The sequence below is a fragment of the Rhizobium sp. KNZ14-9A genome, assembly GCF_056755015.1.
In genome coordinates, this window is sequence record NZ_JBPGXB010000001.1 from 783,826 (window position 1) to 839,675 (window position 55,850).

General features: G+C 59.4%; 53 protein-coding genes and 3 pseudogenes (1 of these 56 running past the window's edge). 26 read left to right on the forward strand and 30 right to left on the reverse strand.

The genetic code is table 11. The features are described from left to right. Positions 1 to 412 precede the first annotated feature (412 nt). From ACR9ZQ_RS04115 to ACR9ZQ_RS04130, 4 genes are all read right to left on the reverse strand, one after another. Positions 413 to 922, reverse strand: coding sequence for an N-acetyltransferase family protein (locus ACR9ZQ_RS04115; RefSeq protein ID WP_481426940.1), 510 nt, complete (start codon positions 920 to 922; stop codon positions 413 to 415). A gap of 43 nt (positions 923 to 965) precedes the next feature. Then, positions 966 to 2,384, reverse strand: coding sequence for a hypothetical protein (locus ACR9ZQ_RS04120; protein WP_481426941.1), 1,419 nt, complete (start codon positions 2,382 to 2,384; stop codon positions 966 to 968). A gap of 59 nt (positions 2,385 to 2,443) precedes the next feature. Beyond that, positions 2,444 to 3,493 carry a class I SAM-dependent methyltransferase gene (locus ACR9ZQ_RS04125; RefSeq protein WP_481426942.1) on the reverse strand — a complete coding sequence of 350 codons (1,050 nt, stop codon included), beginning with the start codon at positions 3,491 to 3,493 and terminating at the stop codon, positions 2,444 to 2,446. Positions 3,494 to 3,828: 335 nt separating this feature from the next. Next, positions 3,829 to 4,560, reverse strand: a complete 732-nt coding sequence (locus tag ACR9ZQ_RS04130) for a LuxR family transcriptional regulator (RefSeq protein WP_481426943.1) — start codon at positions 4,558 to 4,560, stop codon at positions 3,829 to 3,831. Between the two features lie 93 nt (positions 4,561 to 4,653). Between ACR9ZQ_RS04130 and ACR9ZQ_RS04135 the strand changes: the two genes are divergently transcribed. Next, entirely contained in the window at positions 4,654 to 5,625 is a 972-nt protein-coding gene (locus ACR9ZQ_RS04135) for a 3'-5' exonuclease (RefSeq protein ID WP_481426944.1), read from the forward strand. A 289-nt stretch (positions 5,626 to 5,914) separates the two neighbouring features. Here the strand turns inward: ACR9ZQ_RS04135 and ACR9ZQ_RS04140 are convergent, their stop codons facing one another. From ACR9ZQ_RS04140 to ACR9ZQ_RS04225, 18 genes and pseudogenes are all read right to left on the reverse strand, one after another. Next, positions 5,915 to 6,979, reverse strand: coding sequence for an LLM class flavin-dependent oxidoreductase (locus ACR9ZQ_RS04140; protein WP_481426945.1), 1,065 nt, complete (start codon positions 6,977 to 6,979; stop codon positions 5,915 to 5,917). A 48-nt stretch (positions 6,980 to 7,027) separates the two neighbouring features. Then, the gene (locus ACR9ZQ_RS04145) at positions 7,028 to 8,029 is read right to left on the reverse strand and encodes a C-terminal binding protein (RefSeq protein WP_481426946.1); all 1,002 of its coding nucleotides are present in this window, start codon (positions 8,027 to 8,029) and stop codon (positions 7,028 to 7,030) included. Positions 8,030 to 8,047: 18 nt separating this feature from the next. Then, positions 8,048 to 8,947 carry an ABC transporter permease gene (locus tag ACR9ZQ_RS04150; RefSeq protein ID WP_481426947.1) on the reverse strand — a complete coding sequence of 300 codons (900 nt, stop codon included), beginning with the start codon at positions 8,945 to 8,947 and terminating at the stop codon, positions 8,048 to 8,050. Continuing rightward, positions 8,940 to 9,773 (reverse strand): ABC transporter ATP-binding protein, encoded by an 834-nt coding sequence (locus ACR9ZQ_RS04155; protein ID WP_481426948.1) that lies wholly within the window; start codon positions 9,771 to 9,773, stop codon positions 8,940 to 8,942. Before ACR9ZQ_RS04155 ends, ACR9ZQ_RS04150 begins: the two co-directional genes overlap by 8 nt. A 70-nt stretch (positions 9,774 to 9,843) precedes the next feature. Next, on the reverse strand, positions 9,844 to 10,893 hold the full coding sequence (locus ACR9ZQ_RS04160) for an ABC transporter substrate-binding protein (protein ID WP_481426949.1): 1,050 nt from the start codon (positions 10,891 to 10,893) through the stop codon (positions 9,844 to 9,846). Positions 10,894 to 11,163: 270 nt separating this feature from the next. Next, positions 11,164 to 11,724: an FMN reductase gene (msuE, locus tag ACR9ZQ_RS04165; RefSeq protein WP_481427277.1), complete on the reverse strand. Its 561-nt coding sequence runs from the start codon at positions 11,722 to 11,724 to the stop codon at positions 11,164 to 11,166. A 72-nt stretch (positions 11,725 to 11,796) separates the two neighbouring features. Beyond that, a pseudogene (locus ACR9ZQ_RS04170) lies at positions 11,797 to 12,756 on the reverse strand (ketopantoate reductase family protein); the annotation flags it as partial. A 2-nt stretch (positions 12,757 to 12,758) separates the two neighbouring features. Beyond that, on the reverse strand, positions 12,759 to 13,955 hold the full coding sequence (locus ACR9ZQ_RS04175; RefSeq protein WP_481426950.1) for an acyl-CoA dehydrogenase family protein: 1,197 nt from the start codon (positions 13,953 to 13,955) through the stop codon (positions 12,759 to 12,761). Then, the gene (locus tag ACR9ZQ_RS04180; RefSeq protein WP_481426951.1) at positions 13,955 to 15,058 is read right to left on the reverse strand and encodes an LLM class flavin-dependent oxidoreductase; all 1,104 of its coding nucleotides are present in this window, start codon (positions 15,056 to 15,058) and stop codon (positions 13,955 to 13,957) included. Before ACR9ZQ_RS04180 ends, ACR9ZQ_RS04175 begins: the two co-directional genes overlap by 1 nt. 142 nt (positions 15,059 to 15,200) lie before the next feature. Next, positions 15,201 to 16,292 (reverse strand): LLM class flavin-dependent oxidoreductase, encoded by a 1,092-nt coding sequence (locus ACR9ZQ_RS04185; protein ID WP_481426952.1) that lies wholly within the window; start codon positions 16,290 to 16,292, stop codon positions 15,201 to 15,203. Further along, positions 16,289 to 17,992 (reverse strand): ABC transporter ATP-binding protein, encoded by a 1,704-nt coding sequence (locus tag ACR9ZQ_RS04190; protein WP_481426953.1) that lies wholly within the window; start codon positions 17,990 to 17,992, stop codon positions 16,289 to 16,291. The genes ACR9ZQ_RS04185 and ACR9ZQ_RS04190 overlap by 4 nt, the downstream gene beginning before the upstream one ends. Continuing rightward, positions 17,971 to 18,816 carry an ABC transporter permease gene (locus ACR9ZQ_RS04195; RefSeq protein ID WP_442207300.1) on the reverse strand — a complete coding sequence of 282 codons (846 nt, stop codon included), beginning with the start codon at positions 18,814 to 18,816 and terminating at the stop codon, positions 17,971 to 17,973. The genes ACR9ZQ_RS04190 and ACR9ZQ_RS04195 overlap by 22 nt, the downstream gene beginning before the upstream one ends. Continuing rightward, complete coding sequence (locus ACR9ZQ_RS04200; protein ID WP_481426954.1) at positions 18,813 to 19,823, reverse strand: ABC transporter permease; 1,011 nt, start codon at positions 19,821 to 19,823, stop codon at positions 18,813 to 18,815. Before ACR9ZQ_RS04200 ends, ACR9ZQ_RS04195 begins: the two co-directional genes overlap by 4 nt. Positions 19,824 to 19,856: 33 nt before the next feature. Then, positions 19,857 to 21,509 (reverse strand): ABC transporter substrate-binding protein, encoded by a 1,653-nt coding sequence (locus ACR9ZQ_RS04205; RefSeq protein ID WP_481426955.1) that lies wholly within the window; start codon positions 21,507 to 21,509, stop codon positions 19,857 to 19,859. 186 nt (positions 21,510 to 21,695) lie between these two features. Beyond that, positions 21,696 to 23,996 carry a molybdopterin guanine dinucleotide-containing S/N-oxide reductase gene (locus ACR9ZQ_RS04210; RefSeq protein WP_481426956.1) on the reverse strand — a complete coding sequence of 767 codons (2,301 nt, stop codon included), beginning with the start codon at positions 23,994 to 23,996 and terminating at the stop codon, positions 21,696 to 21,698. A gap of 42 nt (positions 23,997 to 24,038) precedes the next feature. Next, positions 24,039 to 25,415, reverse strand: a complete 1,377-nt coding sequence (locus ACR9ZQ_RS04215) for an FAD-binding oxidoreductase (protein ID WP_481426957.1) — start codon at positions 25,413 to 25,415, stop codon at positions 24,039 to 24,041. A 107-nt stretch (positions 25,416 to 25,522) separates the two neighbouring features. After that, the gene (locus ACR9ZQ_RS04220; RefSeq protein ID WP_481426958.1) at positions 25,523 to 26,125 is read right to left on the reverse strand and encodes a DsbA family protein; all 603 of its coding nucleotides are present in this window, start codon (positions 26,123 to 26,125) and stop codon (positions 25,523 to 25,525) included. Then, positions 26,122 to 26,706: a TetR/AcrR family transcriptional regulator gene (locus tag ACR9ZQ_RS04225; protein WP_481426959.1), complete on the reverse strand. Its 585-nt coding sequence runs from the start codon at positions 26,704 to 26,706 to the stop codon at positions 26,122 to 26,124. The genes ACR9ZQ_RS04220 and ACR9ZQ_RS04225 overlap by 4 nt, the downstream gene beginning before the upstream one ends. A 152-nt stretch (positions 26,707 to 26,858) precedes the next feature. Here ACR9ZQ_RS04225 and ACR9ZQ_RS04230 point away from each other — a divergent pair. From ACR9ZQ_RS04230 to ACR9ZQ_RS04250, 5 genes and pseudogenes are all read left to right on the forward strand, one after another. Next, positions 26,859 to 27,651: pseudogene (locus ACR9ZQ_RS04230) on the forward strand (OB-fold nucleic acid binding domain-containing protein); the annotation flags it as partial. A 129-nt stretch (positions 27,652 to 27,780) separates the two neighbouring features. After that, positions 27,781 to 28,320, forward strand: a complete 540-nt coding sequence (locus ACR9ZQ_RS04235; RefSeq protein ID WP_481426960.1) for an RES family NAD+ phosphorylase — start codon at positions 27,781 to 27,783, stop codon at positions 28,318 to 28,320. A 766-nt stretch (positions 28,321 to 29,086) separates the two neighbouring features. Continuing rightward, on the forward strand, positions 29,087 to 30,034 hold the full coding sequence (locus ACR9ZQ_RS04240) for a glycoside hydrolase family 25 protein (RefSeq protein WP_481426961.1): 948 nt from the start codon (positions 29,087 to 29,089) through the stop codon (positions 30,032 to 30,034). A gap of 67 nt (positions 30,035 to 30,101) precedes the next feature. Beyond that, complete coding sequence (locus ACR9ZQ_RS04245) at positions 30,102 to 31,892, forward strand: GH25 family lysozyme (protein ID WP_481426962.1); 1,791 nt, start codon at positions 30,102 to 30,104, stop codon at positions 31,890 to 31,892. 238 nt (positions 31,893 to 32,130) lie between these two features. Further along, positions 32,131 to 32,814 carry a hypothetical protein gene (locus ACR9ZQ_RS04250; protein WP_481426963.1) on the forward strand — a complete coding sequence of 228 codons (684 nt, stop codon included), beginning with the start codon at positions 32,131 to 32,133 and terminating at the stop codon, positions 32,812 to 32,814. Positions 32,815 to 33,375: 561 nt separating this feature from the next. Here the strand turns inward: ACR9ZQ_RS04250 and ACR9ZQ_RS04255 are convergent. Further along, positions 33,376 to 33,996, reverse strand: a complete 621-nt coding sequence (locus ACR9ZQ_RS04255) for a hypothetical protein (protein ID WP_481426964.1) — start codon at positions 33,994 to 33,996, stop codon at positions 33,376 to 33,378. Here ACR9ZQ_RS04255 and ACR9ZQ_RS04260 point away from each other — a divergent pair. Continuing rightward, a pseudogene (locus ACR9ZQ_RS04260) lies at positions 33,976 to 34,629 on the forward strand (IS110 family RNA-guided transposase); the annotation flags it as partial. The gene ACR9ZQ_RS04255 and the pseudogene ACR9ZQ_RS04260 overlap by 21 nt on opposite strands. Positions 34,630 to 34,959: 330 nt before the next feature. Here the strand turns inward: ACR9ZQ_RS04260 and ACR9ZQ_RS04265 are convergent. Then, on the reverse strand, positions 34,960 to 35,913 hold the full coding sequence (locus ACR9ZQ_RS04265) for a LysR family transcriptional regulator (RefSeq protein ID WP_481426965.1): 954 nt from the start codon (positions 35,911 to 35,913) through the stop codon (positions 34,960 to 34,962). A gap of 93 nt (positions 35,914 to 36,006) precedes the next feature. Here ACR9ZQ_RS04265 and ACR9ZQ_RS04270 point away from each other — a divergent pair, with 93 nt between their 5' ends. Next, on the forward strand, positions 36,007 to 36,966 hold the full coding sequence (locus ACR9ZQ_RS04270; protein WP_481426966.1) for an MBL fold metallo-hydrolase: 960 nt from the start codon (positions 36,007 to 36,009) through the stop codon (positions 36,964 to 36,966). Between the two features lie 191 nt (positions 36,967 to 37,157). Here the strand turns inward: ACR9ZQ_RS04270 and ACR9ZQ_RS04275 are convergent, their stop codons facing one another. Then, the gene (locus ACR9ZQ_RS04275; protein WP_481426967.1) at positions 37,158 to 38,057 is read right to left on the reverse strand and encodes a LysR family transcriptional regulator; all 900 of its coding nucleotides are present in this window, start codon (positions 38,055 to 38,057) and stop codon (positions 37,158 to 37,160) included. A gap of 140 nt (positions 38,058 to 38,197) precedes the next feature. Here ACR9ZQ_RS04275 and ACR9ZQ_RS04280 point away from each other — a divergent pair, with 140 nt between their 5' ends. The 11 genes from ACR9ZQ_RS04280 (at position 38,198) to budC (ending at position 45,549) form a co-directional block, all read left to right on the forward strand. Beyond that, on the forward strand, positions 38,198 to 38,764 hold the full coding sequence (locus tag ACR9ZQ_RS04280) for a hypothetical protein (protein WP_481426968.1): 567 nt from the start codon (positions 38,198 to 38,200) through the stop codon (positions 38,762 to 38,764). After that, positions 38,761 to 39,012 carry an Atu4866 domain-containing protein gene (locus ACR9ZQ_RS04285; protein WP_481426969.1) on the forward strand — a complete coding sequence of 84 codons (252 nt, stop codon included), beginning with the start codon at positions 38,761 to 38,763 and terminating at the stop codon, positions 39,010 to 39,012. The genes ACR9ZQ_RS04280 and ACR9ZQ_RS04285 overlap by 4 nt, the downstream gene beginning before the upstream one ends. 104 nt (positions 39,013 to 39,116) lie before the next feature. Next, positions 39,117 to 39,821 (forward strand): carboxymuconolactone decarboxylase family protein, encoded by a 705-nt coding sequence (locus ACR9ZQ_RS04290; RefSeq protein WP_481426970.1) that lies wholly within the window; start codon positions 39,117 to 39,119, stop codon positions 39,819 to 39,821. Then, positions 39,734 to 40,339 carry a carboxymuconolactone decarboxylase family protein gene (locus ACR9ZQ_RS04295; RefSeq protein ID WP_481426971.1) on the forward strand — a complete coding sequence of 202 codons (606 nt, stop codon included), beginning with the start codon at positions 39,734 to 39,736 and terminating at the stop codon, positions 40,337 to 40,339. The genes ACR9ZQ_RS04290 and ACR9ZQ_RS04295 overlap by 88 nt, the downstream gene beginning before the upstream one ends. A gap of 331 nt (positions 40,340 to 40,670) precedes the next feature. Next, positions 40,671 to 41,675 (forward strand): helix-turn-helix domain-containing protein, encoded by a 1,005-nt coding sequence (locus ACR9ZQ_RS04300; RefSeq protein ID WP_481426972.1) that lies wholly within the window; start codon positions 40,671 to 40,673, stop codon positions 41,673 to 41,675. Between the two features lie 144 nt (positions 41,676 to 41,819). Further along, entirely contained in the window at positions 41,820 to 42,569 is a 750-nt protein-coding gene (locus tag ACR9ZQ_RS04305) for an SDR family oxidoreductase (RefSeq protein WP_481426973.1), read from the forward strand. A gap of 56 nt (positions 42,570 to 42,625) precedes the next feature. Beyond that, entirely contained in the window at positions 42,626 to 43,174 is a 549-nt protein-coding gene (locus ACR9ZQ_RS04310; RefSeq protein WP_481426974.1) for a flavin reductase family protein, read from the forward strand. A gap of 52 nt (positions 43,175 to 43,226) precedes the next feature. Beyond that, a complete protein-coding gene (locus ACR9ZQ_RS04315; protein WP_481426975.1) occupies positions 43,227 to 43,511 on the forward strand; it encodes a DUF1330 domain-containing protein in 285 nt (94 codons plus the stop codon). Positions 43,512 to 43,547: 36 nt separating this feature from the next. Beyond that, complete coding sequence (locus ACR9ZQ_RS04320) at positions 43,548 to 43,850, forward strand: putative quinol monooxygenase (RefSeq protein ID WP_481426976.1); 303 nt, start codon at positions 43,548 to 43,550, stop codon at positions 43,848 to 43,850. A gap of 20 nt (positions 43,851 to 43,870) precedes the next feature. Then, positions 43,871 to 44,710, forward strand: a complete 840-nt coding sequence (locus ACR9ZQ_RS04325; protein WP_481426977.1) for an oxidoreductase — start codon at positions 43,871 to 43,873, stop codon at positions 44,708 to 44,710. 68 nt (positions 44,711 to 44,778) lie between these two features. Next, complete coding sequence (gene budC, locus ACR9ZQ_RS04330) at positions 44,779 to 45,549, forward strand: meso-2,3-butanediol dehydrogenase (protein ID WP_481426978.1); 771 nt, start codon at positions 44,779 to 44,781, stop codon at positions 45,547 to 45,549. 55 nt (positions 45,550 to 45,604) lie between these two features. Here budC and ACR9ZQ_RS04335 read toward each other — a convergent pair whose 3' ends face one another. From ACR9ZQ_RS04335 to wrbA, 5 genes are all read right to left on the reverse strand, one after another. After that, positions 45,605 to 46,039 carry a DoxX family protein gene (locus ACR9ZQ_RS04335; RefSeq protein ID WP_481426979.1) on the reverse strand — a complete coding sequence of 145 codons (435 nt, stop codon included), beginning with the start codon at positions 46,037 to 46,039 and terminating at the stop codon, positions 45,605 to 45,607. Between the two features lie 179 nt (positions 46,040 to 46,218). Next, positions 46,219 to 46,995, reverse strand: coding sequence for an SDR family oxidoreductase (locus ACR9ZQ_RS04340; protein ID WP_222409500.1), 777 nt, complete (start codon positions 46,993 to 46,995; stop codon positions 46,219 to 46,221). A gap of 11 nt (positions 46,996 to 47,006) precedes the next feature. Then, positions 47,007 to 47,453, reverse strand: a complete 447-nt coding sequence (locus ACR9ZQ_RS04345; protein ID WP_481426980.1) for an ester cyclase — start codon at positions 47,451 to 47,453, stop codon at positions 47,007 to 47,009. A gap of 25 nt (positions 47,454 to 47,478) precedes the next feature. Then, positions 47,479 to 48,252 carry an SDR family NAD(P)-dependent oxidoreductase gene (locus ACR9ZQ_RS04350; protein ID WP_481426981.1) on the reverse strand — a complete coding sequence of 258 codons (774 nt, stop codon included), beginning with the start codon at positions 48,250 to 48,252 and terminating at the stop codon, positions 47,479 to 47,481. 73 nt (positions 48,253 to 48,325) lie between these two features. Continuing rightward, complete coding sequence (gene wrbA / locus ACR9ZQ_RS04355; protein WP_481426982.1) at positions 48,326 to 48,934, reverse strand: NAD(P)H:quinone oxidoreductase; 609 nt, start codon at positions 48,932 to 48,934, stop codon at positions 48,326 to 48,328. A gap of 230 nt (positions 48,935 to 49,164) precedes the next feature. Between wrbA and ACR9ZQ_RS04360 the strand changes: the two genes are divergently transcribed. The 7 genes from ACR9ZQ_RS04360 to ACR9ZQ_RS04390 all read left to right on the forward strand — a co-directional run. After that, positions 49,165 to 50,025, forward strand: a complete 861-nt coding sequence (locus ACR9ZQ_RS04360; protein WP_481427278.1) for a transketolase — start codon at positions 49,165 to 49,167, stop codon at positions 50,023 to 50,025. Then, positions 50,025 to 51,014, forward strand: coding sequence for a transketolase family protein (locus tag ACR9ZQ_RS04365; RefSeq protein WP_481426983.1), 990 nt, complete (start codon positions 50,025 to 50,027; stop codon positions 51,012 to 51,014). The genes ACR9ZQ_RS04360 and ACR9ZQ_RS04365 overlap by 1 nt, the downstream gene beginning before the upstream one ends. After that, on the forward strand, positions 51,011 to 52,312 hold the full coding sequence (locus ACR9ZQ_RS04370; RefSeq protein WP_481426984.1) for an aspartate aminotransferase family protein: 1,302 nt from the start codon (positions 51,011 to 51,013) through the stop codon (positions 52,310 to 52,312). Before ACR9ZQ_RS04365 ends, ACR9ZQ_RS04370 begins: the two co-directional genes overlap by 4 nt. A gap of 37 nt (positions 52,313 to 52,349) precedes the next feature. Further along, positions 52,350 to 53,381, forward strand: coding sequence for an ABC transporter substrate-binding protein (locus ACR9ZQ_RS04375; RefSeq protein ID WP_481426985.1), 1,032 nt, complete (start codon positions 52,350 to 52,352; stop codon positions 53,379 to 53,381). A gap of 14 nt (positions 53,382 to 53,395) precedes the next feature. Continuing rightward, positions 53,396 to 54,442, forward strand: a complete 1,047-nt coding sequence (locus ACR9ZQ_RS04380; protein WP_481426986.1) for an ABC transporter substrate-binding protein — start codon at positions 53,396 to 53,398, stop codon at positions 54,440 to 54,442. 104 nt (positions 54,443 to 54,546) lie between these two features. Continuing rightward, positions 54,547 to 55,713 carry an ABC transporter permease gene (locus tag ACR9ZQ_RS04385; protein WP_481426987.1) on the forward strand — a complete coding sequence of 389 codons (1,167 nt, stop codon included), beginning with the start codon at positions 54,547 to 54,549 and terminating at the stop codon, positions 55,711 to 55,713. A 51-nt stretch (positions 55,714 to 55,764) separates the two neighbouring features. Further along, positions 55,765 to 55,850, forward strand: partial view of an ABC transporter permease gene (locus ACR9ZQ_RS04390; protein ID WP_481426988.1) — the beginning only. Its footprint extends 667 nt past the window's final position; the window shows 86 of its 753 coding nt (coding positions 1-86); it begins with the start codon at positions 55,765 to 55,767; its stop codon lies beyond the right edge, outside the window.

Genomic DNA, 55,850 nt, shown 5'->3' on the forward strand with positions numbered 1-55,850 from the left:
CTCTTTACCAGCTCGTCAGAGCAGAGCGTGGCGGCGGGTCGATTACGATTATAGATCCACATCGTCAATATGCACCGCAAAGGACGTCGCCCGAATGGATCATCGATCTCTTTATGATCAACGTCTGTGAGGGTGCAGGCCCGCCCACCAAGGTTCTACGTCAGGGAATGCTGATGCCGCTGATTCACGCTACTGGATTGCCAACAGGCGCTCCGCAGGTGTGCCTCACGCTCTGCTGATCTTGCGAATTGATCCAGGTTGATCTCGCGGCGACCAATTAACAAATCGGCAGCCTATGTCCACATGCTTGTTCTCGACTACAAGCATCGTTCGCGGATGCACCCGGCCGATTGTCAGGCCGTCTTTCGTTTGCCTTCCCAGGGTTTCCGCGGCGAAATTTTGGTAGAAACCGTCATTCGCTCAGCCGGCGGATCATGATGATTTCGTCAAGGATTTGGCCTTCGTCGTGCAGTGCATTGGGGACACGGCCGACCGCTTCGAAGCCGTGACGTTCGTAGAAGCGCAACGCAGGCGCAGCCGCGGCGCTGACAGCGAGCTCCAGCTGCTGGATCCCGATGCTTTTCGCATGATCGCAAACGGCGTCCAGGAGGTCAGCCGCAACACCCGATCCACGCAGGTTCTTGCGAAGGTAGACGCCGACGAGGCGCGCGCGGTGGTTCATCTTGCTCGGCGTCTGCCGCGATAATCCCATCATGCCGACAGGCTCGTTTTCGTCGAACGCCACGAAGACGGCGCTCGCCATCTTCGCCAACCATTCCTCATGCGAAAGCCGCAGCCAGTCTTCTGTCGTCGTTGCAAAAGACGACGGCTCGCTGCGAAGTGCTTCCAGGCGGATCGCCCGGTAAAGCTTGAGATCGTCTGCGGACAATCGCCGGATGGTTATGCGGTCAGTGCGGGTCATCCTGTTTCCTGGAGCAAATTGCGAGATCGATATCGCGGGCTGATCATGAGACTTGCGCCCAAGGCCATTCGGGGGAGGTGGCGTTGATCCTCCCGACGGCGATGTGCTCGCACAGGCTTGCCCAAAGCGGGTCGCCGGTGAAGCTCGCGAGATCGCCGCAGGCTTCTGTCAGCGGCCGCATGCGATAGGCGGAGATCAGATCCAGTGTGCTTTCGTTCTTTTCCAGCTCCAGGAAAGGATCGCAATGATCGGGCTTCAGCACCCGATGTCCCCACACGCCGGGAAGGACATCCGTTGCAAGGGCGCTGACCATGTCATGTGCGCCCACCTTATCGAGCGCGGCCGCAACCACATGGCGCATCAGCGGATAGTAGATGACCTGGCGGCAGCCGCCGAGCACCCGCACGCCGGGGAGGATTGAAATGACCAGGATCATCGCGAGAAGGTTTGGAACGAGTTCGCGCCGGCGAAGGGCCGCGGCAATCTCGCCGCGCGTGAACGGGATATTCAACAGGATGCCCGTTTGATCGGAAAGAATGCCGTCGCGGAGTCTGAGCCCGATGATCCGGCCCCCCACCAAACCCCAGAAGAGGTCAGTCGTTTTCCGTATCCATCCCGCAAAGGGGCCGGCATGCAGGTCGTCGAGAGCCTGGAGCATGGCCTCCGCCAGCATCCCGTCGCCAAAAAAGTGAGCCGAAAGCCAGGACGCCGGATCTTCCAGATGGTCGGCCCACAAATCTGCGACGTCGATATCGTCGAATTGCAAAAGCCGGATCGATGGACCCGCCATCTTCTGCCAGAGAGCCTTGTTTCCAGCCTTGATGGCGTCCGCAGCCGAAGAAAACTCCGCCTCCGGAAGCGCTGCTTTTAACCTGGCGGCTGACGCGTTGGCGGGCTCGCCGTTGCGATCTTTCGACAGGATGAAGCGATAAGGGCCGCCGACGCCGCAGATGTTATAGGAATCCATCCGCCGACGGGGAAGGCCAAAGACATTGACGGCCTCGTTCTCGAGGCGCAGCCATCCTGGGCCTTTTCTTGGGCTCTCGATGAATTTCACGGTCGAGGCGCTGCACCAGATTTGCCAGCCAAGGCCGTGAGCTCCAAGCCCGAGCAAGCTGAAGAGATGCGTGTAGAATGCATCGGGGTCCGGCAGTAGAAGACAGTGCGGTCCGGTCTGGATGACTGGCGCGGCTACCAGCTGCTCTCCCGCAAGGGCGGCGTCTTCCGGTGTGGCACCCGATCGGATAGCGACCCGCTCGATGCATCTCCGCACCCGGAGCAATGCTTCCGTCCGCGCTGCGCAGCCGACCCTTTGTGGGCGCGTGTCGTAGACCGCGTGAGCATAGTCCTCCAACGGCCTCTCCCAGAAGGGTCGCAGATGCGGCATGAGAAATGACAGCGCGATCTTGACGTTTGCCCGGGCGTCGCCGTTCCATTCCACCTCCGTTTTAGGTCCCGGCATGCGCCACCCTCCATTTCCTCGCGACCGGGCAAGCGAGCCCACGATCCGATCGAACCTTCTCAGATTCCGGCGCTGACCGGCTTTGGGAGCCGCCATGCCCAATCCACCGTCACGGGCAGGATTTCCTCGCGAGCGAAGATCTGCGGCAGCGCTTCGTAGCAATAGTCCGGCGGGATCGCGGGCTTTAGCATCGACGAGACGAAGGTTCGCAGGGCAGGGAGGGAATTGGACGAGACGATCGTGTAGAAGTTGCCGCTGTTCCAGGTCACGGCGGAATAGCCGAAATGTGAGGCGAGTGCGGCAAGCGAGGCCTTCAGATCGACCTGGAACGTCGTCATCACATCGAGGACATCGCGTTTCTTGGCGGCAATCTGTGCCGTCGAGAAATATCGCGATTTGAATTGCTCGTCCTTCTGGTCTTCGCGTCGGAGATAGGTGTCGATGTCTGGATGGCTGATCTTCTGTACCTGGATGAGCAACCCTTCAGGGCGGAGCCGCGGTGCGATCACTGCAAGCTGATCCTGGCGGTTTCGACCATACATCTGAAAGGTCGTGTCCTCGAGCAGCACATCATATCCATCGCGAAATGGCGCCAGGTTCTCGTCGGCGGCATATCGAGCCTCGTCGAGCTCGAAGAACGGACCGTGGTGAAAATGCGCATCGTCGCTTCCCCGTCGTGCGAAGAAGCTGACCCGGTTGCCGTCGGTCGGGCTGCAGCAGAGGGTCTTGAAGCGGCCATCGCCTATCCTTGCCAGCGCACGCGCAAGCGTGCCGGCGCCGGCACCCAACGTATAGACGGTCGCCGTGCGGTGGGTTCTGCCCCAGACTTGCAGGCCGAAGGCAAGTATTGCCGTGCCCAGGCGCATTTCTTCCTCAAGGCGGTAGGGAATGCTTGCGAAATAGTGGTAATCGAAATTGCCCCAAAGGCGCCGATGCGTGTCCCAGAACGTCATGCAGTCGAGATCGGAGCCCAGCAGTGCCATGGCGGGTTCCGGCTGGCCGAGATCCGGCTGGTTTGCGTCGCCGCGGGCCGTCAGCTCAAAAAACGCGGCGAAGGACGTGAGCCGTGGCGCATTTTGCCAGGTGTGAATGGTTTGCGAATCTACCATGATGCGATCCTCCTCGATGACATGAAGAGGCTGCTCCGTCGGGATCCGGGAACTGGTCCTTGGAGGCGGCCGAACTCGTCAGGATTTATGCGAAATCCTTGCCACAGATGTTGCCGAGGAAGATCACGCCTACAACCTGGTGATATCGTCAGATTGACACGCAACGTTAGGTATAGGTTGGAGACGGCTACGCCGAGTTCTGTGCATTTGCTTCAGCGCGAGGGCTGTTTCCCTCGCGCATAATGGAACGCCGATGCGAATAGGTCATGGTTTGGATGAAAGAGTGTCTGCGGGCTCCTTCCGATTGGTCTCGCGCTTTTGCGATAGGCGAAGGCTTAGATCTGGATAAGCTCGAGAAGACTGGCCCGGGCTACCGCTTGGTAGACTGTCGCCGCGCCAAATTTCAGCCTTGCCGAGCGAAGATAAAGCCGGACAGCACTTTCGGAGATCCCAAGCGCCACGGCGATCTGCTTCGAAAGCAGGCCCCGTGCCACGAGCTGAAGGCACTCTCGTTCCCGACGCGAAAGCGGCCTTCGACTTTCATTGGTTCGCAAACCCGAAACGGAAAGGACCGTCTCGTGAAGATGCTGGGAAAGGACGTGCAGGTCTCCGAGATGCCCGTCTCTCAACTTCAGCCAGTCAGACCTGTTGAGGTTCGATGTCACCGAGAACAGGCTGCGCTCACCGTTCGCGCCCCTGATCGGTAACGTCATGCCATGGCGGCCAATCCCCTGCGATCTCGCCTGCCTGAACAGCTCGCGGGCGGCAGACGAGGACCGATCCAGTCCAGACCAGTCGATGGGCAGAAAACCCGAGCGGCCCGCCGCGATGACAGGGTCGACCTTGAAATAGTCGTTCCTGATATAAAACCTCGTCCACTCGAGAGGATAGGTCGCACAAAAGAAGGGATACGCGGCCGCGCTGGTGCCGTGTCGGACAACGAGAAACGCGGCATGCGCAAAAGAATACTGCCTGCGCATGTCCGCGATGAACGGTGCCAGACTGTCGCTGCCTTGCATCTTTCGCAATGCCTTGAGATATGTCGATAACGGTTTGCGACTTTCCATCTCGACTCGACCCGAATGTCGTGGAACCAGCCGATGCTAATCTCTCTCGCAAGAAACGCGACCTGTAATTCGGACATGACGGGAAAAGAGCGGATGACCCAGCAGTTCGATTTTTTTGTTTCGGAACAGACCGGGCCAGTGAGGCCGCCCGGCTCCGCGAAGCCGAGGCGCCGGCCTTCGGACGCCGCCCGCGAAGGGGAGATGATCCGGCATCTGCAGGCGACGGGCCGCTATCGTGTTCTGACCAAGATCGAACCGCGGCCAGTCGCAGTCATCCCGCGGCCTGAGTTTCTGTTGAGAGGCGTGATCCTCGATGTCGAAACGACGGGTCTCAATCATCGCAGCGACGAGATCATCGAGATCGGCGCCATTGCGTTCACCTTCGATCCATCCGGCACTATCGGCGATGTCACGGAGATCTACAGCGGGCTGCAGCAGCCAATGAACCCGATACCGGCGGAAATCACACAACTGACCGGCATTACAGACGAGATGGTTGCCGGCAAGATGATCGACACCGGCACGCTGCGTGCGCTTGTCGAGCCCGCCGATCTCATTGTTGCTCACAATGCCGGCTTCGATCGTCCGTTCTGCGAGGCTTTCTCTCCATTTTTTTCGGGAAAGGCCTGGGCCTGTTCGGCGTCCGAAATCGACTGGATGGCGCGTGGCATGGAAGGGACCAAGCTCGGCTACCTGATAAGCCAATACGGATATTTCCACGAGGCGCACCGGGCGCTCGACGATTGTTTTGCCTTGTTCGAGCTTCTTGCAGCGCGTCCGGACGTCCCGAGAGGGGCACCCTTTGCCGAGCTCTATGCCGCAAGCCGGCGTTCGCTCGCGCGCATCTTCGCCGAGCACAGTCCCTTCGACATGAAGGATCAGCTCAAGGCGCGAGGATACCGATGGGCGGACGGCAGCGACGGCCAGCCGAAATCCTGGTGGATCGACGTCGCCGAAGACGCTCTCGAAGACGAGTTGAAGTATCTTCGCGCGGAGATCTATTGTTGGGAGGAGGCCGACCCGCTCGTGAGCCGGCTGACCGCATTCGAGCGGTTCCGGGCCTGAGCGACACCGTTCGGATGTTCTCAGATACGTGTTGCGCGCGACTCGACAGGAGCGTCCTTGCCGGGGTCAGAACAAAATTAGACTAAAGCAGCCTCGTGGGAAGCTCTCCCCGCCTGCGCGGCTCTTTTAGCGACCGAAGACCGTGTCGATTATAGAGGATATTTTCGCGAGAAAATCAGCGTGATAGGTTGTTCGGTTTGCTGGTTCTGGGTTCGCTTCCTTTCAAGCGCAACATCGCTAGACACCGCCTCATATCAGTCGGAGAGCGTCAAAAGGCAGTTCGCCCCAGCTATCGCACGAGCGGCAACAACTGGTCGCCCTGGCGCTTTATCTCCTGCAAATACGGCGTATCGGAAAGGATAAAGTGGCTAATGCCAAGATCCTGATATTTACGAAGGGATCCCGCCACATCCTCTGCTGAACCGACGAGCCATGTTGTCCCGGCGCCACCCCCACCGAATCTGCCAGGGGCAGTGTAAAGATTGTCGTCCAGCACGTCGCCCCGCTTGTGCAGATCGAGCAGCCGCTGCTGGCCGACTGCACCTGCTTTGTGATCGTTCCAGCTGCCGCTTTTGCCTTCGGCCATCTTCGCAACGCGCGCTTCCGCATCGGACCATGCCTTTTCCCTCGTGTCGCGCACCAGGGTCGTTATCCTTAGTCCAAACTCCAGGGGCGGGAGATCGCGGTCCAAGTCGTTGCTGAGTGTCTTCAAGCGCTCGATCCGCTCCCGTACGCCATCGAGAGGCTCCCCCCAGAACAGCTGCACGTCGGCTTCTGTCGCCGACACTTGTTCGGCCGCCTCTGATGCGCCGCCAAAGTAGACCTTGGGATGCCGGCGGTCGCTGCGCACATCAAGCCGTGGCGCAGCGGTAGAGCCGGTCACCTGGAAATGCTGTCCGTGGAATGTCACATTCTCCTCGGTCCATAGCCGGCGGACCAGCCGCATGAATTCCTTCGTGCGTGCATAGCGCTGAGTCTGGTCGCCTTCCTCGTCGCCATAGGCGGCGAGGTCGTCCTGTCCGGAGACGATGTTGACCCGAACCCGGCCGCCAGTCAGTTGGTCAAGCGTTGCGGCAGCGGAAGCGAAGTTCGCCGGCCGCCAGTAACCGGGCCGGGCAGCGATCAAGGGTTCGAATGTGGAGGTGCGTGCAGCAAGTGCTGCTGCGATCGTAAAGGTGTCGGGGCGGCCCCATCCGGTGCCAATGAGAGCCCCTTTCCACCCATGCTCTTCCAGTGCAATGGCCTGTGCCGTTAATGCTTCCAGACCGTTGTGATTTTCGGCGGCGGCATCGCCTCTATGGCCCGCCTTGACGTCGTTTGGAATGTACCACAGGAATTCGGAGCTATGGGTCATGGTTGTGCCTGGATCGTTCGGATCGGATCGTGGAAAGTTGTAAAATGATCAGGCCGTAACACGGTTTCGCAACCGGCCTTCATCAAGCAGGATTTTGACCGTCCGCGCCGCATTGGTGCGCATTTCGACGGCAGAGTGGTCGGAATAAAAAGCGTTGTGGGGCGTGATGACAAGCCGCCCGGCAAGCCAGTCCTCACGATCTCGCCACGCAGACAAGAGGGGATGGTGGCCCGGCGGCTCCTGTGTCAGCGTGTCGATCGCCGCTGCCGCAAGATGGCCGCTGCGCAGAGCCGCTTCGAGTGCGTCGAGGTCCTCAAGCAATTCTCCGCGTGCGGTGTTGACGAGGATTGCCCCTGGTTTCAGCCGTGCAAGACCGTCGGCATCTAGCATGCCACGGCTTTCAGCCGTTGCCGGACAATGCAGTGTGACGATGTCCGACTGGGCAAGAATATCGTCAAGGCGGTCCACACGCTCATAACCGACAGCCTTCTCATGGCCGGGCGGCTGACCTGGATCGTAGCCGAGGATACGGAAACCGAACGGCTTAAGACGGTTTACGACCGCCGTACCGATCCGGCCGACGCCGATGATGCCGACAGTTGCGCGGTTCGACCGGGAAAGCGGTTTGAGGCTATGGACCTGCCAACCGGATGTATAGCCGCGAGCACGGGCATCATGTTCCCAAAGGCGGCGATGGAGCGAGAGGATCATTGCGATCGCGTGATCGGCAACTTCTTCGGTGCCGTAATCGGGATTGTTGGCAAAGGGGATGCCGGCATTTGCCAATGCCGCAAGATCGATCTTCTCGTAGCCGACGCCATAGCGGACCACGCCGCGGCAGCGATGAAGGTGGGAGATACTGCGCGAAGTCAGCCGTGCGCCCCAGACCATCAGCGCGTCAAGTCTTGCCAGGCGATCGGCGTCAAATAGCGTCTCGTCTGTGGTCGCGAAAAAATCGATCTCGATATCACGACCCAGCACTTCGGCTTCTAGGTCGGGATGACCGATCATGTGATCGGTGATGCCGACGATATATTTTTCCTGTGTCATTGTCGTTTGCCAGCCATGCTATCGCGTCATGCCCCATTTCAGGATCGTGCGCCTTTCCAACTGCCGGAACAGGACATTCTCGACGAGGAGACCCAGCAGGATGACCGTCATCAGGCCGGCGAACACCCGGTCGGTGTAGAGCTCGTTGCGGTTCTGGAAGATGTACCAGCCGAGCCCGCCACGGCCCGAGGATGCGCCAAAGACGAGTTCCGCGGCAATCAATGTCCGCCACGCGAAGGCCCAGCCGATTTTAAGGCCCGCGATGATCGACGGCAGGGCTGCCGGCACAAGAATAAGGAAGACGTAGCGCAATCCGCGCAGGCCATAATTGCGGCCCGTCATGCGCAGGGTCTCCGGCACACTGGTGAAGCCCGTATACATGTTGAGAGCAAGCGGCCAGAGCACCGAATGGATCAGCACGAAAATAAGACTTCCCTGGCCGAGCCCGAACCACAGAAGCCCGAGCGGCAGAAGTGCGATCGGAGGCAAAGGATTGAGCATGGAGGTCAAGGTCGACAGGAAATCGCGCCCGAGTTGGCTGGATACGGCGAGCGACGTCAGGACGAATGCCAAAACGACCCCCGCGACATAACCTTTCAGCAGAATATCGATGGAGTTCGCTGCCCGGCCAGGCAAAACCCCATTGGCGATATCGTCGAAGAAAGCTTGAAGTGTCTCCGTGAATGACGGCAGGAGAAGGTCATTGCCCTGAATTCTTGCGACAATCTCCCATAAGATTGCGAGAAAGATCAGGATAAGACCTTTTCGCAGCCATGCCTGCTGCCAGAGTCGCCGCGGCAGCGACGCGCGCCGTTCGATGGAGCTTCCGGCGATTGGCTCAGGCATCAGCTCGTATTCAGGTCGGATCGGCGGCGTCGGCCGTATTGTACCAGGGCCAGCGGTAGCAGTATCACGCATGATCGCTTTCCGTTGCAATGGGCGCCTCGTCAAACAGAAGGCGATGAATGCGGGTTGCGGCTGCCTGAAACTCAGGGCTTCCGCCGCTTTGCAGGTCCCATTCATGGCTATTGATCTCGGCACGCATGCGGCCCGGATGCGGAGACAACAGTGCGATCCGATTGCCGACGACCAACGCCTCTTCGATGGAATGGGTGACGAAGAGCAGGGTGAAGCGGACTTCTTCCCACAGTGCCAGGAGTTCTTCCTGCATCTTGCGCCGGGTCAGCGCATCAAGCGCTGCAAAGGGCTCATCCATCAGCAGGACACGTGGCTCCATCGCAAGGGCCCGTGCGATTGCAACACGCTGCTTCATGCCTCCCGACAAAGCGTTCGGATAGGCCCCGGCAAACCGAGATAACCCCACCTTTTCCAGATAGTAGTCAGCTCTTTCGAGAGCCTCTTTTCGGCCAAGGCGACCGGAGACCCGAACAGGAAAGGCCACGTTCTCTCGAATGGTCTTCCAGGGCGGTAACTGGTCGAATTCCTGAAAGACCACCACACGGTCCGGTCCCGGCCCGTTGACCGGACGACCGTCCAAGAGGACCTGTCCTTCAGTCGGCGCAATAAAGCCGCCGACCGCCTTTAAGAGGGTGGATTTGCCGCAGCCGGAAGCGCCGAGTAGAATAAAGCGATCCGCTTCCCAAACATCGAAGCTGACATTCTGCGTCGCGCGCACGATCCGTCCGGGTGCAGCATATTCCAATGTAACACCCTTCACCGAAAGAAGCGGTGGTTGCGTTGAGGGAGCCGCGCGGCTCGAGGCTTCGGTGGATATGCCGTCCATTCTATCTCGCAAATGTTCTGCGCGGCCTTTAGGGCCGCGCTATTGCAGGATCAGGTTTATCCGATCAATGTCAGCTGCCGTTATCGCCCTGCGCTTCCGGGAAGAAGTAGTCCTTCCAGGACCCGGCCTCGTTTTTCAGGACGCCGATCTTGTAGAGTTCCGAAGCGTATATGAAGGTGTTTTTGGGCACGATCGAAAAGTCGTTTTCCGGATCGTTGATGATATCGAGGACGAGTTTGGGCGAGAGCTTCGATTTCTGCTCGCGGATAAAGGTATCGGCGGCTTCTGTCTTGTGCGTGCTGATCCAATCCGCGGCATCGCGCAACGCTGCATAGAAGGCAGCATAGGTCTTGGGGTTCTTGTCGTGGAAAGCGGTGGTGGCGTAGAGGACGTTGAACGTCGCCGGCCCTCCAAGAATATCATAGGAACTGATGACCTTGTGAACTGCCTTGTTGCCCTGCAGCGCCTGATAATAGAAGGGTGCCGAGGAGAAGTGCGAGTTCACTTCCGTTCCGCCTGAAATCAGTGCCGCGGTTGCGTCGGGATGCGGCAAGCTGATGGTGATATCGTCGAGCTTCTGGAACTTGTCCTTGCCAAAGACCTTTGCAGCTTCGATCTGAAGCGTGCGGGACTGGAAACCAACGCCGGCCGCAGGCACCGCGATCCGGTCGTCCGGCCCAAAGTCTTTCAACGAATGGATATTTGGATTGGTCGTGAGCAGGTAGTTGGGCTGGGCGCCAAGTGCTGCGACCAGTTTGACGTCCTGATGTCCCTTGGTTCGGTCCCAGGTGGTGAGCGCCGGCGGCACGCCGGCGGCTGCGATATCGAGATTGTCGGAAAGAAGCGCTTCGTTCATTGCCGTTGCGCCGGACACCGTTGCCCATTCGACCGTTATGTCGAGACCGGCTTCCTTGCCATGTTTTTCGATGAGCTTCTGATCGCGAATGACATCGAGCGTCAGGTAGGAGATCCCAAACTGCTGCGCGATGCGGATCTTGCCCTCGGCCGCAGCTTGCCCGGGCACCAGCATGGCGATGAGACCGAGAGAAGCCGCAATTGGTAATAACGCGTTAGGCCAATTGAGATGGCGGCGGTTTTTTGAAATTTGACGCTGCGGCATGCGTGCTCCTGTATCAGGCGTTGCGGTGTCGAAAAGCCATGCATGCGCACAGCTCTTCACGCATTCCCCCGGAAGAGGCGCGTGAGATCGGTCGAGGGTATTAATCTCGACCAAATCGATCAACATGCTCGCATTTCGTTTTCAGGCACGCGTTGAGATCAGAATCCTTCGAAAGCCCCTATTTTTGCAAATTAATCGGCGCGCCTCGTAACCACGCCGGTGGCAAATTGCCGATACCTTTGTTTGCAAGCGCCTTTGTGTTGGAGCGTTTCATTCGGCCGCGGCACGATTGGCCTCGCCGATCGGCAAGAAGGTGCCAATCTCGTCGATCGCCTCGCCGATGCGTTTGAGGAGTTGTTCTGATGAGACGGTGTAATCGACAAAGTCACGATCCGACGCGTAGACCGCGGTTGGCAGCGTGTGGGCCATGAAGAACCCGAACAATGGGCGAAGCTGGTGCTCCACCATCAGCGCGTGGCGATCGCCGCCGCCCGTGGCCGTGATGAGGATCGGTTTCGACCGTAGCTCATGAGGATCGATGAGATCGATCAAATGCTTGAAGAGACCCGAGTAGGAGCCCTTATAGGTCGGTGCGCCGATGATCAGAATGTCGGCATCGACAATCTCTTGAATGACATGGTGAGCCCTGTCGTCGAGCTGTTTGCGCCAGAGAGCAGTACCAAGCGATGGTCCGACATCGACCATGTCGTAAGTCACGCTATCAAAGCCGTAGCGATCGCTTGCGCGTCCGGCGACATGCTGCACGAGCGCCGTGGTTTTCGAAGGCCGGCTGAAGCTGCCCGATATCGCAACGACCCTAGGGGTTCCCATACTTTTCCTTTCGATCGGCTTGCTTTCCGCAGGCACGCTAAGCGCTGCGCCATCGGCGATGACGGGATAAAACTCGCCAATATCTCGTGTACCTGGGGGACGGCCATCGATCGCAAGCCTCGCCGCAGCCTTCTGGAAGGCCGCGTTGAGAGGTGCTGCAACCCCGTGAATTCGGCCGAGACGGACGATTTCACCGTTCAGATAATCGACTTCGCTTGAAGTGCCGCGGGTGAAACTTTGCCAGGTCGATTGCTGACCGGGCTTGATGCCACTCTCTGGCGCGACCCGCCAGGTTGAGATGTCGATCTTCCATTCCGAGGGCGCTGCGGGATCGTATCCGGCGGCTAGGAGGACGGTGCGTGCCTCTTGCGCCAGGCTGGCTGCGGCCTTTGAGCGGACTTCGGGAGGACCTGCGAAAAGCTCGACGGCATTGGTGACGTTGTGCTCGAGCTTGGCCGCCTTCCATCGCCGGATGTCGGAGCGCGCTTCGGCGAGATAGCCGGCCTTTGCAAGATCGGCGGCGATCGACGAAGCCGTGTCGTCGAGCCCTTCCGGGTAGCGGCCGAGGGCGACGATGCCGACATTCCGCTCGCCTCCGACGACGACCTCGCCGGTGACGGTGTAGCGCGCCGGAATGCGGATACTCGCCGCATAGACACGATCGAAGCGCCGCAGCGCAATGTCTTCCGCAGCCAGCCCGTTTTGCAACGTCACGAGTGGTAGTTCGGATGCAAAGCCTGCACCCTCGACCTGCCGCCAGGCCCAGAATTCCGTGGTCGCTTCGACATCCTGTGCCTTGACCGCAAGGACCAGAATATCACCCGGGCGAAGCGCCGGTGGCGAAGCCGTGTCGGCGGTGTTGAGCCGGAGCATACTGTGTCCGTCCGGCCGGCGATACGAGAGACCGTGGGCGGCGATATGGGCAATCTGGGTGCCGCGACCAACGAGCAAATAGGGGATGCCATGCGTCTCGAACTCGGCCGCGAGGCTAGCGCCGACTGCACCGGCACCGATGATGATGTAGCGAGTCATGATCAGGCCGTCTCCAATGCCGTGAGATTGACCGGAGGTGCCAATGGCGCCGCCCTTTCGCTCTTCCAACGTTCGAAGGCGGCGCGCCCGAGAATGGAGATTGACGTGTCCTCCTGCGGGGCATGGACGAGCACCGACTGGATGTCCCTGAAATGGCGTTCCAGCCCCAATTCGTTTCCGAGGCCGGGATTGCCGATGCCGCGCACGGCAATCTGCACCGCGTCGCGCAGCTGCCGGCCGGCAATAAATCGGGCTCTTATGTGCTTTTCAGCGTCGGCATGCTGGTCCTTCAGGGCATCGAAAATGATCTGCCGGGCACCGGAGACCAGCAGATCGATTTCACCGGAGAACGTCACGAATCGTTCGGTGCGGGCGATCGGATGGCCAAGGTTTGTGGGAACACGCTCATGCGCAAAACGAATGAACGCCTCCTGAGCAGCTTCAGCCACGCCAAGATAGAGCGCCGTCAGCGCCAGCGTGATTGCCGCATGGGCACGGTTGTCCTGCTGCGCAACGGAGGGGTCAACCAGATCGATGACATTCTCCAGCGGGATTTCCACATCGGTGTATTCGACATCGTGAGATCCGGACGCGCGCATGCCAAGGCTGTTCCAGTTCTCGATGACGCGAATGCCCGGGAGCTTGTTCGGCACGACAAATGTTCCGACGCGGGCCTTCGCTTCATCGGTGTGTGCCCACACAAGAAAATGGGTCAGACCGTGTGCGCCTGTGACGAAGCGCTTGCGGCCGGTGATCGACCAGCCGGATGCGGTACGCCGGGCAACCGTCGCCGGCAGGCCCCCACGGGCCGGCGAGCCAAGTTCCGGTTCGACACGCGCGGCATTGAGCAGCAGCGGATGCTGCTTGGTCTGAGCAAGCAGGCGCTTGTAGAGGTCCTCGGGCCAATGGTTTTTGGTTGCCTGGCCGAGGTGGTTGAAGATCGTCATGGCGCTGATCAGGGCGACCGATGGATCACCGCGGCCGAGGGCCGCAAGGATCGTTGCTGCCTCGTGGAGCGTTGCGCCGGCGCCGCCATATCTCGCCGCGACAGTGCTTTCGAGCAGGCCGCTTTGATGAACCGCCCGGATGCCAGTCCAGGGAAAATCCCCGGTCCGGTCCGCCTCGGGAGCTGCGTCCGCAAGAGCGCGCGTCGTCGCGCTCAGCAGGCTTGGATCGAAAGCCGTATCGCGCGCGATCATCAGGCGGCGGCCTTCTTCTTTGCCTCTTCCCGCTCGCGGATGCCTTCGCGCACCAGCGGCAGAATATAGCGGCCGTAATCGACGGCATCGTTGAAATTGTCGTAGCCGCGGATGGAGATCAGGTCGGCGCCGAGATCGATATAGTCGAGGATGGAATCGGCAATGGTCCGCGGTGATCCGACGAGCGCGGTGGTGGCACCGGAGGCATTGGTCGCCGTGACCGTCGGATACCAGAGGGCGCGATCGTGAACGTCGCCACGCGCGGCAATATCAAGGAGGCGCTGCGATCCGACATTGGCCGGGCGCGGGGCGGAGGGCGGGGCGCGATGAAGGCCCTTTTCCCGGTTGTCCTTGAGACGGTCGAGCACCCGGTGGGCCTTTTCCCAGGCCAGTTCGTCGGTTTCCGCGACGATCGGGCGGAAGGTCACCCAGATCCGCGGCCGGTCCGTCCTGCCTGCCTTAGCCGCCTCGGCGTAGATGCGTTCGATCTGTTGCTTGGTTTCCGCTAGCGGTTCGCCCCATAGCCCGAAGATGTCGCCGAGCGAGCCGCCGATCCGGTAGGCGGCATCCGACGATCCGCCGACAGAGATGGGGATGGTGCCATTCGTGGGCCGCACTGCGCTGCGGAACTGCTTGAACTGGTAATATGTGCCATCGAAATCGAAGGGCTCAGTCGAGGTCCATGCGAGGCGCAGAATACGGATATATTCTTCCTGCCGCTCGTAGCGCTGCTCCTTGTTGAGGAAGTCTCCCTCGCGCGCCTGCTCGTCATCGCTGCCGCCCGCAATGAAGTGGACGACGACGCGGCCGCCGCTCAATTGATCGAGAGTGGCAAGTGATTTGGCCGCGACCGTCGGGTACACCGTGTTGGGCCTGAGCGCGACGATGATCTTGATGTTCTTCGTGTGCGCCAGAACGGTGGCGCCAAGGGTAAAGGGATCGAAGGAGGACGATGAGTAGGGGATTAGCGTGTAGTTGAAGCCGTAGTCGTCGAGGGCGCGCGCGTAGCGCTCGAGATAGCGTGGATCGACCGGAGCGTCCGGGATAGGATGGAGGTCGTTCGAGGCGTTGGGAAAGCTGACGCTGATGAATTCCGCGGACATAGGAGCTCCTCTGATTGTCGATGGTGGTCGAAGGTTAGGTGGCAGACATCGGACGAGGAAGACAGGTCTTTCTATTTCCACTGAAACTATAGAAAAATATCTCTAATTCGCGGCTGCCGGTGTTTGAGATCCGGTGTAGGTTCTACCAGTCCGGCGACCAGCCAAGGCTCGGGGCAATGGTCCCGGCAAGGTCGGACAGCAGCTGGATATTTTCGGCGAGGCCGAATGCCGGCGGCAGGAAGAGAACGATTTCGTCGGCCGCAGCGAGTCCGGGATCAGCAAGCACTGCCTCGATCACCTGATCCGGTGTGCCGTGGAAGACCGGCGAGATCTGGCTTCCCGGCGGCTGGTTGGTCCGCGAGCTCGGCTCAAGAGCGCCTTTCGGCCGCGATGCGGCAATGCCCTGAGTACGGCGCTCGAGATCATAGGCTGCGTATTTCTCCCGCAGCGCCGGCGTCGTGCCGACCAGGACCGAAGCCGCCACGGCGACGGGCGGCGGCTCGCTTGTCCACTGCTTCCGCCAGTTGGCACGGAATGCCTCGATGCAACGGGCCTGGTAGCTTCCGAAGCTCTCGCCCTCGGCGTGGTCGTGCTGTACGGTTCCGGCGATCAGGCCGATGCCGAGTTCGGCGGCCTGGATCGCGGACCCGAGGCTGGCGGAACCTTGACGGATGCGTGAGCGAAGCGTCGGACTGTGCGGTGTTACCCTCAACTGGCTGCCTTCCGCGGCCCCTTGGCCAGATTCCGCGACGGTGTGCAGAACCTCGCCGGAGATCGCGGACAGAAAGCGGGCCTGACGGCGCTTGGCTTCCGTCCTGGCATCGGTCTCGACCGTGCCGAAGACGGCGTCGAAGGCTGCGTTGGCGCCGGTCGAGATCGCCAGTTCCAATCTGCCGCCAATCAGGAGGTCGGTGGTGCCTGCGGCTTCAGCCAGCAGGATAGGGTCCTGATAACGCATCGGAATGACAGCCGAACCCAGGACGATATGGCTGGTATGCTGGCCCGTCGCGGCGAAGAAGGGCAGAGGCGAGGATAGATAGTGATCGAAATGCCGCTGATAGGCCCAGCCTGACTGATAGCCCAGGCGTTCGGCCGCCTTGAAGAGCTCGATTCCCTCCCGCAAACCATGGGCTGGGCCGGATTCATCGTTGAACGCGACACGCGTGTTGAACCCGAGGCGCTTCTTCGGACGGAATGACGCTGACGGTGTCGGGGCGGGGGCAATGACGCTCATGCGATCTTTTCCTCATTGAAGATCTGTCGCTGCTGCAGGGGCTGGCTTCGCGCAAAACGCGCGGCCCCTGACGGGATCGATTCCAGCAAAGAGCGGGTATAGGGCTGCCGGGGCGTGTCGAAGATCTCTCCGACAGTACCGTGCTCGACGATGCGGCCGCGCTGCATGACCGAGACCGTGTGAGCAAGCTGGCGCACCAGCGCCAGGTCATGCGACACGAAGATATAGGTGAGGCCGAGCTTGACCTGCAGCGAAAGCAGCACTTCGACGATATCGGCCTGAACGCTGACGTCGAGCGCCGAGGTAGGCTCGTCAAGCACGATCACATCGGGTTTCAGGACGAGCGACCGGGCGATAGCAACGCGCTGGCGCTGGCCGCCGGACAAGGCGGCGGGCTTTCGGAACAAGAGATGCTCGCCAAGCCCCACATCTGCGAATGCTTTGCGCACCGCGAGTGGCCGTTCCTGGTGTGTTCCGATCTTGAAGCGGTCCAGAGGCTCGCGCACGATTTTCTCGGCGGTCCAGGTCGGGTCGAGGGACGTGAACGGGTTCTGATAGACAAGCTGCAGGTGCCGCCAGATGGAGCGAAGCTGCTCGGGGGACCGGCCATTTACCTGTTCGCCGCCAACGGCGATCTTTCCAGTGTCGGGCTGTTCCAGCCCGAGCAGAAGCCGGATTGCCGTTGTCTTTCCGGATCCGGATTCCCCGACCAGCGCATGCGTCGTTCCCGCCTGAACCTCGAACGAGACGTCGTTGACGGCGGTCAGAACCTTGCCGTCCACGGTGAAGCTCTTCGTTACGCCGCTGACCTCGATCTTCGGGGTCTTTTCGCGCTTGGCGCTGAGGTGCCGGAAACCGGGCTCTCGCAACGGCCGGTAACGGTCAGGGTGAAGGGCCGGCACATCGCCATGGAGCTTTCTGGCGTAGGACGAGGAAGGGGCGGAGAAGACCGTGGCGGTACTGCCGGCTTCCTGGATGGCGCCGTCTTTGAGAACCACAATGGAATCCGCGCGCTCGGCTGCGATCGCCAGGTCATGGGTGATCAGGAGAAGGCTGATCGCCAGCTCCTCCTGCAACTTCGACAACAGGTCGAGAATACGCTTCTGGATCGTCACATCGAGTGCGGAGGTCGGCTCGTCTGCGACCAGCAGCGACGGCCGCGGCAGAACGGCGAGACCGATCAGCACACGCTGGAGCATGCCGCCGGAAAGTTGATGCGGATAGGAATCGTAGACACGCTGCGGATTGTCGAGCCCGACCTGCGCGAATGTCTCCAGAACAAGTGCCTTGCGGAGCGCCTTGTCCGGTTCGCTCAGAAGTGCTGCAGCTTCCATTGCCTGCGCGCCGATGCTGCGAACCGGGTTCAGGGAGTTACCCGGATCCTGCGGCACGAAGCCGATCCTGCGTCCCCTGAATGGACGGAAGCGTCGCTCGGGAAGCGCCAGAAGCTCCTGGCCATCGAATTCGACGCGGCCGGTGGCGTGTCCCGTTGCGGGAAGCAGCCGCAGGACGGCGCGGGCGATGGTCGATTTGCCCGATCCGGATTCGCCGATCAGCGCGAGACTTTTGCCGCGTCCAAGCTCGAAGCCGACATTGGTCACGACCCTGTGGGTGCCGTAGGCCACCGACAATCCTTCGGCCCGCAGCAACGGGGACGATGGGCGATTCAAAAACGTGGTCAGTCTGTCTTGCGGAGCCATCGGCTGATCCTGTTTACAGAGAGAACGGTTGCGATCGTGACGAGGGCCGGGGCGTAAACCAGCCAGGGCCATTTGAGGTAATCCTTGCCGATCGAGATCAGCAGGCCCCAGTCGGAAGCAGGCGGCGGGTCGCCGTAGCCAAGGAAGGCAAGGCTGGCGATCACCAGGATGGAATCGCCGAACTGCAGAACGGCAAGCGGAAGCACCGATCGCGATGCGTTCGGCAGCACGTGGCGCCACAGAATGTGCCAGCGCGAGCCGCCGAGAAGGAAGGACGATTCCACGAATGTCGCAGCCCGTGTCTTGATGACTTCGGCGCGCATCACCCGGGCAAAAAGGGCGACGGCGGAGACGCCTGTCGCGATTGCCGCATTCGTCGTGTCGAAACCGATTGCCGTGACGACGATCACTGCCAGCAGGAATTTGGGGATTGCCAGCAAGACATCGACGAGGCGGGCAAAGACCGTGTCCACCCAGCTGCCGAAGAAGCCGGCCAGCAGTCCGATAATTCCGCCGGCGACAACGCCGATCACGACCGCGATCAGCGCGCTGGCTACCGATGAGGCCGTGCCATAGATGACGCGGGCGTAAAGATCGCGGCCGAGATGATCGGTGCCGAACCAGTGCGCCGCACTTGGGCCGAGCAGCTTCTGGGCGGGGGTGCCGTTCACCGGATCGTAGCTTGTGAAGAGGCTAGGCGCCAAGGACCAGGCGATCGCCAGAGCGACGACCAGGAACGAGAGGATGACGACCGGCGGCACACGCAGGCCCGTCAGACGACCGACCAGCGTCGTGGGCGTGAAAGAAAGAGAGGCGAGCGTCATGGGGTCACCGCCTTGGAGATCGGGAGAGAGCTGTCATCAGTGGTCGTCGGCCGACGCTGCTGCGTGCCGACGAGCTTCACGCGGGGATCGAGCAGCGGGTAGGTCAGGTCGGCGATCAGGTTTACGACAACAAAGACCACCGCCGCGAGCGAAACGACCGCCTGTAGGACCGGCAGGTCCTGGGTGCTGACCGACCGCTGCACCAGGCTGCCGAGCCCATTTCGGCCGAACACGGTCTCGGTAATCAGCGATCCGCCGAGCAACTCGCCGATCGTCAGAGCGACGACAGTGATGACGGGCAGCGATGACGGCTTCAGCAGGTGCATGACGAAGAGCCGCATCTGGCCGAGCCCGCGTCCGCGTGCGACGGCGGCATAGTCCTGGCCGGACTCATGGTCGAGATTGACAATGAGGACTTCGGCAATCTGCGCGGAGATCGGAATGCCGAGGGCGATCGCTGCGAAGAGCGTTGCCCAGAAGCTGTCGGGCTCGATGACGCGAAAGACGCCGAGCTGGAAACCGAAGAGGTGGATCAGCACCAACCCGATGACGAAGTTCGGAACCGAGAGGAACAGCGAGGGAAAGCCGCGCAGCAGGCCCTGTCCGTAGCGTCTGGGCAAAAATTGTGTGCCGTAAGCGATGATCGCTGCCAGGAAAAGCGCGACCGCAAGGCCGGCCGAGGCAAGCACGAGCGTTGATGGCAGAACCTCGCCGATCAGCGTCGCCACCGGCCGGTTAGTCCGCATCGACAGGCCGAGGTCGCCGGTCACGAAGCCGGAAAAGGCGTTCCAGAGCTGCACGGGGATCGGCTTGTCCAGTCCCTGCGCAGCGATGATCTCTTTGATTTCATCCGGCGTGAAGCCGTTTTGAGGGTTGTTGAGAACGTTTGTGATCGGATCGCCGGGCAGGATGCTGACGACGACAAAGGTGAAGACATAAGACAGCAGGATCACGACGATCGCCTGCAGCAGCCGCTTTCCGGCGTAGTTGAAATAGGCTTTGCTCATGCCCATTACCTCTGTGTCTGTCGATTGGCCGGGCTATTCGCTCTTCGTTGCCGTGTAGTAGCTGGCATAGGCGACGCCGTTGTAGACTTCGCCCTTGAGCTTCGGCGACTGCACGTAGATGCGCTGGACGATCTGCGTTCGCGGAATGAAATAGCCCTGGTCGAGGACGTATTGCTGCAACTCGTCGAGAAGAGGCTTGCGAGCTTCGATGGAGCCGGCGCCGGCGATCTTGTCGCGCAAATCGTTGAGGGTCTTGTCACTCTCGTCGAGCGCAAACCAGTTCTCGCCATTGTTGGCGTTGGTGAGGATGCCGGCGACGGTGCCGGCGTCGATGAAGGAGCGCGTCACCTCATAGGCCGGCACTCCGGCGCCGCCATACTTGACCTTCTGGCCGAAGGTGACGACGTCATAGGCGCGAATATCGACCTTCCAGCCGATCTTGCCGAGTTGCTGCGAAATCAGTTCGTCGATCGACTTCGATGTCGCGAGGTAGGGGTTCGAGTTCAGCGTCAGCAATAGCGGCTTGCCATCCTTGACGCGTATACCGTCCGGACCCTTCTTCCATCCGGCCTCGTCGAGAAGCTTCTCCGCCTTGTCAGGATTGTAGGCGAGGAGTGCGCTCTGGTCGGTCGCGCCGGGAACATTGCTCTGGATGAAAGACGTCGCAAGCTTCCAGTCGGGCGTATAGACGGTGTCGATGATTTCCTGGCGATTGATGCCTGCCTGAAGTGCCTGGCGAACCTTCACGTCGTCATAGGGGGCAAGCTTGGTGTTAACAGCCCAGCCGTTGACGAAGCCGAGATAGCGGGGCGTCGCCACAGTGAGGCCTTCCGACTTCAGAGATTCAAGCTCCTGGGGCGATGCGTTATAGGCGACGTCGGCCTGGCCGGACTGGACTGCCGCAACGCGCAGCGATGGTTCCGAAACGAGCTTGTAGGTGATCGTATCGAGATGGGCAGGGCCAGTCTGGCCGACCGCTGCCGGCCCCCAGTCGTAGTCCTTGCGCTTGGCGAGCTTGACGTAGTCGCCTTCCTTCCAGGACTCGACGACATAAGGGCCGCTGCCGGATGTCTTGCTCAGGTCCGCCTGGGCGCTTGCCGGCGAGGCGATGGTCTTCGGGGAGATGAGGATCGAGCCGTGGTAGCCGAGTGTCGGGATGAAGCCGAGGGTCGGCTTCTTGAAGAAAACCCTCACGGTTGTCGCATCGACGGCCTCGGCATGATCATAGGTCTTAGGGAAGAGGCCAATCGGATTGATGCCCTCGCTCTTGCGACCCGCATACCAGATGTCGAGATTGGCAACGACGGCAGCCGCATCGAGGGGGCTGCCATCGGAGAAGGTCACGCCGCTTTTCAAATGCAGGGTGAATTCAGTTGCATCGTCGTTCTGCTCCCAGCGCTCGGCAATCCAGGGGCTGACCTTGCCTTCGGCGTCGACATAGAGGAGCTTGTCGGTGACATGGCCCCAGATATGTCCCTGAAAGCTTGAGATCGCGCTGTTGTTGGGGATCCAGGTGTCGCCGAGCGAGTCGATCAGGAAGACGACATCTCCGCCATCATGTGCACCGCCCTCAGCCAATACCGGGGTTACATCCACTGTTGCGACCAGAGCGGCAAATGCCAATGCAGAGGTGGCGGTCAGCAGACGGCGCCGGGAAAAAAGGGAGCGGAAAGAGCGGTCGTTCATAAAGCGGTCCTGTTTGGTTGCCGGGGCTGATTATGAACAGGAGCCTATGGGAGCGGATTGGTTTCGAGAAAGACTGGTTGTTCTTTTTCTACCGAATTTGTAGATTATTTTATCAGCGCAATCTGAAGCACGGGGATCAGGATTTCCGGTGACCGCTCGGCCGCTAAGGGTATTGCCACTGCCGGTCTATTCGTCGGTGAACGTCATTCCGTCGAGAACGCGCACCGGCTGCAATTCGCTGGCAAAGCGCTCGACATCGACCGTCGTCAACTGGCCTGTGGAGCCCTGTGCGAGCTGAGACGTCCCGGCATCACGGGTGAGGGCGTTTGGGTTGCCATGAATGCACATGGCCATCTCGGCTTGGGCATCATCAGGCTCAAACCACGCGCCGGTGGCAAGCTGCATGACGCCCGGCCTTACATCTGCACTGATGACTGCAGCCGCCAGGCAGCTGCCGCGGGCGTTGAACAGCCTGACAACGTCCCGGTCCGAAATGCCGCGCTCTATCGCATCGGCCGGGTTTATACGTACCGGCTCCCGACCTTCGATCTTGGTCGAACGGCTGAAGTCACCGTAATCGAGCTGGCTGTGAAGGCGCGAGTGCGGCTGGTTACAGACGAGGTAAAGGGGATAGTGGGTTTCCCCGGTCTTTGCCTCTGGGACGGGTCCATACCAGCGCGGATGGCCGCGGCAATCTTCATAACCAAAGCTCTCGATCGTTTCAGAGAAGATTTCGATTTTACCCGATGGAGTGGGCAGCGGATTGGCGTCCGGATCGGTCCGGAATGCGCGTGCAGGACCACCATCGTCCGGCTTTATCGGCAAATGCAGTTCGCCTTTTTCCCAGAAGGTTTCGAAATCCGGCGCCGGATGACCGGCGGCGGCGAGTGCTGTTCGCGTGGTCTCGAAGAGGAGAGCGAGCCACTCACGGCTCGATCGGTTCTCGGTGAATTCGCCGCGTTTGCCGAGGCGCTCTGCAATATCCGCGAATATCTCGTAGTCGTCACGCGCTTCGCCGACCGGATCGATAAGCTTCTTCATGGCGATCATCATCGGATCGCGGTCGGCCGCACCGATATCGTCGCGCTCAAGCGTCGTGGTCGCGGGCAGGACGATATCGGCGTGGCGTGCCGAGGACGTCCAGGCCGTTTCGTGCACGATGATCGTCTCCGGCTTCTTGAACGCCTGGCGAAGCCTGTTGAGATCCTGATGATGATGGAACGGGTTGCCGCCCGCCCAATAGACAAGGCGAATGTCAGGATAGCGCAGAGCCTGGCCATTGTAGTGGAAGGGTTCGCCCGGGTTCAGCAGCATGTCGGCGATCCGTGCGACGGGAATGAAATCCCGCACCGGATTGTGGAATTGCTTGAGCGTCGGCAGGGGAACGGCGAGCTGGCTTTTGCCGATATTGCCGAGTGCGCCGAGCGAATAGGAGAAGCCGCCGCCATCGAGCCCGATCTGGCCGAGCATGGCCGCCAGCACGATTCCCATCCAGACAGGCTGTTCGCCATAGTCGGCGCGTTGCAGGGAATGGCTGACGGTGATCAGTGTCCGGACATCGGCCATGCGCCGTGCCAGATCCACGATCGTCTCGGCAGCGATACCGCAGATGGCCGCTGCCCATTGCGGGCTCTTCTTGACGCCATCCTCGTGCCCCAGCAGGTAAGCCTCGAAGCGTGGGTAGCCTGTCGTATAGCGGTCGAGAAATTCCCGGTCATGCCGGCCCTCGTTGACGAGGACGAAGGCGATTGCGAGCATGAGCGCGACATCGGTTCCGGGGGTCACCGGCAGCCATTGCGCATCGAGATCGGCGGCAATATCATCCTTGAGCGGGCTGATGAGGACGAAGCGCGCACCGCGCGCTCGGGCACCGCTCAAGGCAGGGCGCACGACATGCCGGCTGATGCCGCCGCCATGGACATCGGTATTCTTCACCGCCATGCCGCCGAAGGCAACGATCAGCTCGCTGCGGCGTTCGATCGCCTCCCAGGTGACGCTCTTTCGGTCGAAGGTATCGTAAGGGCCGAGCACATGCGGAATGATGACCATCGCCGCGCCCGAACTATAGGTATTGACCGATCTGACATATCCGCCGAGCACGTTGAGGAAGCGGTGGATCTGGCTTTGCGCGTGATGAAACCGGCCTGCGCTGGACCAGCCATACGAGCCGCCGAAGATGGCCTGCGGTCCAGCTTCGGCGCGAACCCGCCGGAGCTCGCCGGCGACAAGATCGAGCGCTTCCGGCCAGCTGACCTCGACATAGCCGTCGTTCCCACGTTTCCCGGCATTGTCGGGGCCGCCTTCAAGCCATCCGCGCCTGACGGCCGGGCGGCGGATGCGGGCGGGGCTATGGGCAATTGAGGGCAAATTGCCGAGCAAAGGAGAGGGGTGAGGGTCGGCGGGATGCGGACGGATTTCGAGGGCTTCGCCCTGATGCCGTCCATAGAATGCGCCCCAATGAGAGCTGTGGGGTTTGAAGCCGTCCATTGCACCGTCTCCCGTGAACAAGGGTGGAAAGATCGGCAAACTTCACACCGGCAGGATCTTGCCGGGGTTCATGATGCCCTGGGGATCGATGGCGTGCTTCAGCAGGGCCATCAGCTCGACGGCGTCTCCGTGTTCCTGACGCAGATAGCCGATTTTGCCGGTGCCGACGCCGTGTTCGCCGGTCGACGTGCCGCCGACGGAAATTGCGTGTTCGACCATCGTCTTGTTGATGGCCGCGACCTCGGCGAGCTCCGCCTCGTTCTCGGGATCCACGGCGAAGACCACATGATAGTTGCCGTCGCCGACATGACCGAGAATGGCAGCCGGAACACTGCAGTCCTGCAACAATGCGCGGGTCCTGAGAATGCAGCCGCTGAGTTCCGATACCGGAACGCAGACATCGGATGACCAGCCCTTGGCATTCGGTCTCTGCGACACGACTGCGTAGAAGGCGTTGTGCCGGGCCTTCCATAGGCGATTTCGTTCCTCAGGCGCATTGGCCCATTCGAAATCCTTGCCGCCGTGATCCTTGACGATATCAGCAACCAGTTCGACCTGCTCCTGAACCGAAGCAGGAGACCCGTGGAATTCGAAGGCGAGTGTGTCTTCGATCTTGAGCGAAAGGCCGGAATAGGCGTTGGCGGCAGCAATCAGGCCGCGGTCCATCAACTCCATGCGCGCGACCGGGATGGCAAGCTGCACGACCGCGATCGCGGCGCTGACCGCCAGCTCCACGCTCTCGAACGAGCAGAGGGCTGCCGAAATGGTTTCCGGAACGCCGTGGAGCCGCAAGGTCACTTCGGTGATAATGCCGAGCGTGCCTTCCGAACCGACGAAGAGGCGGGTGAGGTCATACCCGGCCGACGATTTGCGCGCCCGACCGCCCGTGCGGATGACCTGACCCGTCGGCAGCACGACGGTGAGCGACAGCACATTCTCGCGCATGGTGCCGTAGCGCACGGCGTTAGTGCCCGATGCTCGTGTCGCCGCCATGCCCCCAATCGACGCGTTGGCGCCAGGGTCGATCGGGAAAAACAGGCCTTGGTCGCGCAGATGCGCGTTGAGCTGCTCGCGTGTGACACCGGCCTGGACGGTGCAGTCGAGATCCTCGGCGCTGACGCGAATGATCTGTGACATTCGCGAAAGATCGATTGAAACGCCACCGCGCACCGCGGTCAGGTGCCCCTCGAGCGAGGTCCCGGCGCCGAAGGCGATGAGCGGCACGCCTGCCGCGGCGCAGAGCCGGACGGTTTCGGCTACGTCGTCGGTGCTTTGCGCGAATACCACGGCATCCGGGATTGCCGGCGTGTGATGGGATTCGCCGCGGCCATGCTGCTCGCGCAGTGCCTGCGAGATCGAGAAGCGATCACCGAACTTTGCACGCAATTGGCTCGATAGCTCAACGGATAGGATGCCCATCTTTCACGTCCTCTGTCGTGTTGACCGCGCCAGCCGACATCGTGCCATGCCGTCACGATAAGGCACGGATGCAGACTGATCGGCACCAAGTCTCACCAGGCTAGCCGTCAGACGGCGATCTTCTCGCCGTTCAGGTGGCGCTCAAGGAAAGGCAGGCTGTCCTGCCCCCAGTAAAGTTCGTCTTCGTAGCGAAATGTCGGGAGGCCGAAGACGCCGGAGTTCTTGGCGCTTTCGATGTTGGATCTCCAGATCGACTGTGCAGTCTCGCCTTGGGCGCGTTCTTCCAGCTTTGTCCCATCGATCCCCACCGAATTGGCGATCGCCTGGCGCACCTCGCTCCGGCCGATATCCGCCGCGTCCGTCCAGAATGCCGTCTGCAGAGCGCGCGTGAGCTCGAGCCAATCCAAGCCATCCTCGATGGCCGCGATGACCATGAAGCCGGCGGGCGTGGGATCGGACAGGGCTGCGCGATTTTCGAAGTTCAACGTCTTGCCGCGCAGGACTGCCCATCGCTTCAGGTCCTTGGTCCAGTAGGCGCGTCGCGCTTCCGGCCGGTTGCGGGAATAGATTCCGCCGTTGTCCTCGATCACCGAGATGAGATGTGGTCGGATCGACGCTCCATGTTTCAGTGCAAGTTCTGAAAAAGCATCAAGACCAATGAAGGACCAGGGCGAACCGATGCCGAAGAAATAGTCTATTACCTTTGTCATGCTCTGCCTTTTTCAGCGGTCTTGATCGAAGAAATTGCGGCGTCGTATACGAAAAGCGCGCAGTCCCTGGCGGTCAGCACAGCCTGGGGATCGCGCCCGACGGCAACTGTCGCCAGGGCGCCCTCGTAAAGAAGGGAAAGATGGACGGCCGGCTTGGCGGTCTCGACACCCGCCCGTTCCATCAGCGCGCGAAACATCTGGCTGACGGCCGCCTTGTGGGCGCGCGCGACGGTAACAACGCGTTCTGAATCGCCGTGCTCGGCCACTGCCAGAGCGAACGCGCATCCACGAAACTCGGGGCTGTCCGCCTTCTCATGCAGCCGCTCAAAGATAAGATCGAGCTGATCCCGCGGGTTCTGGACTTCGTTCAGAACCTCTTCCAGCGAACGGATGACACGCGCGTGACGGTCCTGAAGATACGCCGCTACAAGATGATCTTTGGATGGAAAATGCCGATAAAGAGTCGCCTTGGCGACCCTTGTTTCCTCGATGATGCGGTCGATGCCGACAGCGCGGATGCCCTCGCGATAGAAGAGCGCGCCGGCGGACGCGAGGATATGATCTGAAATGGAAGCTTTCATCGAACTGCTTAGTTAGAGCTTATTTGACGCATGCCGTGAGCACGGCATTGCCGTCGGATACGTTTTAGAGACGCAATCCATTTCAAGAAAGACAGGTCATTCCTCTTCTGCCGAAGATGCAGGAATGTTTTTGCGTCGTGGCTTTTCTATAGTGGCGCCGGTCCAGTGTTCCGACGCAAGCGCTTGTCCAGCTTACAGAGGCCGATGCCTTCTTAGCCTCGCTCAAACTCGAACGGCGCGATGCCCTCTGGGCAATCAAGGCGCTGCGCGACGAGCCATTGCCCTTGTTTGCAGCGGCGGCCGAACGCGAGATAGCGGCGATTGCAGAGCAGCAGGAGCCGGAGGTTGCGCTTCGGCAAATGACGGACGGGCACAACGTCATTGAGGATTACAGCCATACCGGATTGACGCTCAGACAGCATCCCGTCGCCTCCCTGCGCAAGGAGCGCAACATCATCACATGTGCCGAGGCGATGAATGGGCGGCGGGTTTATTACATCATGTCTTGTGCTGGTGCGGCAGAGGCCAGGGTCGGCCAAAGGCGTCATGTTCATCACCATCGAGGACGAGACTGAGCCGGCCAACATCGTCGTCTGGCCCACCTTGTTCGAAAAGCGGCGGCGCGTGGTGCTAGGGTCCTCGATGATGGCGATCAATGGCCGAATCCAGCGGGAAGGGGAGGTCGTGCATCTCGTGGCACCGCAACCGTTCGACCTGTCAGCGGACCTCGTCGGTCTGACTGATCGGGATAGCGGGTTCAAGCTGCCAACCGGGCGGGGCCACGAGTTTGCCCACGGCGGCGGCGGGCCGGATTCGAGAGACAGGCCGAAGCCGGTTGTCCCGCGGGACATGTTCACGCCCTTATGCCGAACTCGGCATAAGGGAACTTATACCGAGCCAGATACTATGCCGAGCCCATTCCGTAAAGCCCGAGATTTCCGGTAGTCCAGCATTGAAAGCTCGGCATAATTTGAACACGTTGGTAGACCGGGTTCGGCGCAAAGGAGACGTCACGCCAATGTCATGAAGTTTTCATACACGCGTAAACGATCCCCGCGAGAAAGACCTGCCGCGATGCCTGAAGCCCGTGACGTATTAAAGAAGATTTCCGGTACGTTCTACCGCTCCGTTCTGACGGACAGGGTTCACCAAGTATTGGACCCACCAGGACCAAACAGCGCGGGGCGCTATCATCGTCTGGGGGAACCCACGCTTTACACCAGCGCTGAGCTAGAGTGGTCCATACGGGCTATAGCTGGCTACATGCGTGAGGACGGACTCCCGCGAGTTGTCGTTCCGCTCAAGGTCGGTGAAGCGATGGTTCTCGATCAGCATGACGAGGAGGCTTGCAAGCGGCTTGGGATAGATCGCGATTTGTCCAACGAATCGTGGCGGACAGCTTTATCGGAAGGTCGAGAACCTGCTTCGTGGCGTATTGTTGATATTGCGAGAGCATCAGGTGCCGACGGCATCATCGACAGGTCCCGAATGATACCAGGTGGGTGGCATCTCAACCTCTTCCGCTGGAATGAGAGCGGCGGCCCTTTGGTCGAGGTATACGGTGATCCGGTTGAGATCGTCTTGACAAACGATGGACCGAAGTGGGGCCTATAGACAGCCGCGTCGTCCGTCATAGTAGATCATCCATGCTTCTTCTTGGCGCTTTCATACCTAGTGAAAGTTCCTCGACAATTGGTGGGCTCGGCCTTGACATCGCGGCCATCGCCGCGATGTCAATAGCTCTGGCTGCAGTTGCGGAGACGGAATATTATGCCGAGCTTTCAATGCTGGATTACCGGAAATCTCGGGCTTTCGGAAATGCGCTCGGCATAGTGTCGGGTTCGGCATAAACGCCCGATCTTCATATCCATACGCTGAAGGTGAAAAGCCGGAATTTCCAGTGACTTTTGGTTGGTGACTGGCGGTCGGAGGTTCGATTTGGTTCAAGGCGGCCGGAGATGAACGGAGGTAAAATCACCCACTTAAGCAGGAAACTGCTCGTCCCAATCAAGTCGGCCACTCCGGGGAGCCGATCTGCACGACCCGCCTCTTTATCCGTGATGACGATGCGGTCACTGAAGGTAGGTGCCTTGGTCTGTTCGCGGTGGCAAGCATTGAGGCAAGTTCGGGTACCACGTCGTCGCGAGGTAATTCCGGGATGGTTTTACGCTGCAATCAGGCGCGTTCGAGCCCCATGAGCCCTTGCCCATTAGACTTTCAGCTCATTCGAACGCGGATTGCCTGCCGCATACATAAAACATCAAGTAACCTCGCAATAACCTAAAGAAAGCCAATTTACACACTCATATAAACGTGTATTCTCTTCAACAAGAATACACTAGCGGTAGATCGTTTCAACATGCATTCGGAGGGGATTTGCATGAAGAAATTACTATTTCCCGTATCGCTCCTTTTAGCGATGACCGCGTCCACAGCTCGATCAGAAGACTGGCAGCCTCTGACGGACGAGCCGTCTCGAGCGGATTTGTTTCTCAAAGTCATCCAAAGCGACATGGTGGAAAAAGGCCTTCCCGCTCCGACAGAGCAAGAGGCTAAGTCGTTCGCGTTGCATAATGCATTCAATTTCCCGCACGACGTCATCTATGATGTCGACGGCAGCAAGCGCAAGAACTCTCTCTTCGTCATCGACATCAGCCACTACACGGACAAATCAATCAAGCTCGGGCTTCTGAAAGCTCAAGGCGTCGTAGGAGTGTACACGAAAGCAGGCCAAGGCACGAATTATCGTGACACCTCATTTCCATATTTCTGGGCAGAACTAGGAAAACTCAAGTCTGCCGAGAAGGCCTATCGAGGCGCCTATTATTTCCTTTCCGCTTCCTCCTCAGGTGAAAGTCAAGCCAAGGCATTCATCAAACTCATGAAGGAAAACGGAATCTCACATGATGATCTCCCGCCCGTTGTCGATTTGGAATGGGATGTGACAAAGTCGCACCCAGATGACGCGTGGAAAGAAAAGTCTCCGGAAGAGATCGTCGCGAGCGCCCTCGAGTTTCTGCATTACGTCGAAGTCAACGGCGAGGGCCTCAAGAAGCCGATGATCTACACCGCTCGATCATTCCTTATGGATCGGGTGAAGAAGCCGGAATTGCTTGCGAAGCTTCGGCCCTACCAAATCTGGCAGGCAGAATATTCCGCCACTGCGCAGGCAACCGAGACGCCGAAGCAAATCGATGGGCGACAGTACGATCTTTGGCAGTTTACCGAGAGTGCGAAGTTAGGGAAAGGCTACCCCAAAAAACTCGATGCGAACGTGTTCAAGGGAACAGAGGAAGAATTCGCTTCGCGTTTCGTGTCATCGCACTAGAGGATAAGCCGTGAAGCCATTCCTTCGATCTGCCGTGATCAGGATCGCTGCGTTTGCGGGAATCGCAATGACAGCGACAGCTCTGTCGAGTGCGGGAGTACGCGCTGAGGACTTCTCGTGTGACAATGGCGCTCTGGTCAAAGATGGCACTTTTTGCCAATTCTTTCGATACTACGCCACAGATGACAAAGAACAGGACCCTAGGGTCGTTCAACAGCTTGGCGCCGAAAGCGGTCAGTCCATACGGAGCATCGCGATCATCGTTGCCATTGATCACTATGCCATGGAAGATTCAGACCTCCCCCCTGCCAAGGTCGATGGCGACAATCTTGAGAAATTCCTTGTCGATGGACAGAAGTTCGACGAGGTTATCATTCTACGAAACGAAGAAGCCACGAAAGACCGCATCGAGTATTTCGTCGGCGACTACATCAATTCCCTGTACGCTCTCTATCAGGGTCGCACGCGTGTCCTGTTCGCATATTCCGGACACGGGACACGGAACCTGAATTCTGCGGGATCCTCCCTCGTTCTCTCGGCAGCAACGTCGACGGCCGACTTGCCGAACCTCATTCCCCTCAGCGAGCTGAATGAGAAATTACATCAAGCGTCACAGGCAAATTTCCAAGTTCTGGCGCTTATCAACGCCTGTTACGGTGCTGGTGTATTCCAGTCTGCCGACGCAGGCGGAAATCCCTTCATCACGAGTTCTAGGGGCGCGCACGCCATGACGGCGGGGTCCCCTGACGAACTCGTCTGGTCCCGTCCGGGACAGACTTCGGGCAGTATCTTTTTCGACGCAATCATTCGCGGGATAGACACCGGTGATGCAGATAAGTCCAATCACGTGCTTGTCGCCAACGAAAAGGGCGAAAGCTTCGTGGTACCCTCGTACATCGTGCGGCTTGGTAGCCTACTGCAGTACGTAACAGAGAAAGTTCAGGACCTCGGCGTCAACCCCGCCACGAAAAAGGCATACGGCTTCCCGTGGCTGGGCTCGGTAATGGCTTCCGGCGCTCCGTCTGAGGGCGCGTTTTTCTTCCTCGCTCCTCAGAGCGAAAAGCTTGCATCGGTGGCCGCTTCCAAAAGTCCTGCCTCAGTCCTTCTGGCATCTGCTACCGACGTGAAATCGCAACTAGGAACAAGTTTCTCGTTCCCCAGCGGCTCAGTGAATAGCATTCCCGATCATCCGGGATTGAAGGTGTTCAACCCACCTGAGAACTACGCGATCCACGGGATAGACATATCGCAATGGAACAAGGTCGACTGGCGGCGCCTCTCCCCCAAGGAGGTGGGCTTCGTTTACATTCGTGCCACGGCCATATCTGGAACCGATAAGGCATTCTCAGGCAACTGGAACGAGGCCCACCGTCGAGGCTTCGTGCGTGGCGCATACCACTATTTCGGAGTTTGCGAAGATCCCAAAAAACAGTTCGAGCGGATCGCGTCAGTCGTGAAAACCAGCAAAGGCGACTTGCCCGTCGCCGTGGACGTCGATTGGCCGCCGCTCTTGGACAAGCAGAAAAACTGTGCCGCAGCGATTGGGAAAGATCGGGTCGCAAGCAATATCGAGATCTTGCTCCAACTGCTTGAAGCACATTACGGCCGAAAACCTGTTCTCTATGGCAACAAGGACGTGTTCAACGACTTGCTGTTGGGCCGTTCGGATAGCTATCCGATTTGGTTTGGAGAACGCGACAAGCCTGCCCCGGAAGCAAAACTCGGTGGAAACCGTTCATGGTCGCTTTGGCAGTACACGGAGAGAAAGAAGATTACGGGTATCTCTGGCCTTGCCGACGGCTCGGTCTTCCACGGAACATCTCAAGAGTTCAGCGACTTCCTGGCCGGACCGGGTTGAGGCGCCGCAGGGTTCCGTCCGCCAGCCTGTGCAACACATGCCGAAAGTCCCCAAAAATTCATCTGAGATTTGCGAGGGACGGAAAGCTGGGAAGGGGCAGTGTCACGTTGTCGTTAGCTTAACGGTTGGCGGATAGAGGCGGAGCAAAGAGCAGTTCGCTGCTTTCGCCGAGACGAGTGAGAATGTTGCCGGAAATGCAGCTCTTTCAATGTAGTGAACCTGGGTGAGGCGGAATCGCATGATGAGAATTCTCGTGGGATCTCTATTGTCGGCGTTGGCGATGAGCTCTTGCTCGCCAACGAGACAGGCCGAAAATATTCCAGATCTGAATTCCACAATCAAAGTGCTGGGGTATGATCCAGTTGCCCTTCCATCGACGGCGTACGGTCCCGGATCGCTGGTGACCTCTGTAAAAGGAAGTGGCCTGGTCGCCCCGCTCAATCTGACGTATTTGTGCCGGCCCGACTTTACCCATGCGCCACCGCCAATCGTTGACACAGCAGCATCGGCGGACGCCTCGCGCTCCTTGAACAGCTCTTTCAAACTCGATCCATCTACGTTGACGCAAATCGGCCTCGGCGCCAGTGCGAGTTATCTCGATACCGTTACGTTAAAGCTGAGCAACGTCACCGTCGAGCAGCTCGCATTCGACGATCTTGAAACTGTCCGCTCAACGTTGGGACCGTCGTGCAAGCAACTTGTCGATAAGTTCTCGAGGAAGGCCCTGGCTTATCAGACAAAGCAAGCAATCCGGGCAGACGTGACATATTCGTTCAAGCTCAAAGCAGGCGCCTCTGCCGAGGCGAAAGGGCTCGTCATCAAAGCCCTGGCCTCCGCCTTTGGCGATTCTATCGAGAGCGATCAAGGGTCGACAGTTGCCGGTAAGGGGCTGTTCTACGGCTTGATCCTGACTAAGGTCTGATCCGGGCCCGCTTTATCCCATCATCATTAAATCCGGATACGGTCTAACAGACACGCACGGTTTAGAGCGGCGTCGGAATGACGATGATTGTCACCGAACTGCTGCAGGGGCGATGGCGCCATCGTTCGCGATGATGGACTTCTGCAATTCGCACGTTTTCTATCGGCAGTATTCAGTATGCCTTTAATTGTGGTTTTGATCTAACGCTTTTCAGGGTCTTTGGCAGGACCTTTCGCTCTTTGTGAAGGAAGTCGTGGGGGCACCGACCGGAAACGGTCTATGTTTTCGACGAGATCTAGGGTGTCATTCATTGATTCGAAACGACCTCAGTCAAGGACGGTTCGAACTCAATGGGTATGGGGTTCTCGCGTTTCTCAAGCTCGTGGGAACATTAAGACGGCTTCGAGCCGTAAGGACATTGTCATCGAGCAGTATCACTTCGCGCTATGTTTTGGGAAGTCTTTCAAAGAAGTGGCACTTCAAACTTATTCCTATACCACTGGCCATGGCATAGCGATTTCTTCGGGATCGGGGTTAAAATGAGCAAAGATGCCGTGGTCTTTAGGGGTCGTTATCGTCTGGGCATGTGCCGAGGGCGATGGTCTTTTTATGTGCCAAAAGCCAACTGGAAAATAGAAGGTTCTTTCCCGTCTTTTGGGCAGCAAGGATTTCAGCTTGGACCAGGGAAAGCCAGGTCAGTCTTTGTTTTTGCGTTTTAACTGCGCTCGGCGAGTGAGCATCAGGATAGGCTAAAGCCATTTGGGACGGCAATGTGCGCCAAAATCTCGTCAGCCCAGTCTTGATGCGATAGATATGATCTTTTGGTGCAACGAGTACTGATCTCTGTACGCTGAGAGGAACACCACGCGTCGACCCGTTCTCTGCCTCCTTGAAAGCGACGGTCATCCCGTTCCTGAAGAAGTAATTCCGGCCGTTTTCGATGACACTCCCGCTGACAGCGAACATCATGCCGGAGTTGTCGCGCGCGCATTTGAGGACCGTTGCAAAGCATGCGCTTTTTCCCGGAAGACGTTCGTCGCAGGCCGTCTCAATCCAGCTCGCGACGGTGTCCGCCCTCAGATCCAGCAGATAGCTAATGCCCTCAAGCCCGGACTGCTTGTAGGAACGCTCCAGTAGGTTTGGACCAGGCCACCCCTCGAAGTCGTGGCCAAGCGCACCCAACTCGCCAACGCTATACGGGGTTACGCCAATGAGTTTGGTGTCTCCGCAGCCAAGGGGCTGGCACATATTCCGATGCTGCTCGAAAGGGTGCAAGCTGAGAAAACTGTGCCAGAGCTCGCGCAGGAATTGTTCATGAGCCAGGCCGAGGAATACGCTCAACTTGAAAAGAACATTGCTGACGTGGAGGCGAAGTTAAAGGCATGGCAGCGTAACGACGAACGCAGCATACGTCTCAACACCATTCCCGGTATTGGCCCGATCAGTTCGGCTCTTTTGATAATGAAGACACCTGCTCCAGAGCTCTTCAAATCTGGCCGCCAGTTCGCAGCTTGGATAGGGTTAACGCCAAAGGATCACTCGACCGGCGGCAAGCTGCGTCTTGGTTGCATCACGCGGGCCGGCGATGAAGCGCTGCGGGCAGCCTTGGTGGTTGGAGCAACCGCTGTCATTCAGCATGCACGGCGATCTGGTAATGCCTCTCGGTGGCTTACGGCATTGCTTAAGCGCAAGCCACCTAAAGTGGCAGCAGTAGCACTCGCCAACAAGATGGCGCGTATGGCCTGGAAGCTGATGGTCTCCGGCGAGACATACAGCGCAAGACCGGCGTCTGCTCCACAGGGCTGCGCGGCATGATGATCGGCGAGCAAGAACCGAAGAGGCCGTGATCCTTACTCCTTTGTCGAGGTCAACACTTGCAGGATAAGGAGCAGATGGTGTGATCGATCGATCCGGAACACAGGATACCCCGGTGATCCCATTGGCAGCTAGAGGCCGTCTTGATGCTTGGGACCTGTGTTGCGGAAACCATCTTGGCCAGCGTTCATGTGCGAACGCAACAACAGGCCGGACATATGGACGCAAGCGATACGATCAGATTATCTCGAAATATCTTGCGAGTCGGGGGCCGTCCACATATGGGATCTCAAGGCGAGGACTTCAGACACATGCTGATCGCCACGCCCGTCACGCCGCAATATCCGCGACGTTGCTCCCATTTGTTCTTAGCATCGCTTCACGGATTTGTTGCCGCAACCAGGCACAACCGAGATCGCTGTCCATCTGAAGCGGCCACACCATGGACACGGGTGGAAAAGACAGCGCGAGTGGCACCGGGCTGACATCAAGTCCCAGCAGCGGTCCGTAACGAAGTGCAATGCGCGACGATACGGTTGCAATCACGGCAGATGAACGCGCCGTCGCCAATATCGACATGAAATCCGGAGCCGCCGCCACTATGTCCAGTTCTGCCCCCGCATGCTCCAGTGCATCCTTGACGCAGCCATGCAGACTGTCAGTCTGCGAAATCACGGCGTGCTGTGCCGCCATATAGGCATCGAGGCCTACGGGACTGGAGAGCTTTAGCAATTGCCGATTGAAACAGCACAATACGCTGGACTGATAAAGCGGCTCGCAATGGTGTCGTGAATCCGGGAGATAGCTGCATCCCACAGACAGGTCGACGACGCCTGAATCCAGCATCGCCTCGATCTCCAGTGCATCGCCGCCGCGAGCCAAAATACGAATGCCTGGCGCGATATCGCGCAACCGAGCGGTCAGGTCGGGCAGCAACAATAGTTCTACCTCGCTGGAAAGCCCCAGCCTGAATGTGCGTCGCTCGGTGGCCGGATCGAATGCGTCTGCCATCAACACGGCGGCCTGTGCCTGTCGCAGAGCCTGCCGCACCGGACCGGATAAATTCAGCGCCCGTGCCGTGGGCTTCATCACCTGTCCAACACGGATGAACAGCTCGTCCTGAAACAGCGTGCGCAAGGTCGAGATGTTGTGGCTCATGGCAGGCTGCTGGATCTTCAAGCGCTGCGCTGCCCGGGTCACACTCATCTCCTCCATCATCGCATCGAAGGCAACGAGAAGATTGAGGTCGAAGGAACGAAGATTGAAATGATCGATGACTTGCATGAGCTATATCGATTTGATTGCTGACGGGAGCATCCTTAGCTGATGGGCAGGAACTTGCAAGCCGTTCCGCACCATCACGTAAGGAGCAAACCCATGCCATCTCGTCGTTCCATTCTCAAACGCGCTCTGACTGGCTTCGTCGCAGCGCCCTTCGTCGCGCCATCAATCGTCTTCGCCAAGGCACCTTTTGCCGCTGTTCAGGCACCGGGTTTCTACCGGCTGAAGATCGGCTCCGTAGAGGTCACAGCCCTGTCGGACGGCACCGTTGCCCTGCCGCTCGCCAAGCTCTACACCAACACTAGCGAAGAACACGCGAAGGGCGCTCTGAATGATGCCTTTCTGCCGGAAATCGTACCAACATCCGTCAACGCATTCCTGGTCAACACCGGCGAAAGACTGGTTCTGATCGACGCAGGCACCGGTACCTATTTGGGCCCATCGCTCGGCAAGCTCGTGTCCAACATCGAGGCTTCCGGATACAAGGTAGGTGACATTGACGATGTCATCCTCACCCATATTCATACCGATCATTCCGGTGGGTTGGTGAGCGATGGCAAACGCACTTTCCCCAACGCCACATTACGGGTCAATGAGCGGGAGGCGAAATTCTGGCTGAGCCCGGAGAACGCCAAGGCGGCGACGGGCATCGTCAAGCAGCATTTTGGCGAGGCGGACCAGTGTGTGACGCCTTACGTGAAAGCCGGAAAATTTGAAACATTCGGAGATAACCAACCACCCGTTCCAGGTCTGGGCTCGATTCTTTATGCGGGACATACGCCGGGTCACAGCGCCATTACGCTGGAAAGCCAAGGCCAGAAGATCGTTTTCTGGGGCGACATCACCCATGGCGACATCCTGCAATTCGATGAGCCCGGCATCGCCATAGAATTCGATATCGATCAGAAAGCCGCCGTTGCTGCCCGCGACGTCGCCTTTAAGAAGGCGGTGGAGGGCAAATATCTTGTGGCAGGCGCCCATATTGCGTTTCCCGGAATCGGCCACGTGCGTACAGATAGCACCAATTATGGCTGGCTCCCGGTCAACTATTCCTAGGATTGCCCCCCGGATTAAGCGATGGGAAGACGGGGCTCGAGATAGCCCCGTCTTCCGCAGCGACAAAGGTCGTTCCCTACAGGTCGGCCGGCCGGAACCAACTCGCAACCGGTTCGGGTCGAGCGGACCGGAAATTAGAAAAATCTATGGGTGCCCGCCACGACGCACCCAGCCCATTGTCGCCACGAGTGCTAGGGCTGTGTCGCTCGGGACGCGCGAACATGGTCGATGAGCGCTCGTAGCTTGGGCGCCATGTTGCGGCGGTTGGGGAAATAGAGGAAGAACCCTGGAAAGGGGGGCAGATAGGCGTCCAATGCCGTGATCAACTCGCCGCGATCGATGTATCGGCGGAACGTCTCCTCCAATGCGAACGTAATACCGCCGCCTGCGAGCGCGGTACGAACCATCAGATGGAGATCGTTCGTGGTGATTTGCGGCTCGACGCCAACGTCGAAAGGTATGCCATCTTCCTCGAACTCCCATCGATACGGCGCAGCACTTGGAGACGGACGCCAGCCGATACAGCGATGATGTACGAGGTCCCGGGGGTGGCGGGGCGTTCCATGGATATCGAAATATCCCGGTGTCGCGACTACCACTTCTCTCTCTTCTTTTGTGAGTGGCACCGCAACCATATCCTGCTCTATCACGTCACCCAACCGGACCCCCGCATCGTAGCCGGCTGCTACGATGTCGAAGACGTCGTCGGTCACCGTGACATCGATCGTGACGCCCGGATGTGCTTGCGCGAAGGACGCGATCAGCGGCCCTGACAGAAATTGTTCCGCAATCGACGTAACCGCGATCCGCAGCAAACCGCTGGGCCTTGCGTCGCCTGCGACGTCCTCGAATGCCGATTTCACGTCGGCCATTGGCTGAGACAGCTTTTCACGGAAGCGGTTGCCCGCCTCCGTCAGCCGCACACTGCGCGTCGTGCGGCTGACGAGCGCGATGCCGCAAATATCCTCGAGCCGTCTGATCGCCTGGCTAACGGCCGAGCGTGTGACGCCAAGGCGATCGGCCGCCGCCCTAAAATTCCCCTCCTCGGCGACAGCCAGAAACATCGGGACCAAGTTTAGATCGATTGTCATTGTCGTATCCTACTAACCAATCTTGTTAGCGACGAGGGAATACAAGCGACAATCAAAGTTGTCTACCTTTTGCCCATAGCCGACCGGTCAAACCGGCAGCTGGCAAACAAGCACAATCGATCATCGAAGGAGATATTCTCATGACAAACATCAAGATCACACTCGCAGCAGCTTTGGCCCTTGGGATCTGCGCCGGACCCGTCGCTGCACAGGACAGCTCCTGCCCTCGGGAAGGCGCCGACGCTCCGCTTGCACTTCATGTCGATTGGATCATGAAGGGCTGGGAACGCCATGAAGGCGATGGTAAATTCGTGTTCGCAGAGAAACTGAACCGGTATTACGACCTGGAAAACACCAAAGGGGTTTTCTACGACAATTTCGCCCCTGGCAGCACACAGCTCTTTGACAACTCGGCTCGCTACGGCGCCAACTGGGAGGCGTTGCAGAACGCTGCCCGATCTGTTCGCCACGGCCTGACCGGCGGCCATGATGCGATGGTCGGCGACACGGTCGCTTCGACGACGCTTGGTTTCGTCGGCCGCATTGATCGTCTTGACGGCAAGGTGATCGCTTTTGACGGACGCTCGCAGCTGGGCTGGGAATGCACCGGCGGCAAATGGAAGATCCGTCACGAACTGAACTACGCCTGGGTCGTCCAGCCAGACACCATTCAGTCTTTCCTGGGCAAGACGGAGGCGGCACAATGACAGCTCCGACGCCCTCACACCCTTATGTCGGCATGTGGCAGACTGCGGACGGTCGCATACGGCACCAGTTGCTCCCCAATGGCCGTTACGACGAGGCGCGCGGCTCACGCGAAAGCGCCTATCAGGGACGATACGAGGTAACCGGAAATCATATCGAATACTGGGACGATACCGGCTTTACCGCCGACGGCGATTTTGTCGATGGTGTCCTCTACCACGCGGGAATGGTTCTCTATCGCAAGCAGTAGTCAGAACGCCATGCCGGCATATCCATTGCCGGCGTGGTCCAATTTCTTTCCCTCGGTGCGAACATCAGTGCCCGTGAAAATCAGATCAAGAGGAAGCGATGATAATGACCAATATCGAAGAGCAGCTCGAGAATTGGGCGTCGCCTGAAGACAGGCAAAAACACCTTCGTGGTCTTGCCGTCCTCAAACACATCGGAGGCGAGAATTTTGGCGGCCCGGTAAGCCAGCTTGCGCGTTTCTCGGAAGACCTGGCGCGGTTCACCATTCAGTATCCCTATGGCGATGTGCTATCGCGTGATGGCCTTGATCTGCGAACGCGTCAGATTCTGACTGCGGCTACCCTGTTGGCCCACGGATCGGCGCAATCTCAGCTTTCTTTTCACCTCAGTGGATTATTGAATGTCGGGGGAACTCGCGACGATATCGTCGACCTGTTGTTTATTTCCGCGGGTTTGATCGGGTTTCCGACGGCGATCAACGCCGTCCCCATCGTCGGCGATATTTTCGCCGAGCGGGGCGAAACCAATAATGCCACCGAGGCTCAGGCATCACCTTTCATCCCGGATATCTCCTCTGACCGTCTCGCCGTGCTCGATCGAATTGCGCCTGAGTTCGTGAAGTGGCGCGAACAGGTCCTTGACGAAGAGATCTTCTGTGCCGTGCACCTGGAGCCGAGGTTGGTTCATCTCGCGTCCGCTGCAATGCTGGCCGCGGGGGGAAGGTGGGGGCGAGCTTCGACGGCCATATCGCTTCAGCTTTGGCTACGGGTGCAACCCGCAGCGACATTGTCGAAATGGTTATCCAACTGAGCGTCTATTCCGGATTTCCAGCAGCGCTCAACGCTGCCGGCAGAGCAAACAATGTCCTCGTGGCTCCCGAACGATCAGAAGTGAATACTAAGAAAGTCCGTGACAGCAAAGATAGTGAGAAGCGCTTCGAGAGCGGCGCCGCAACACTCGCTGCAACATCCGGTGGATCCGGCGCTGATGTGGTCGATAGCTTCAAGGATATTGCCCCTGGGCTGGGTCGATTGATCGTTGCCCACTGCTACGGTGATATCTTTTCTCGCTCAGCGCTTGACCCCAAGGGACGCGAGTTGGGTGCAATCTCTGCGCTCGCCGCCCAGGGAACCGTCGCGGCAGAAAGGCCGCTGGGTGTTCATATCGATGCAGCTCTCAATCTCGGGGCCACCCGGGAAGAGATTATCGACACTCTCTTCAACATCATTCCCTATGCTGGCTATCCATTGATCGAAAAAGCTCTGCTGATTGCCCATGACCGTATCTCGTTATTCAACGGAAAGCAGGCTGCTGACAACGCTTCGTGATGAACTGAGGCGTTGGGTTCCAGCCCTTTGGCAGTGTGACGATTCTCTCATTTCACCTTGCGTTTGATGCCACCTTGCCGTCGCTTCTTAAAAAAGATGTGTTTGGAAGTTTTGCGAATGGTGCCACGAACCCGGAGATACTGACATGCGACTTGATGTGAATTTCATCTGCCTCAAAAGTCGGACGAAACCGGCCTTGTCTTCCTGTCGCACGAAACCAAATGCTGCCTTGCATCATTGATGGTGGTTGTGGGCGGATATGGGAACGGGGACAACTTCCATTGAACCCTTAGGCAACGCAGGCAGCTATCGTTTCAAGAGAGGGTCCGCATTGGCAAATATCGAACCGTCCCGTCAAAACGTTTTGTCCTCAATCCCAGCCGTTGCTGGAAAGCCCATTTATCCAGCGGCACTCGCGCCCGAACTGGAAGATGTCATTGCAAGGCCCGAGCGGACGTCCCCGCTCGGGCTTGAACAGTATATAGCCGGTCGCACGCTTGTTAGTGGCGATAGTCCGGCGTGGAATGACATGTTCGTGCAGGTGTATTCACGTCTCAACAAGCAGGAACCCTTTCTCGTTCCCGCTGTCGCAGAGCCACTAATCGTTTGGGTGATGTCGGGAGAAGCAGTCGTTGAGGAACGTGACCTTGACGGCGACTGGGTCGCCAACACGGTCACGGTCGGGGATTTTTTCCTGACCCGCTCTCCTACTCCCTACGAGATGCGCTGGCGAGCGATTGGTGATTCACCTTTTCAGGTGATGCATCTTTATCTTTCCGTACCGCTTTTCGAGCGCGTCGCTTACGACGTACTGGGCTGCGCCGCCCCTCCTGCGCTGCGCGACATTTCCGGGGGCAAGGACACGCAGCTGTCACACCTCCTTGCATTGATCCATCAGGAGCTGACGTCTGAAGGGAAAGGGAGCCAGCTGTTCGTCCAGGGTCTTGCCCAGACCCTTGCCGTGCATCTGATCCGAAACTACGCCGCCAGTGAAGCTGCCGACGATCGCCAGAACGCACTTCCCGGCTTCAAACTGCGTCGCGCTATCGCTTACCTCGAAGAAAATCTAGCCGAGCCGTTCAATCTCGCAAAGCTTGCTGAAACGGTGGGTATGAGTGAATTCCATTTCAGTCGCTTGTTCAAAAGGGCGACCGGGCTCTCGCCGTCACGCTACTTCATCCGCCAGCGCGTTGCCCGGGCACAGCTTTTGCTGCAGGAGACGGATACCAGCATCATCGAGATCGGAATGTCGGTCGGCTATTCAAGCCCGAGCCACTTTGCCCAAGTATTCCGTCGCGAGACCGGATTGCCGCCGAGCCACTATCGGCGCGGCTGATTTTTCGGCCTGGCGCGATTTCGAGCAAGATCGCGACAGGTCGAGCAAGGGCGCGAGAGAAGGTCGGAGGGGGAGGCATAATTTCATCCTTGTCAAACGAAACGCCCGCCGCGGTGGTGGGCTTCAAGACAAGGAGTGAAGACAATGACCAACCTCAAAGGAAAGATCGCACTGGTCACCGGCGCATCGAGCGGCATTGGCGCCGCGACTGCTGCAAAGCTTGCTGAAGCCGGCGCCAAGGTCGGTATCGCAGCCCGCCGCACCGACAAGCTCGAAGATCTCAAGAAACAGATCGAAGCCAAGGGCGGCGAGGCTCTTGTCATCGAAATGGACGTCGTTAATACGGCTTCGGTCGACGCGGGTGTCAAAGAGCTTATCGACGCCTACGGATCAATCGACATCCTCGTCAACAATGCCGGCCTGATGCCGCTCTCCGATATCGACCAGTTCAAGGTCGACGAGTGGCAGCGGATGGTGGACGTGAACGTGAAGGGCTTGCTCAATACGACGGCCGCCGTTTTGCCCCAGATGATCAAGCAGCATTCCGGCCACGTATTCAACATGTCCTCGATCGCTGGCCGCAAGGTCTTCAAGGGTCTGTCGGTCTACTGCGCTACAAAACATGCCGTCACGGCTTTCTCTGATGGCCTGCGCATGGAAGTCGGCCAGAAGCATGGCATCCGCGTGACCTGCATCCAGCCGGGCGCCGTTGCCACCGAGCTTTACGATCACATCACAGATCCGGGCTACCGCAAGCAGATGGATGAGCTGGCCGGCCAGATGACCTTCCTCCAGGGCGAGGACATTGGCGACACGATCGTCTTCGCAGCCCAGGCCCCGGCTCATGTGGACGTCGCCGAGCTGTTCGTTCTGCCAGTAGAACAGGGTTGGTAACAGACCGGCCCTGAAAGGTCCCTGGATCAATGCAGGGACCTCTCAAGGAGATTGTCATGAAGGAATTACCCGCATCTCAAGCCTATCGCGTCCTGGAACCTGGCCCGATCGTCATGGTCTCGACGAGTGATAACGGCAAGCCCAACGTGATGACGATGGGCTTCCATATGATGATCCAGCACGACCCGCCGCTGATCGGTTGTGTCATCGGTCCCTGGGATCACAGCTATCAGGCTCTCCGGAAAACCGGAGAGTGCGTCATCGCTGTACCCGGTCTCGATCTCGCCGAAACCGTTGTCGACGTCGGGAACTGCTCAGGCGATCGGGTAGATAAATTCCAGAGGTACGGTCTCAAGACGCGACCTGCCAAGGACGTATCAGCCCCACTCCTCTCCGACTGCCTGGCCAATATCGAATGCCGGGTCGTCGATACCAGGCTCTCGGATCCTTACAACCTCTTCATCCTTGAGGCGACGAGGATCTGGATCAACGAGAGCCGTAAGGAACGTCGAATGATGCATCACCTCGGTGACGGCACGTTCACCGTCGACGGCGGCACGCTCGACCTTCGAGATCGGATGGTCAAATGGCGCCATCTCCCCTGAGAGGCGCCGGCCCCAAAATGCACCAGAAACCCATTACGAAAGGAAGAAAACCATGACCGCTTATCTCGTCGTTGATCTCGACATCCACGACATGAAGTCGATCGAAGACTACCGATCCAAGGCCTTGCCGCTCGTCGCCAAAGCCGGCGGCAGGCTTATCGCCATCGATGAAACCCCTCTGGAGTTGGAAGGCTGGACAGCCACGAACATGCTCATCATCGAGTTCCCGAACAAGGACGCGATCCGTGAGCTCTTCGCATCGTCGGACTATGCGCCGCTTGCGGCTCAGCGTCAGGCGGCGGCCGGGTCGCGTATCATAGCGATCAACGGCGTCTGAAAACTGCATCGGCTTTTCTGAACAAGGAGACCCGAAATGGCTGACCTCACCAACGTGGCCTATTTCACGGCGAAGCCGGGCCGCTCACGAGATCTGGGTGACGAACTGCTTCGGCTCGTCGCTCCCTCCCGCAAGGAGGAAGGCTGCTTACGCTACGAGATCCACCAGTCCACTGATGTTCCCGACGTGTGGATGGTGCTCGAAGACTGGCGGCATGCCTCTGACTTCAAGCTGCATATGAGCACGAACTACGTCCAGGCTTTCATGGCGAAGGTCGCGGACCTGTGCGTCGAAGACGTAAAAATCCGCGGCTACCAGCAACGGTCCCCGCAGGTCTGATACAGAAAGGAGTATATGAAATGAGCACGCAAAACCCCAAAGTCTGGCTCGTAACCGGATGCTCTACGGGCTTCGGTCGCTACATCGCGGAACATCTGCTGGAGGCTGGCGAGAAGGTTGTCGTGACCGCCCGCAAGACCGACAAGATCGTGGATCTGGAACAGAAGGGCGATGCCCTGATCCTTCCACTCGACGTGATCGACCGGGATCAGTGCCAGAAGGTGGTCGACGCCGCGGAAGCACACTTCGGTCGGATCGACGTCCTGATCAACAACGCCGGGATCGGCTTCTTCGGTGCGATCGAGGAAACTGATGAAGAGAATGCCCGTCGCCTGTTTGACGTCAATTTCTTTGGCACCGCGAACACGATCCATGCGGTCCTTCCACATATGCGAGCCCGGCGCAGTGGTATGATCGTCAATCTGACATCGATCGGCGGCCTGGTCGGTTACACCGGCGTCGGCTACTACTGCGCCACCAAATTTGCCGTGGAGGGCCTGTCGGACACGCTTCGGAAAGAAGTCGCTCCTCTCGGCATCGACGTCATGACAGTCGAGCCAAGTGCCTTCAGGACGGAGTGGGCAGGCTCGTCGAACGAGGTCTCCGCGTCAATCGACGACTACGAAGCGACAGCGGGCGCAGCGCGCCGTGCTTACCACGCATCGGTCGGAAAGCAGGCTGGTGACCCCGCGCGTGCGGCGAAAGCCATCCGGCAAGCCGTCCTGGCGCAACAGCCTCCGCACCATCTTCCGCTCGGCAATGACGCCGTGGACGCTGCCCTGAAGAAGGCGGAGGACCTCAAGGCAAATGTTGTTGCCTGGGAGGCCTTGTCTCGTTCAGCCGATTTCCCGGCCAACTGAACCAATCCAAATTCAACACGGAGCCAACACTGCCGCGGCCTTCGCCACGGAGAATGAAGGAGTGTGTCATGTCAAAACGATTTGAAGGAAGAGTAGCTATTGTGACCGGCGGGGGCTCCGGTATCGGCGCCGCCATCGCCAACCGTCTCCTTAACGAAGGAGCGTCCGTGATGATCTCCGGCAGAACCGGGAAACGGCTGTCGGAAGCTGCCTCAAAGATGCCGGCTGACCGCAGCGGCACCTTTGTCGCCAATGTTTCCTCACGGTCGGACTGCGACGCCCTTGTCGCAGCCACAGTCGAGCGGTTCGGTCGCATCGACACTGTCGTCAATGCCGCAGGCATGAATCTCGTTGGAAACATCGAAGAGACGAGTGATCAGGATTGGGATGAATGCATTGCCTCCGACCTTTCTGGCGTCTTCTACATGAGCCGTGCAGCAGTTCCGCACCTCAAGGAGACCAAAGGTTCGATCGTCAACATCGGCTCCGTCTCATCCCTTGGTGGCGGCTGGAGCCATGCAGCTTACAATGCTGCAAAGGGTGGCGTTGCCAATCTAACCCGCTCAGCTGCCTGCGACCTCGGCAAGTTCGGCGTCAGAGCAAACACAGTGGCACCCGGGCTTACGGTCACAGGAATGGTGGAGGCGATCATGGATGATGACGCGCTTCTCGAAAAGGCCTGGGACCGGATTCCGCTGAGACGGGCAGGCCAACCTGAAGAGATTGCTTCGGCAGTCGCTTTTCTTGCCAGTGATGAAGCCGCCTGGATCACCGGGATTGTCCTGCCGGTCGATGGGGGTCAGACTTGCACCGATGGCGGTCCGGAATGGGGTAAGTAAAAACGCGAGAAGCCCGGACCATCGTCCGGGCTTCTCCTTTGATCACGTGCTTCGCTTAGCGGCGGGCGTCGAGGCTGTAACGACCCGCGCCGAACGCCACGACCTGCAGCAGGCCACCGGCCATTGCGATGTTCTTGAAGAAGTGGATGAACTGGTTCAGGTCGCTGAGGTTGTTGTGGAACGTCAGTGCCGTGGCAACGCTGAACAGGGCAAGGATCAGAGCGACGATGCGGGTCTGGAAGCCGAGGATCAGGGCGATGCTTCCCACGATCTCAGTCAATACGGCCGCGCCGTAGGACAGCGGCGGGAACGGCAGGCCGACCATATTGATGTAGCCGATCGTTCCAGCCGGATCAGAGATCTTGCTGATGCCGGACAGAAGGAAGATGGCCGCCAGAAGGATCCGGCCGGCGAGCGGGGTGACGCCGCTTAAAAGGGCCGACTGGGAAAGAGTTTCAACGCGCTGAGCGATTGCATCGGAATGGGACATGAACGTATTCCTTAGTTGGGGCGAAGCCACCGTGGCTGCGTCGTGAGAAGAAATTGCCATTATCAGATCAAACGAAAAAGCTGGATAATATCGCGGATTATCGTCGAAAATTTCGAACGATGGAGGCAATGAAAAACCCGCGCTTTTGAGGGCGCGGGTCCGACTGGAGGGTCGAGAAATCAGATAACGGAGAGCAGCCCTCCATCCACCAGGAGCGCGGTGCCTGAGACATAGCTCGACAGGTCCGAGCCAAGGAAAGCGACAGCATCTCCGACTTCCGCCGGTTTGCCAAGCCGGCGGAGCGGCGTCCTCTGGCGAAAGCCTTCGGAGGCTTGGGCGATACCGGGGCTCGTGCGAAGAAGCTCTGTGTCGATGGTGCCGGGTGCTACCGCGTTGACACGGATGCCATCCGGTCCAAGGGCGTCGGCCAATGATTTCGCCATCAGCACCACACCGCCCTTGCTTGTCGAGTAGGCAACGGTGATGCCGGCGCCAGAGATCCCGCCCATGCTCGCCATGAGGACAATACTGCCCTGCTTGTGGAGCGCCTTCATCTGGCGCGCAGCTGCCTGAGCGCCAAACAACGGGCCATCGAGGTTGACAGACATCAGGCGCCGGTAATCGTCTTCTGGAACCTCCGCGCCGTCTGTCTTCAGGGTAATGCCTGCATTTGCCACCATGACGTCGACGCCGCCGAATTCTTCTGCCGCCGCAACCAGCGCGTCGTTGTCAGCCTTGCGGCTGACGTCTGCTTTCACGAAGACGGATTTGGCCCCCAGTTTTCTGATCTCGGAGGCAGTCGGTTCACCGCCTTCGCGCGGTGCTTCCACGACGTCCGAGACGATAACTGCTTTGGCGCCATGTTCGGCAGCCCGGATGGCGATCGCACGCCCAATGCCGCTCGATGCGCCGGTTACGATGACGACCTTGCCGTCGAGAATGTTACTGTTGCTCATTGTGGTGATCCTTAATATTCCGGCACTTTGGGGGCCGAGGAGGGCAGGGCGTCGAGTTGCTGCAGAAGATAATAGAGGTTGGCCACGCCCCAGTGTTCGGCGATTTTGCCGTTGCGAATGCGCATGGCGTCGACGGTTTCGAACTTGATCTGGCGGCCCGTTGGCGCGATCCCAAGGACGACGCCCTGATGGGTGCCGTGATAGGTCTTGAAAGTCGTCACGATGTCGCCATCGACCGCTTGCCAGTGAATTTCGGCGTGGAAGTCCGGGAAGGCTTCGCGCAGCGCGTGGTAAAGACGACGCGCTCCTTCCTTATCCGGCGTACCGCCGGGCTGCGGTGTGTGGTCCAGAAAATCGTCGGCGAAAAGCTCGTCGAAAAGTTCGAAGTTGCCGCCGGACTGCACCTCGAGTGTGTTGCGGCGGACGACTGCTTTCAATGCTTCAGGTTGGTCTGACATGGGATTTTCCTTTCGAGGTTCGGTGTCAGAGTTCAAAACCACCGATGGTCATGCCGCCGTCGACGGTCAGCATGTGTCCGGTGACATAGGAGGCGGCGTCGGAGGCAAGCCAGATTGCCGCGGCCGCGATTTCCTCCGGCTTGCCGCCGCGCCTGGCGGGAATGGCGTTTTGGGCAAGTGCTGCAAAGGCCGGGTTCTGTTGGCTGTTTGCCACGACCATTGGCGTTTCAGTCCAGCCAGGCGCAATCGCGTTGACGCGGATGCCATGGGCCGCATTTTCCATAGCGGCGACGCGGGTCAGGCCATGCACCCCATGTTTGGAGGCGGCGTAGGCGCTCATTCCTCCAGGCCCCGTCAAAGCGGCGACGGAAGCCGTGTTCACAATGGATCCGCCACCACTGCGCTTCATCAGCGGGATCTGGTATTTCATCCCGAGAAAAACACTCTGCAGATTGACGGCGATGACCCGCTGAAAGTCTGCCAATGCGTAGTCTTCAATCCGCTTTGCAGGGCCGGTGATGCCGGCATTGTTGAATGCAGCATCGAGTCGACCGGATGCAGCATCGATCTGTTCGATCCATCCGACGATCTGAAGCTCGCTTGCTACGTCGAGTTCGGTTGTGAACACCCGGCCATCTTGGACGCGGATGAGGTCTGCAGTTTGGGTGAGCCCGTCGGCATCGCGATCGGCTAGATGCACAGTCGCGCCGTCGCGAGCGAGCCCAAGTGCTATCGCCCGACCGATCCCAGAGCCTGCGCCGGTGACCGCGACGACCTTGTTTAAGAAAAGCGAGGACATGACTTCTCCTTGCCAGCCGATCGCAATCGGCTGGTCCAGTTGGAGCTGAATTTAAAGAGTGAGTTAGGTGGGTTTAGCCGCGGGCTGCGACGAGAGCTGCGGCAGTGCGGGCGACGATGTCGCCCTGATGGAAGGCACCGGCGAGATCGATCTGCGAAGGCTGGCGTGATCCGTCAGCACCGGCCACAGTGGTTGCGCCATAAGGAGCGCCGCCAACAATCTCCTCACTGCTCATCTGGCCCTGGTGGCTATAGGGCAGGCCGACAATGATCATGCCAAAGTGCATGAGGTTGGTGATGATCGAAAACAGGGTGGTTTCCTGTCCACCATGCTGCGTACCTGTCGACGCGAACGCAGCGCCCACCTTACCGTTGAGAGCTCCCCGTGCCCAAAGGCCACCGGCCTGGTCGAGGAAAGAAGCCATCTGCGACGACATGCGGCCGAAGCGAGTACCCGTACCGACGATGATCGCGTCATAGTCGGCGAGTTCCGCTACCGTCGCAATCGGTGCGTCCTGGTTGATCTTGAAGTGGGCCTTTTCGGCGACGTCAGGCGGGACGGTTTCTGGGACACGTTTGATTGTAACGTCGGCGCCAGCGCTTCTTGCGCCTTCAGCGATCGAGCCTGCCATTGTCTCGATGTGGCCGTAGGACGAGTAGTAGAGAACGAGAACCTTGGTCATTTGTTTTGCTCCGTTGGGATGGTTGAATTCGATGGAGGCAACATCTGCTTTTTCATCATTCGAAAAAAGCTGCATAATTTGATCTGTTACGTTCGATTTTATCGACTAGCCGCGTTGTCAAAAATCCATGTTGCCTTTGGCGCGATTCTCTATATCTTATAACTTATAAGTTAGGGAACGGCGGGAGTATATCCGTGACAATGTTAAATATTTATGGCGGCCATCCACCGATGGGCCGCGACGGGGATCTTTTGTCCGAAGAGAAGGGGGAGCTTCTGCGCGAACGCGCGCAGTTCGTCCGCCTTGAGACCATTCGGTTGATCTCGATCGCCAAGGTAGGTCACTACACCTCGGTCTTCTCGTGCGCCGAGATATTCGCGGCGCTCTACTACGACGTGATGAACATTAGGAAGGGCGATCCCGCTTGGCCGGACCGTGACCGCTTCCTGATGGGGAAGGGTCACGCCGCCGTCGGGTTGTTCCCGATCCTCGCCGACCTCGGCTTCTTCGATCCGAGCTGGTTGGACACGTACACCAGGCTCGGAAGCCCGCTCGGCGACCATCCGGACATGACGAAAGTGCCTGGCGTGGATTTCAGCTCCGGCTCGATTGGGCATGCCCTTTCGAACGGCGTCGGCATGCTCCTCGGCGCGCGATTCCAGAAGCGGGGCTTCAACGCGTTCGTGCTGCTCGGAGACGGAGAAATGCAGGAGGGTCAGGTCTGGGAGGCTGCGCTTTCCGCATCCAGCCACGGCCTCTCCAACCTCGTCGCCATCGTCGACCGGAACGGTTACCAGCTCGACGGTAAAGTGGACGATATCCTCGCCGTAGAGCCGCTGGACGAGAAATGGCGGGCCTTCGGCTGGGAGGTCCACACCGTCAACGGGCACGATATCCACGCCCTCACGACGCTTTTCCGGCAGGTGAAGGCAGACACCGCCCGCACCAGGCCCTGCTGCATCATCGCGCAGACGGTGAAGGGGAAGGGCATTGACTACATGGAAACCGAACCGGGCTGGCATCTTGGATATCTCGGCGCGGAAGACGAAGACAACGCCCGCGAAACGATCCTCAACACGGTGATTTCATAATGAACCAGCTGATTTCCAAGGACTCGTGGCAATACCGCGAGGTAAACCGCCGCGCACCATCGCTGCCGACGCTGTCGAACGCGCTGATCGAGCTGGCGGAAGCCGGACATCCGGTGATGGCTGGAACCGCCGACCTCCAGTACTCGAATGGCCTGAACGAGTTCGCCAGGCGCTTCCCCGATCGGTTCGTCCAGTTCGGCATCTCGGAGCAGAACATGGTGTCGGCAGCCGCCGGGATGGCGACGACCGGAGTTATTCCTTACGTGGCGACGTTCGCCTCGTTCCTGGCGCTGCTCTGCTGCGAGCAGATTCGGATGGACGTGGCTTATTGCAAGCAGCCGGTCCGCCTCATCGGGCACCACACCGGCATCTCGCTCGGGTTCTACGGCACATCCCATCACGCAACCGAAGACATCGCGATCACCAGGAGCATCGCGAATCTCGCCGTCGTTTCCACGGCGGACGGTCCCGCCCTGGCAGCCGCCCTCAAGGCAACGGTCGATTATCCTCTTCCGATCTACTTCCGCATCCATCGCGGTCACGACCCGGTTGTCTACGAGAACGGCGTGGACTTCCAGCTCGGCAAGGCGGTCGTTCACGGCATCGGCGACGACGTGACCATCATCGCTGCGGGCTATCCGGTCCACGGTGCGAAGAAGGCGATGGAGGAACTGAACGCGGCCGGTCACTCCGTGGGTTTGATCGACATGCATTCGATCAAGCCTCTCGACGAGGAAGCGATCATCGAGGCATCGGCACGTTCGAAGATCGTCCTCACTGTCGAAGAGCATAACGTCCTCGGCGGTCTGGGTGGCGCGGTTGCCGAGGTTCTCGCCGAGAAGGGGAAGGGGGCTCGCCTCGTACGTCATGGCATCAGGGACGAATACAGCCTGATCGCACCGCCCACGCACCTCTACAGGCACTACCGCCTCGACGCCGACGGTATCCGGGCAGAAGTTCTCGAAAACATCGGGGGAGCGGCTCGATGAGAAGCAACAACGAAACGATAGCGGGTCGCGCCGAGGCCGTCATACCGGGCGGTCTTCTTAGCCCCAGCAGACGCCTCGGAGCGCCTATCGCCTTTTCCCGGGCGGATGGCCCGTACCTGTACGATGCGGACGGCACCCGATACACCGACTACCACTGCGCCTTCGGTGCGAACGTCCTCGGACACCGCAACCCGGCGATCACCCGGGCCATTGCCGAAGTCGGAGAGAGCCTCGATCTGATCGGAGCCGGAGTTCTCGAACTCGAGGTCGAGGTCGCCGAGCTGCTCGTCAACGCCATTCCCTGCGCCGATCAGGTCGCGTTCTGCAGCAGCGGATCGGAAGCAACTTACCACGCCCTGCGCCTGGCCCGGGCTTATACCGGGCGGAAGCAGATCATCAAGTTCCAGGGCGGCTATCACGGCTGGCATGACTACGTCGCCATGAACGGCCAGTCCAGCCGCCAGATGATCGACTCGTTCGACCCCATGTCCGACGGAATTCTCTACGACGCTGCACGTCACACCAAGATACTGCCCTACAACGACGCGACGGCAGTGGAAGAATATATCCGGGGCAATCCGGGCGAGGTGGCCGCCATCATCATCGAGCCGATCGCACACAACATGGGAGCGGTCGTCGCTCAGAACCAGTTCCTGCGCGATCTGAGGAGGATCACCGCCGAAAATGGTGTGATCCTGATCTTCGACGAGGTGATCACCGGGTTCCGGCACGCCCTCGGAGGATACCAGTCGATCGTCGGAATCACCCCGGACCTCGCCACCTTCGGCAAGGCTGCTACCAGCGGCTATCCGATCGGCCTGGTTGCCGGGCGACGGGATATCATGGAGCGCGTGGGACGGACCGGCGAGGGAGCGGTCTTCATGGGAGGGACCTTCAACGGCACCCCTTCCTCGATGGCTGCCGTCAAGGCCACTGTTCAGGAGCTGTCGAAGCCGGGCGTCTACGAGCGCCTCTTCGACCTCGGAAGCTATCTCCGGAAGCAGATCGACGAAATCATCGCGCGGCACGGCATCAGGGCCCAGACCGCGGGCTTCGGTTCCGTCTGGCTCGTGTACTTCTTCGAGGGCGAGTTCAAGGAATATGCCGACCTCCTCCGGAACGATAACGAGCTCGACATGCGGTTCCGCCGGGCCCTGATCGCGGGTCGACAGATTTTTCAGCCTCTCCAACTCAAGCGCCTCTACCTGTCGCTCAGCCACGATCGCAGCGTGTTGGACGACACCCTCGAGCTCATCGATACCACCATGGCCGACTTTGCGCGGTCGGCCGCGGCTTAACTTCGACAACCTGATCTCAATCAAAAAAGGGGAACCAATGAGACATCGGTTAATCACATTGATGGTCACGGCCGCGTGTTTTGCGACCACGACTCCGGCACTTGCCCGCGATCTCACGGTCGTCGGCTTCGGCGGCGCAACGCAAGAGGCGATGCGCGAGACGCTCTTCAAGCCCTACGAACAGAAATCCGGCGCGCCTCTTCTCGAGGAGTCCTATACTGGAGGCATCGCCAAGGTGAAGGCGATGGTGGAGACCGGCACGACGACCTGGGACGTCGTGCAGATGGACGAGAACGAGATGATCCTGGCCTGCGACCAGGGCCTTCTCGAGACGTTTGACTGGAAGAGCCTCCCGAATTCCGCAGACATCATCGGTCCGGCCAAGTCCGACTGCGGGGTGGGGGCCTTTGTCTGGTCGAAAATCCTGGCATACGACGGGGACAAGACCACGGGCGTCACATCCTGGGCCGACTTCTGGGACGTCAAGAAGTGGCCGGGCAAGCGCGGACTGCGAAAGCAGGCTCGCATGACGATCGAGATCGCGCTGCTCGCCGACGGGGTAAAGCCTGAGGAACTGTACAAGGTCCTGGCGACGAAGGAAGGGCAGGACAGGGCATTCGCCAAGCTCGATCAACTAAAGCCGAACATCCAGTGGTGGGAGAGCGGCGCGCAGCCCATGGAATGGCTGGCGTCGGGCGAGGTCACGATGACTTCTGCCTACAACGGTCGCGTGATCGCCGCTAACCAGCAGGGCAGGCACTTCAGGATGTCCTGGACCAACCAGCTTTACGCGATGGACTTCTGGGCCATTCCCAAGGGCGGGAACAGGGACAAGGCTTTCGACCTCGTCGCGTACATGACCAGCCCCGAGCCGCAGAAGGCTTTCGCTGAAAAGATGGTCTACGGCGTCACCAACGCGAAGGCGACGTCCAGCATTTCCCCGGACATCTCACCGCAGCTGCCTACCGCCGAAAAGAACATGGCCGGCGCGCTCGCGTTGAGCACGCCGTTCTGGGTGGATCACGAAGAAGAGCTGCAGCAGCGGTTCAATCGGTGGGTAGCACAATGAGGAGGAGAGGTCTTATGCACTATCGCGGTTTCATTGGCGGGCTTGTTCTGCTCGCCGGCCTTGGCGTCTCTTCGATGACCTTGGCCGATCCCGGCAAGCTGACGGTCGTGGGAGCCGGCGGCGTTCTCCAGGATGCGGAGCGGAAGGCATTCTTCGAACCGTTCGCCAAGTCGTCCGGCGTAGCCCTCACCGAGGACTCGTATTCGGGGCAGATGGCGAAGGTCCGTGCCATGGTCGCCAGCGGCAGTGTCTCCTGGGACGTGATGCAGGTCGAGCAGAACACGCTGCTCTCCGGATGCGCGGAGGGGCTGTTCGAGGAGCTCGACTGGAGCAAGATCGCCAACAAGGACGACTTCATTCCCGAGGCCTACAGTGACTGCGGCGTGGGAGCTTTCGTATGGTCTATGGTTCCAAGCTATGACAGGTCCAAAATCGCCGACGGGCCGCGGAGTTGGGCGGATTTCTGGGACATGAAGAAGTGGCCCGGGAAGAGGGGTTTCCGCCAGACGGCCAAGATGACGCTCGAAATCGCCCTTCTGGCTGACGGGGTTTCCCCGGGCGAGGTCTATAAGGTTCTCGCGACGAAGGCCGGGCAGGACCGCGCGTTCGCCAAGCTCGACCGGATCAAGGGCGATATCATCTGGTGGACGTCCGGGGCCGAGTCGCTCGAACGCCTCGCGGCGGGCGACGTGGTCGCCACCGCGACGTTCAACGGCCGCGTGACCGCCGCCAACGCTTCGGGCAAGAACTTCGCTCTCATCTGGAATGGCCAGGTCTACGGTATCGACTACTGGGGTGTCGTAAAGGGCAGCGCGAACCGCGAGAACGCGCAGAAGTTCATCGCCTTCGCCGCTTCCGAGGCGGCCCAGTCGGCATTCCCGCAGTATATCGCGTATGGAGTGACCAACAAGAAAGCCATACAGAGCATCAAGCCGGAGCTGGCGAAAGACCTCCCGACAACAGAGGAGAACCTCAAGTCCGCCGTCGGGCTGAATACCGAGTTCTGGGCGGACAACGGCGAGGCCCTGGAGGCGAGGTTCGCGACATGGCGAGCTCAGTGACCTCCGGGATCGTAGTGCGGCAGCTTTCGGAGGCTGACGCCAGCCGGCCGGGGCGCGCTTCCGCGCTGGCGGCCGGCTTCCGTGCCGATCGGAGAAGACAGACGATGATATCCGTCGCTCTGATCGGACCTCTGGTGGCTTTCATCGTATTCGCGTTCGTACTGCCGCTCGGGACGATGCTGTTCTACGCGGTCAACAACCCCGAGGTCCGCGGCGCTCTTCCAAGGACCCTGGAGGCCCTGCGGACGTGGGACGGGAGGGCCACTCCGCCTTCCGCAGCCTTTGACGCGCTCGTGGAAGACATAAAATCCGGCGTCCAGCCAAACGTGCTGGCGGAGGCGGGCCGCCGGTTGAATTACGAGATCACCGGGTTCCGGAGCCTCCTGGCGAAGACGGTGAGAAATGCGAAGAACGCGGAAATATCATCCGGCCGAGAATACCTGGTCGGTCTCGACGAACAATGGAACGATCCGGCGTACTGGAGAGCGATTCAGCGCAACGGCTCGCCGCTTACTGCCTTCTATCTGCTCTCGGCGGTTGATCTGAGGCTGGGAGACGACGGAGGCATCAAGCTCGCCCCTGCGGAGGAGCGGCTCTTTCTTTCCACGCTCGCGCGCACGCTGACCATAAGCGGCTTCGTCACCGTCATCTGCGTCCTGCTGGCGTACCCGATCGCCAACGCCGTGGTGGCTGTGGGCGGTCGCTTCTCCGCCATCATGCTGGCCTGCGTCCTGCTGCCCTTCTGGACGTCGCTTCTGGTGCGGACAAGCGCCTGGATCGTGATCCTCCAGAAGGAGGGGATAGTGAACCGCGCGCTGCAGGCGGCGGGACTGACCAACGCGCCGCTTGAGCTCGTGTTCAACAGGACCGGGCTGTACATCGCGATGGTTCACATCCTGCTGCCGTTCATGGTCCTGCCGCTCGTCAGCGTGATGAAGGGCATCCCACCGTCGTTCGTGCGGGCGTCATCCTCCCTCGGCGCTGGCCCTGTCACCACGTTCCTGAGGGTCTACCTCCCGCTGACACTACCGGGCGTGGGAGCGGGATGTCTTCTCACGTTCATCATCGCCGCCGGATACTACGTCACGCCTACCCTGGTCGGAGGCGCGTCCGACCAGATGCTCAGCTACTTCGTGGCGTTCTACGCGAACACCACCATAAACTGGGGCATGTCCGCGGCTCTCGGCGTCCTGCTCCTGAGCTGTATCCTCGCCCTTTACATCATCGTCGGCAAGATCGTGGGCATCGGCCGCATCGTGGGAATGGAGTAAGCCGTGCCTTCATGCATCCGACGCCTGCAGGTAGCGTTCTGCATCCTGGCCATGGTCTTCCTGATCGGTCCGACGCTGGCTATCATTCCGATCTCCTTCAGCTCGGCCAATTTCCTCTCGTATCCTCTGCCCGGATT

Bases quoted from the DNA above. Each gene is read 5' to 3' on its own strand.
- ACR9ZQ_RS04175 (WP_481426950.1), bottom strand. From the start codon at position 13,955: ATGATCGCGCGCGATACGGCTTTCGATCCAAGCCTGCTGAGCGCGACG.
- budC (WP_481426978.1), top strand. From the start codon at position 44,779: ATGTCAAAACGATTTGAAGGAAGAGTAGCTATTGTGACCGGCGGGGGC.
- ACR9ZQ_RS04320 (WP_481426976.1), top strand. From the start codon at position 43,548: ATGGCTGACCTCACCAACGTGGCCTATTTCACGGCGAAGCCGGGCCGC.
- ACR9ZQ_RS04345 (WP_481426980.1), bottom strand. From the start codon at position 47,453: ATGTCAGACCAACCTGAAGCATTGAAAGCAGTCGTCCGCCGCAACACA.
- ACR9ZQ_RS04130 (WP_481426943.1), bottom strand. From the start codon at position 4,560: ATGGAAAGTCGCAAACCGTTATCGACATATCTCAAGGCATTGCGAAAG.
- ACR9ZQ_RS04195 (WP_442207300.1), bottom strand. From the start codon at position 18,816: ATGACGCTCGCCTCTCTTTCTTTCACGCCCACGACGCTGGTCGGTCGT.
- ACR9ZQ_RS04385 (WP_481426987.1), top strand. From the start codon at position 54,547: ATGATATCCGTCGCTCTGATCGGACCTCTGGTGGCTTTCATCGTATTC.
- ACR9ZQ_RS04290 (WP_481426970.1), top strand. From the start codon at position 39,117: ATGACCAATATCGAAGAGCAGCTCGAGAATTGGGCGTCGCCTGAAGAC.
- ACR9ZQ_RS04270 (WP_481426966.1), top strand. From the start codon at position 36,007: ATGCCATCTCGTCGTTCCATTCTCAAACGCGCTCTGACTGGCTTCGTC.
- ACR9ZQ_RS04190 (WP_481426953.1), bottom strand. From the start codon at position 17,992: ATGGCTCCGCAAGACAGACTGACCACGTTTTTGAATCGCCCATCGTCC.
- ACR9ZQ_RS04360 (WP_481427278.1), top strand. From the start codon at position 49,165: ATGGGCCGCGACGGGGATCTTTTGTCCGAAGAGAAGGGGGAGCTTCTG.
- ACR9ZQ_RS04365 (WP_481426983.1), top strand. From the start codon at position 50,025: ATGAACCAGCTGATTTCCAAGGACTCGTGGCAATACCGCGAGGTAAAC.
- ACR9ZQ_RS04125 (WP_481426942.1), bottom strand. From the start codon at position 3,493: ATGGTAGATTCGCAAACCATTCACACCTGGCAAAATGCGCCACGGCTC.
- ACR9ZQ_RS04275 (WP_481426967.1), bottom strand. From the start codon at position 38,057: ATGACAATCGATCTAAACTTGGTCCCGATGTTTCTGGCTGTCGCCGAG.
- ACR9ZQ_RS04280 (WP_481426968.1), top strand. From the start codon at position 38,198: ATGACAAACATCAAGATCACACTCGCAGCAGCTTTGGCCCTTGGGATC.
- ACR9ZQ_RS04215 (WP_481426957.1), bottom strand. From the start codon at position 25,415: ATGGGCATCCTATCCGTTGAGCTATCGAGCCAATTGCGTGCAAAGTTC.
- ACR9ZQ_RS04285 (WP_481426969.1), top strand. From the start codon at position 38,761: ATGACAGCTCCGACGCCCTCACACCCTTATGTCGGCATGTGGCAGACT.
- ACR9ZQ_RS04380 (WP_481426986.1), top strand. From the start codon at position 53,396: ATGCACTATCGCGGTTTCATTGGCGGGCTTGTTCTGCTCGCCGGCCTT.
- ACR9ZQ_RS04265 (WP_481426965.1), bottom strand. From the start codon at position 35,913: ATGCAAGTCATCGATCATTTCAATCTTCGTTCCTTCGACCTCAATCTT.
- ACR9ZQ_RS04370 (WP_481426984.1), top strand. From the start codon at position 51,011: ATGAGAAGCAACAACGAAACGATAGCGGGTCGCGCCGAGGCCGTCATA.
- ACR9ZQ_RS04350 (WP_481426981.1), bottom strand. From the start codon at position 48,252: ATGTCCTCGCTTTTCTTAAACAAGGTCGTCGCGGTCACCGGCGCAGGC.
- ACR9ZQ_RS04200 (WP_481426954.1), bottom strand. From the start codon at position 19,823: ATGAGCAAAGCCTATTTCAACTACGCCGGAAAGCGGCTGCTGCAGGCG.
- ACR9ZQ_RS04115 (WP_481426940.1), bottom strand. From the start codon at position 922: ATGACCCGCACTGACCGCATAACCATCCGGCGATTGTCCGCAGACGAT.
- ACR9ZQ_RS04140 (WP_481426945.1), bottom strand. From the start codon at position 6,979: ATGACCCATAGCTCCGAATTCCTGTGGTACATTCCAAACGACGTCAAG.
- ACR9ZQ_RS04250 (WP_481426963.1), top strand. From the start codon at position 32,131: ATGATGAGAATTCTCGTGGGATCTCTATTGTCGGCGTTGGCGATGAGC.
- ACR9ZQ_RS04160 (WP_481426949.1), bottom strand. From the start codon at position 10,893: ATGCCGCAGCGTCAAATTTCAAAAAACCGCCGCCATCTCAATTGGCCT.
- ACR9ZQ_RS04150 (WP_481426947.1), bottom strand. From the start codon at position 8,947: ATGCGTGATACTGCTACCGCTGGCCCTGGTACAATACGGCCGACGCCG.
- ACR9ZQ_RS04240 (WP_481426961.1), top strand. From the start codon at position 29,087: ATGAAGAAATTACTATTTCCCGTATCGCTCCTTTTAGCGATGACCGCG.
- ACR9ZQ_RS04180 (WP_481426951.1), bottom strand. From the start codon at position 15,058: ATGTCCGCGGAATTCATCAGCGTCAGCTTTCCCAACGCCTCGAACGAC.
- ACR9ZQ_RS04315 (WP_481426975.1), top strand. From the start codon at position 43,227: ATGACCGCTTATCTCGTCGTTGATCTCGACATCCACGACATGAAGTCG.
- ACR9ZQ_RS04220 (WP_481426958.1), bottom strand. From the start codon at position 26,125: ATGACAAAGGTAATAGACTATTTCTTCGGCATCGGTTCGCCCTGGTCC.
- ACR9ZQ_RS04245 (WP_481426962.1), top strand. From the start codon at position 30,102: ATGACAGCGACAGCTCTGTCGAGTGCGGGAGTACGCGCTGAGGACTTC.
- ACR9ZQ_RS04145 (WP_481426946.1), bottom strand. From the start codon at position 8,029: ATGACACAGGAAAAATATATCGTCGGCATCACCGATCACATGATCGGT.
- ACR9ZQ_RS04135 (WP_481426944.1), top strand. From the start codon at position 4,654: ATGACCCAGCAGTTCGATTTTTTTGTTTCGGAACAGACCGGGCCAGTG.
- ACR9ZQ_RS04375 (WP_481426985.1), top strand. From the start codon at position 52,350: ATGAGACATCGGTTAATCACATTGATGGTCACGGCCGCGTGTTTTGCG.
- ACR9ZQ_RS04335 (WP_481426979.1), bottom strand. From the start codon at position 46,039: ATGTCCCATTCCGATGCAATCGCTCAGCGCGTTGAAACTCTTTCCCAG.
- ACR9ZQ_RS04340 (WP_222409500.1), bottom strand. From the start codon at position 46,995: ATGAGCAACAGTAACATTCTCGACGGCAAGGTCGTCATCGTAACCGGC.
- ACR9ZQ_RS04235 (WP_481426960.1), top strand. From the start codon at position 27,781: ATGCCTGAAGCCCGTGACGTATTAAAGAAGATTTCCGGTACGTTCTAC.
- ACR9ZQ_RS04120 (WP_481426941.1), bottom strand. From the start codon at position 2,384: ATGCCGGGACCTAAAACGGAGGTGGAATGGAACGGCGACGCCCGGGCA.
- ACR9ZQ_RS04310 (WP_481426974.1), top strand. From the start codon at position 42,626: ATGAAGGAATTACCCGCATCTCAAGCCTATCGCGTCCTGGAACCTGGC.
- ACR9ZQ_RS04225 (WP_481426959.1), bottom strand. From the start codon at position 26,706: ATGAAAGCTTCCATTTCAGATCATATCCTCGCGTCCGCCGGCGCGCTC.
- ACR9ZQ_RS04205 (WP_481426955.1), bottom strand. From the start codon at position 21,509: ATGAACGACCGCTCTTTCCGCTCCCTTTTTTCCCGGCGCCGTCTGCTG.
- wrbA (WP_481426982.1), bottom strand. From the start codon at position 48,934: ATGACCAAGGTTCTCGTTCTCTACTACTCGTCCTACGGCCACATCGAG.
- ACR9ZQ_RS04155 (WP_481426948.1), bottom strand. From the start codon at position 9,773: ATGGACGGCATATCCACCGAAGCCTCGAGCCGCGCGGCTCCCTCAACG.
- ACR9ZQ_RS04210 (WP_481426956.1), bottom strand. From the start codon at position 23,996: ATGGACGGCTTCAAACCCCACAGCTCTCATTGGGGCGCATTCTATGGA.
- ACR9ZQ_RS04185 (WP_481426952.1), bottom strand. From the start codon at position 16,292: ATGAGCGTCATTGCCCCCGCCCCGACACCGTCAGCGTCATTCCGTCCG.
- ACR9ZQ_RS04325 (WP_481426977.1), top strand. From the start codon at position 43,871: ATGAGCACGCAAAACCCCAAAGTCTGGCTCGTAACCGGATGCTCTACG.
- ACR9ZQ_RS04305 (WP_481426973.1), top strand. From the start codon at position 41,820: ATGACCAACCTCAAAGGAAAGATCGCACTGGTCACCGGCGCATCGAGC.
- msuE (WP_481427277.1), bottom strand. From the start codon at position 11,724: ATGGGAACCCCTAGGGTCGTTGCGATATCGGGCAGCTTCAGCCGGCCT.